This is a genomic window from Ruminococcus sp. RTP21358st1_G6_RTP21358_211008 (assembly GCF_040908885.1).
GTDB lineage: Bacteria > Bacillota > Clostridia > Lachnospirales > Lachnospiraceae > Blautia_A > Blautia_A faecis.
Genome location: NZ_JBDGDM010000012.1, coordinates 1 through 54708, shown reverse-complemented (window position 1 = coordinate 54708; position 54708 = coordinate 1). Strand labels below are relative to the sequence as shown.

Here is a 54708-nt window from a genome sequence, read left to right as displayed (position 1 = left end):
ATTACGGATTCTTTCATGCAGCTTTTGAAGGAAAGTCTGGAAGAAAACCAAAAGAAGAATTTGGAAAAGTACGAACAGCTGGAAAAAAAGATTAAATACCAGCAACAGCTTTTGCTGGACAAATATCTGGAAGGCCTGGTGGAAGAATCTCTTTACCAGATCAAGGAAAGGGAACTGCAAAATAAATTAAAGAACAACACCGGCAGCAGAACGTGCAGGCAGAAGAACAGGGATTTTCTGGCAGAGGAACAGGAAGAAGTGGAAAAAAGGCTTCGAAAGACAGAACGGTTTTTTAAAGAACATCATGTGGTTCTAAAGGCCTGCGTATTATGTGAGTTAAAAATGGTGGATAAAATTCTGATTTATCCGGATCATCTGAAAGTGGTAAAGAAACAGGGAAAATGCATTATTGCGGCAGAGACCTTGGATATGCTATACTGAAAAAATCGTAACTGCCCGTAATGTCTGCAGTTACAGACATTACTTAGAGCCTGTTTGAAAAATCATTCTCGCAATCTGCACGCCTTGCTGTGCGGTATATTTTGTCCGAAAAGGCAGAAAGGAACAGTATTATGAATATCAGAAAATCTACACTTCAGGATCTGCCACAGATACTGAACTTATATAAAATTGCCCGGGAATTTATGAAAAACAACGGTAATCCAAACCAGTGGGAGGACCGCTACCCGGAAGCTTCCACGGTAGAAAATGATATAAAAACAGGAATTTCCCATGTATGCGTGGAAAATGGGGAAATTGTTGGAACATTTGTATTTTATACAGGAGAAGATCCTACTTACCGTGTGATCGAAAATGGTGAATGGCACAGTGACAGGGAGCCCTACGGCGTGATTCACAGAGTTGCTTCCAATGGGGTGACAAAGGGTGTGACCAGGGCTGCATTTTCTTATGGGTTGGAGAGAAGCGGATATGTGCGCATTGATACCCATGAGGACAACAAGCCCATGCAGGGCGCTTTGAAGAAATTTGGTTTCAGGGAATGCGGTGTGATCCATCTGGAAAGAGGAGCGGAGAGGATAGCCTTTGACTGTCGGAAAGAGTGGCTCTGAAAAATAAAATTAAATTTCTTTTTTGAAGAAATACGGAATTGCACTTCGTTATAGAAAATTGGAAAGAGAAGAGGACAGCATTTTGGGGAAACTGTCAGAATGCGTACTCACTGGAATGTCTGACTTCCATATATGATCAGGTAGCCAAGCCCCTGTCTTGCACCGATGAATTCGCCTATGATCACCCCTACCAGGCAAAGACCGATATTTACTTTCATATTTGCAAGAATAAGGGGCACGGAGGAGGGCAAAACAATTTTTAAAAGTTCTTCTTTTTTACCGCCTCCAAGTGTGCGGATCAGCTTCAGCTTTTCCTGGCTGATCTCCCCGAAGCCTGTATACAGGTTCAGAATCGATCCAAAAATTGCCACAGACATACCTGCAATAATGATGGTCCGCTGACGGGCACCCAGCCATACAATGAGAAGGGGGGCCAGGGCAGACTTAGGAAGGCTGTTCAGCACTACCAGATAAGGCTCCAGTACTTTTGCAAGTCTGGGGCATCCCCACAGCAGAATGGAAATGCCAAGACCCAGGACTACTACGAAGAGGAAACTAAGAAGAGTTTCTTTCAGGGTGGCGCCAATGTGGATGAACAGCGAGTGGTTTTGGGCCATCTCCATAAAGGTTTTGAAGATCATGGAGGGGCTGCTGAAGATGAAAGAGTCGATCCAGCCAGCCCTTGCCAGGATTTCCCATTGTGCCAGAAAAATAAGAAAGACCAGAAGCCTTGCGCTTACAACAAGGCGACGGTCCCTTTTCTGACGGGCAAGATATGCTTTTTGAGCGGGGGAAGGTTCATGCATTCTGATTCAACTCCTTCCAGATCAGATTAAAGTAGGATTTGAAAGCCGGGGCATTTCTCGAAGAAAGGGGCGTGCGGTCTTTCATATCCAGATCAATGGGAACAATCTTTATTACAGTGGCAGGACGCTTTGAAAGAATCAGTACCCGGTCTGCCATGCTGATGGCTTCGGAAATATCATGAGTGACAAGAATAGCCGGCTTTCGTTGTTTTTTCAGGATTTTTCCAATGTCATCACTTACGTTCAGCCGTGTCTGGTAATCAAGTGCGGAGAATGGTTCGTCGAGAAGCAGAAGATCCGGTTTTAATGCAAGGGTGCGGATCAGTGCCGCCCGCTGTCGCATGCCGCCGGAAAGCTGGCTTGGACGACTGTCACGGAATTTGTCCAGCTCATAAAGCTTTAATAGTTCATCTACATAGGAAAGATTGTCTTTTGTGAGTTCGCCTTGTATTTCCAGTCCAAGGAGAACATTGCGGTAGATGCTGCGCCATTCCAGAAGGTGGTCTCTTTGAAGCATATAGCCAATACGGGCGCTGTCCTTGTTCAGTGGCTTTCCATTCATAAGAATGGTTCCGCTTTCCGCATGTAAAAGCCCGCAGATCAGATTCAGCAAAGTGGACTTTCCACAACCGGAAGGCCCCACGACAGCCAGAAACTCTTCTGGCATAAGATGAAAAGATATATGAGAAAGGGCAGCCGTTTCCCCGGATAAGCTATGGTAAGAAAGGCACACATCCTTTACTTCCAGAAGCGGATTCATAATCAAACCTCCATTTTCGTATAATTTATGATATGCTTTTGGGGTGGGGTGTGTTATAATGAAGTGATTTATCTATGTGCAGAGTGTAGCGAAGCGGAGTTCGTGGTTCCTGTACCGACAATTTTTTTAGAAAGAAAATAATATTATGAGTAAAAAGCAAACGGTTTTCAACCTGTTATTTCTGGTGATCGTTTTCGGTCTTACCATGTACTTGGTTTTTCGCGGCAAGGACATCGGGGATATTATCCGTACTGCCAGGGAAGCTGATGGAAGATATCTGCTTCTGAGTCTTGTGTGCGTGGTATTTTTTATCCTCGGCGAATCGGTTATCATTTTTTATATGATGAAAACACTTGGAGCCAGTGTGAAAATGACTCATTGTGCACTGTATTCCTTTGTTGGATTTTTTTTCAGCTGTATTACTCCGTCTGCATCAGGCGGACAGCCCATGCAGATCTTTTACATGAAAAAAGATAAACTGCCTATTCCGGTAACCACTCTGGTTTTGATGATCGTTACCATCACCTACAAGGCAGTTCTTGTAGTGATCGGTGTTCTGATCTGTTTTCTGGGCGGTGATTTCCTGAGAGGCTATCTTGGGGACTATATGTGGGTGTTTTATCTAGGCGTGGGTCTGAACGTGTTCTGTGTTACCTTTATGATGATATTGGTGTTTGCCCCAGGCCTTGCGAAATGGATCATGGTAAAAGGTCTGAAGATCATTGAGCATGTCCGGATTCTGAAGCCAAAAAAAGCAAGGCTTGAGAAGCTGGAGGCTTCCATGGACCAGTATCACGCAACGGCAGCCTTCTGGGCCAGCCATAAGCGGATCATACTGAATGTATTTATCATTACATTTGTGCAGAGGTGTATTCTGTTTACGGTCACTTACTGGGTGTACCGCGCTTTGGGACTCCATGAGTATGGAATCCTGACCGTTACTATTTTACAGGCGGTGATTTCCGTATCTGTGGATATGCTTCCTCTTCCGGGAGGCATGGGAATCAGCGAGACTTTATATATGGTGATGTTTGTGCCCGTATTTGGACCGCTTTTGCTGCCATCTATGCTGCTCAGCCGTGGAATTTCCTATTACGGACAGATGCTGATCAGTGCACTTATGACTTGTGTGGCACATCTTACCATTGGAAGAAAAAACGAAGAGATACAAAGGATGTAATTAACTGCAATGAAGGAAGAACGTTTGAAAAAGGAGAAACAGGATATGCTTGGATTTTATGATTATACGGTGGTGCTTACATACATCAGTCTCGCTGTTTCCGTATTTGGCATGACAAGAGCACTGGAGGGAGACTTTAAAGTTGCAATTTTGTGTCTGGCACTGTCCGGACTTTGTGATATGTTTGACGGGAAAATCGCCCGTACAAAGAAGAACCGTACAGAAGATGAGAAGAAATTTGGAATTCAGATCGATTCCCTGTGTGATGTGGTATGTTTTGGTGTGTTTCCGGCAATGATCTGTTATTGTCTGGGAATGAACCATATTCCGGGTGTGATCATTCTCTGCCTGTATTGTGTAGCTTCTGTAATCCGTCTGGGTTACTTTAACGTAATGGAAGAGAAGAGACAGAACGAGACCTCCGAGCTTCGTCACTATTACCAGGGTCTGCCAATCACTTCGATGGCGATCATCCTTCCGTTTCTTTATCTGCTGAGAAGAGGATGCGGGAAGAATTTCCTTTTGGTGATCCATGTGGCAGTGTTAGTAGTCGGAGTGCTGTTTATCAGTGATTTTAAGGTGAAAAAACCTCAGAATCCAATGGTGATCCTTCTGGTTGCCCTTGTGGCACTGGCGCTTTCCATGATGTTTCATCTGTTATAAAACGGATATTCACCATATATGAAAGTCAGTTGTCTGGCGCCTTTTGCGCTCCTGCAGCTGCCGGCTGCATTCGTAATCCGGGCTGTCGCCAGACGATATCCATGAATTCGCTCATGCAGGCATGGCTCATTTGTGGATGCCATCGGGAATTTTTATAGCAAATGCAGGGGAGGTATTATGAAATATATAGACAGAAAAGGCAACATCACAATAGAGGAGAACAGACAGGACAAATTTTTGCGCCATCTGTATAATGACTGGGGCGGACGTCTTTGCCTGAAGATCATAATACAGCCTTTTGTTACCAGACTGGGCGGCTGGTTTTTGAATACCAGGCTTTCTGCGAGGATGATTTCTGGATTTGTGGAGCGCAATCACATTGATCTTTCCAGCTGCACCAGACAGGAGTTTGCTTCCTATAACGACTTTTTTACCCGCAGGCTTAAAGCGGGGCAGCGGCCTGTGGCAGCGGATGACAGCGTACTGGTCAGTCCTTGTGACGGAAAGGTTACAGTAAGCCGTATTGGCAGTGATTCCAGATTTTATATAAAAGATACTCTGTATACCCTGGAACGCCTGCTGAAGAATAAAAAGCTGGCAGAGCGGTATCTTGGCGGTTATGCAGTGATCCTCAGGCTGACAGTCGATGATTATCACCATTACTGCTATGTGGCAGACGGAGAGAAATCTCCGGATGTAAAGATCCCCGGTGTTTTTCATACGGTAAATCCTGCTGCTAATGACGTATGCCAGATTTATCATGAGAATACCAGAGAGTATTGCCTGTTAAAAACAGAGCAGTTTGGAACCATTGCTATGATGGAAGTCGGAGCTATGATGGTGGGGAAAATTACCAATCTGAAACCTGGTGCCTGCGAAGTGAAAAAGGGTGAAGAAAAAGGTTATTTTGAATTCGGAGGTTCTACCATTGTCCTGCTTCTTCAGCATGGAAAGGTAAGAATGGATTCTGATCTGATTGAGAATTCTGAGAATGGATATGAAACGATTGTAAGAATGGGTGAGAGAATTGGCAAATGTAAATTACCAAAAAGAGCTTGAAAAATTAATCGAACAGCATGAGAAAGAAGGAAAGGTTCCCAGACTTTTTCTTCATGCATGCTGTGCGCCCTGCAGCAGTTATGTCCTGGAATATCTTTCCAGGTTTTTTTCTGTTACAGTATTTTTTTATAATCCCAATATTTCTCCCAAGGAGGAATATGAGAAGCGGGTGGCAGAAATCCGCAGGCTGATCAGCGAGATGGAGTTTCTTCATCCAGTCGATCTGGTGGAAGGCGCGTATAGACCAGAGGATTTTTATGCCATGGCAAAAGGGCTGGAGGATGTACCGGAGGGAGGAGAACGGTGTTTCAAATGTTATCGGCTTCGAATGGAGGCAGCAGCAAAGCTGGCGCAGGAGGGCGGATATGATTATTTTACCACCACACTTTCCATCAGTCCCTTAAAAAATGCGGGAAAGATCAATGAGATAGGCCAGGAACTTGCACAAATCTATAAAGTGGAGCATCTTCCGTCTGATTTTAAGAAAAAGAACGGATATAAGCGGTCTATAGAACTTTCCCATGAATATGAGCTGTATCGGCAGAATTATTGCGGGTGTGTGTTTTCTAAGCGGGAGAGCATAGAGCGGGAAAAACAGAAACAACAAAACGGTTTGGTGCAGTAATGTATAGCGAAAATCATAATGAAAGACTCTTTGCAATTAGCAGAAAGTGTGATAAACTGGAGCGTGTTTGAAAAAGGCTTTCTGCAAGATGTGCGTCACAATTTGTGGGAGATTTCGCTCGGATGAGGGCGCCGTAGCGGGCTACGGCAACCGAATTCGGGCGAAATCTCCCGCAAAGTGGGGCGTGCAGATTGCGGGAATGATTTTTCAAACACGCTCTAGCACTTGATTGTAGTAAAGTTAGAAAGAATTTGTAAGGTTCCTATAATACTTCAAAGTGTATTTCTGTAAAATTCTTAAGCATCTTGCTTTTGGAATAAAAATATTGAAAAATTCGTGGGACTTTGCAGGAAATGAGGGAAAATATTATGGCACAGCTTTGGGGCGGACGCTTCACTAAGGAAACCGATAAACTGGTTTATAATTTTAATGCATCCATTTCATTTGACCAGAAATTTTATGAACAGGACATCCGTGGCAGCAAGGCACATGTAAAGATGCTTGCAAAACAGGGGATTCTGACAGAGAAAGAGAGAGATCAGATATTAGAAGGACTGGAGGGAATCCTGGCAGATGTGAAAGCAGGCAGACTTGCAATCACATCAGAATATGAGGATATCCACAGCTTTGTAGAGGCAAACCTGATCGACCGTATTGGTGATCCGGGTAAGAAGCTTCACACGGGAAGAAGCCGTAATGACCAGGTTGCACTGGACATGAAGCTTTATGTGCGTGATGAGATCGATGAGATTGACCAGGAAGTAAAATCACTGCTTGAGGCTCTTCAGAAAATCATGGAAGAGAATGTGCATACGTATATGCCCGGCTTTACCCATCTCCAGAAAGCCCAGCCAGTTACGCTGGCGCATCATGTGGGAGCATATTTTGAAATGTTCCGCCGTGACAGAGGCCGTCTGTTTGATATCCGCAAGAGAATGAACACCTGTCCTCTTGGCGCGGGAGCTCTTGCAGGAACTACCTATCCGCTGGACAGAGAATACACCGCACAGCTTCTGGACTTTGATGAGCCAACCAGAAACAGCATGGACTCTGTATCTGACAGAGATTATGTGATTGAACTATTGTCTGCACTTTCTACGGTTATGATGCATCTCAGCCGTTTTTCCGAGGAGATTATTCTCTGGAATTCCAATGAGTACCGTTTTGTGGAAATTGATGATGCATACAGTACCGGAAGCAGTATTATGCCTCAGAAGAAGAACCCGGATATTGCTGAGCTGGTAAGAGGAAAAACAGGACGTGTTTATGGAGCTCTGACATCCATTCTTACTACCATGAAGGGAATTCCGCTGGCATACAATAAGGATATGCAGGAGGATAAGGAACTTACGTTTGACGCTATTGATACTGTGAAAGGTTGTCTGGCTCTTTTTACCGGCATGGTATCCACCATGCAGTTTAATAAGGCGAACATGGAAGCAAGTGCAAAGAATGGCTTTACAAATGCTACTGATGCTGCAGATTACCTGGTTAATCATGGCGTGCCTTTCCGTGATGCGCATGGAATCGTTGGACAGCTGGTTCTGAAATGTATCGACAAGGGGATTTCCCTGGATGAATTGTCCCTTGAGGAGTATAAAGAAATCAGTCCTGTGTTTGAGCAGGATATTTATGAAGCTATCAGCATGAAGACCTGTGTGGAGAAACGTATGACTCTTGGCGCTCCCGGTCCGGATGTGATGGAGCAGGTAATTGCAGGAAATAAAAAGTATCTGGAAGAGAACTGAAAAGAGGACACATCTTGTAGAATGCCTTTTTCAAATATGCTTTGGGCAGTTCGGTGGAAAGTAACGAAAGAATCTTGTTTTACAGGATTTTTTGGGTAAATGAGATAAATTTATTGCTTTAATATGATAAAATTTAAGAAAGTACTTGCATTTTCTCAGAACATGGTATAGTATGTCATAGAAATACACATGTACGCAGAGGAAAGAATGAGGAGAGAATATTATGAGTGAAAAGCTTAGAGTTGGTATTTTAGGTGCTACCGGAATGGTGGGTCAGAGATTTATTTCCCTGTTAGAGAATCATCCATGGTTTGAAGTTGTAACTGTTGCAGCAAGCCCGAGAAGTGCTGGAAAGACTTACGAGGACGCTGTAGGAGGCAGATGGAAAATGGATACTCCAATGCCGGAAGCAGTGAAAAAGCTTGTTGTTATGAATGTAAATGAGGTAGAGAAGGTTGCGTCAACTGTTGACTTTGTATTCTCTGCTGTAGATATGTCCAAGGACGAGATTAAAGCCATTGAGGAAGCATATGCCAAGACTGAGACACCAGTTGTTTCCAACAACAGCGCCCACAGATGGACACCTGATGTGCCGATGGTAATTCCGGAAATCAATCCAGAGCATTTCGAAGTTATCAAACATCAGAAAGAGCGTCTGGGAACAAAGAGAGGTTTCATCGCTGTTAAGCCAAACTGTTCTATTCAGAGCTATGCGCCTGCACTTACTGCATGGAAAGAATTTGAGCCATATGAAGTAGTTGCTACTACATATCAGGCAATTTCCGGAGCTGGAAAAACATTTAAGGACTGGCCGGAAATGGAGCATAACATCATTCCATATATTGGTGGCGAGGAAGAAAAAAGCGAGAAAGAGCCGCTTCGTATCTGGGGTAAAATTGAGGACGGCGTGATTGTTCCGGCGAAAGAGCCTGTTATCACATGTCAGTGTGTTCGTGTGCCAATCCTGAATGGTCACACTGCAGCTGCATTTGTAAAATTCAGAAAGAAACCTACGAAAGAGCAGCTTGTAAAAGCACTTGTAGAGTTCAAGGGGGTTCCCCAGGAACTGAATCTTCCAAGCGCACCGAAGCAGTTCATTCAGTATCTTGAGGAGGATAATCGTCCACAGGTTACAGAGGATGTGAACTTCGAGAACGGAATGGGCGTATCAATCGGAAGACTTCGCGAGGATACTGTTTACGACTGGAAGTTCATCGGACTTTCCCACAACACTGTAAGAGGTGCTGCAGGTGGTGCTGTTCTTTGCGCAGAGACATTGAAGGCGCAGGGATATATCCAGGCGAAATAAATTGAAGAGTGAATAAATGCAGGGAGAATGCTGCCGGATGTGGCGGCATTCTCCCTTTTTGGATAGTTGACAATCTGCACGCCCTACTTTGTGGTATATTTCACTCGAATTCGACTGTCGTAGCCCGTTACGGCGCCTTCATCCAGGCGAAATCTCCCACAAATTGTGACGTACATCCTGCAAAAGCCTTCTTCAAAAATAGTAACAGATAAACAACTAAAATAAAAAACTGACCGTTTACGATAGGGAAGATTCATGTTAAAATAGATAGCACGTTAGAAATGACAGGAGGTGAGTCCATGAGTGACAGAGAGCGAATCCGCCTTACCCAGTATTCTCATACATCTGGCTGAGCGGCGAAAGTAGGTCCGGGGACCCTTGCCCAGGTTCTGGGTAAGCTGCCGAAGTTTTATGATTCGAATTTACTGGTCGGAACGGAATCTTCCGACGATGCTGCTGTATATCGCATATCTGATGATCTGGCCATGATCCAGACTGTGGATTTTTTTACACCGATCGTGGACGATCCTTATACTTTCGGACAGATCGCAGCGGCAAATGCGTTAAGTGATGTGTATGCTATGGGTGGAGAGCCTAAGCTGGCATTGAATATTGCAGCCTTTCCTAATTGTCTTGATCCGGAGATTCTGGGCGAGATTCTGCGGGGAGGTGCAGACAAGGTAATGGAGGCTGGTGCTTCTCTTGCGGGAGGACACACGATTCAGGACGATGAGCCGAAATATGGCTTGTGCGTTACCGGATTTGTAAATCCTGCCTCAATGTGGAAAAATATTGGAGCAGAGACCGGAGATGTTCTGATCCTTACCAAGCCTCTTGGAACCGGAATTCTTTCTACTGCAGTGAAAGGAGAGATGGCATCTGAGGAAGAGACTGCCTATGCAGCTTCTGTGATGGCGACTTTGAACAGGTATGCCAGAGATAAAGTGGCAGATCTGCAGATTCATGCCTGCACGGATGTAACAGGTTTTGGTCTTGCCGGACATGCCCTGGAAATGGCGAAGGGAAGTGGGAAGACCCTTTGTATTTCTCTTGGTTCCCTGCCGATTATGAAAGGAGCACTTGACTATGCTTCTATGGGATTTATTCCTGCAGGTGCATACCGCAATCGGGAATTTGCAGGGGGAGAGTGCGAGTTTTCATGGAAGAATCACAGTGGGGAAAGCAGTGAGAATTTCTGGCTGGAAAAGACCAGGTGTGAAGCTGCGGAAAATGAAACAGGCAGAAGTGAAACCATCATAAATGAAGCAGAGCTTGCTGCCCGTGAGGATATAGTATTTGACCCGCAGACTTCCGGAGGGCTTCTCCTGAGTATAGATTCTCAGGATGCGGGCAAGGCAATTAGTCGACTGTCTTCTCTGTCGCTTCCCTGTGCTGTGATTGGACGGGTAATTAATTTACAAAAGAAACATCTCGTTTTTGTGAAATAGTTCCTAATTGATAAAAAATTATCAACTTCTATTGTGAAAAATACATCAAAGTGTTATAATTGTAAAAAACAATACGGAGGTGTTTTTTATGAACTATGAAGATGTGCAAAAACTTTCAAACGCAGCCAAAAACAAAATCGGGCTGCTGAACGGCAATTTCCTGAAGTACTTTCTTCGGGCTGTAATGGCTGGTTTCTTTATTGATGTGGCAGTTATTTACAGCAATGTTATAGGAAGTGTATTTTCAGGATCAGATCCTGCCTGGGGCAAGTTTCTTGGAGCTGTAGTGTTCTCCATTGCTGTTCTTCTGATCAGCCTGGTTGGCGGCGAGCTGTTTACCGGTAATAACATGGTAATGGCATTCGGCGCCTTCGACAAGAGTGTATCCTGGGGGGATGCAGGCAAGGTATGGCTGGTAAGCTACCTTGGCAATTTCGTTGGATGTGCAATTATGGCACTTCTTTTTGTAGGAGCAGGTGCATCCGGCTCAGCAGATTATTTCGCAGGCTTTATTAACAACAAGCTGACGATCCCTATGGGACAGATGTTCATGCGTGCAATTTTGTGTAACTTCTTCGTATGTCTTGGTGTACTCTGCGGAATTAAGCTGAAAAGTGAAACCGGTAAATTCCTTATGATCGTAATGTGTATCTCTGCATTCGTTTTCAGCGGATTTGAGCACTGCATTGCAAACATGGGAATTTTTGTAGTAAGCCTTGGTCTGGTAGATGGCCTTTCCGTTGGTCTCATGCTGAAGAGTATGCTGATCGTAACCATTGGAAATATGGTGGGAGGTGCTCTTTTACTGGCATGGCCATTAAGAAAGATGAGCGCAGATAAATAATATGTCAAAAGCTTTATACATAGCAGAGAAGCCCAGCGTGGCTCAGGAATTTGCGAAAGCTTTAAAATCTGGCGGACAAAGACGGGATGGCTATATCGAGTCTGATACCTGCGTGGTGACCTGGTGTGTGGGACATCTGGTCACCATGAGCTATCCTGAGAAATATGATATGAAATACAAAAGGTGGAGTTTAGATACCCTGCCTTTTTTGCCGCATGATTTTAAATACGAAGTGATACCTGGCGTGGAAAAACAGTTTCAGATCGTGAAAGGGCTTTTAAACAGACCTGATATTGATACCATTTATGTGTGTACCGACTCTGGGCGTGAAGGTGAATATATTTACCGCCTGGTAGCACAGATGGCGGGAGTGAAGGACAGGACGCAGAAGCGTGTGTGGATCGACTCCCAGACTGAAGAAGAGATTCTTCGGGGAATCCGTGAGGCAAAGGACATCTCAGAATATGATAACCTTGCCGCAGCCGCCTATCTTCGGGCAAAAGAAGATTATCTGATGGGAATTAATTTCTCACGTGTACTGACTTTGCGTTATGGAAACAGCGTAACCAATTATCTTGGAGGCAAATACCAGGCAATTTCCGTTGGACGGGTTATGACCTGTGTCCTTGGGATGGTAGTTCGCCGCGAGCGGGAAATCCGCGCATTTGTGAAAACACCTTTTTACAGAGTTGTGAGCAGCATTGCTCTTGAAGGAGAAAGCTTTGAAGGAGAGTGGAGAGCTGTAGAAGGCAGCCGCTATTTCCAGTCCCCTGTTTTATATAAAGAAAATGGTTTTAAGAAAAAAGAAGATGCCCAGAAGCTGATCTGTGAATTAAGTACACAGCAGCCTCTTATATGTACGGTGGAGAAGATTGAGCGAAAGAAGGAAAATAAGAATCCGCCTCTTCTGTTTAATCTGGCAGAGCTTCAGAATGTCTGTTCCAAACTGTTCAAGATCAGTCCGGATGAGACTCTTTCAATTGTGCAGGATCTTTATGAAAAGAAACTGGTCACATATCCCAGAACAGATGCCAGAGTTTTATCGACAGCTGTGGCAAAGGAGATTTATAAGAATATTTCCGGGCTTCGGAATTATCCTCAGGCCGGGGAAGCTGCGCAAGGTGCGTTAGAGCTTGGCGTATACAAAAATATCGCGAAGACACGTTACACCAATGACAAACAGATTACAGACCATTATGCTATTATTCCTACTGGCCAGGGACTTGGCGCACTAAAGGGACTTTCTCTGACGGCACAGCGGGTGTATGAGACGATTGTGAGACGATTTTTAAGCATTTTTTATCCACCGGCTGTTTATCAGAAGGTAAGCCTTGTGACGAAAATGGAGAATGAATCTTTCTTTTCTTCTTTTAAAGTTTTGCTTAGTGAAGGGTATCTGAAGATTGCTGCAAATTCTTTTGCAAAAAAGAGTATGGCAGAAGCTTCCGGAAAAACTCCCGAAAGTGAAGGAGAAGGTGAGGTTTCCTGCGACGAAGCTTTGTTAGCTGCATTGCAGAAACTGAAAAAGGGTGATATACTAAACATAAATGGTCTTGGTATCAAGGAAGGAGAGACATCTCCACCGAAACGATACAATTCCGGTTCTATGATCCTGGCAATGGAGAATGCAGGCCAGCTGATCGAGGATGAGGATCTTCGTTCACAGATCAAGGGAAGCGGAATTGGTACCAGCGCCACCAGAGCAGAGATTTTGAAGAAGCTGTTTAATATCAGATATCTGTCTCTGAATAAGAAAACCCAGGTGATCACACCTACCCTTCAGGGGGAAATGATTTATGATGTGGTAAACTGTTCTATCCGTCAGCTTCTGAACCCGGAACTGACTGCCAGCTGGGAGAAGGGACTTACCTATGTAGCAGAGGGATCTATTACAGAGCAGGAATATATGGATAAGCTGGAGCACTTTGTAAGGATTCGTACCAAACAGGTGGAGGACAGTCATTTTCAGTATGCGCTGAGGCAGTTTTTTGATGCAGCTGCGCAGTTTTATAAGAAGCCGGAGCGGGAAACTGCTATGAAAAAAAGGCAGAACACGCTCTGATACAGATTGGGGAATAAAGGAAATCATTCATTAAATTAGATTTATATGAGGAGGATGTATTATGTTAAAAGATTTTACCATCGCAAACATGCTGGATATGACCCAGACCATCGCAGGAGAGCTTTTCCAGGGGAAAACCTATCCGTGGGAAGTTCTTCCGGAGATTGGTGATTTCATTGTGAAATTGGGAAAAACATTGGATCCAGATGAATATGACTATCTGGAGGGGGATATCTGGATTGCGAAATCTGCCAAGGTTGCACCTACCGCCTGCATTAACGGACCAGCCATCATCGGCAAGAATACAGAAGTGCGCCACTGTGCATTTATCCGCGGCAAAGCTCTTGTAGGAGAGGGCTGTGTAGTGGGAAACTCCACAGAGCTTAAGAATGTAGTCCTTTTTAACAATGTGCAGGTTCCCCATTACAATTATGTAGGAGACGCTGTACTGGGTTACAAATCCCATATGGGTGCAGGTTCCATCTGCTCCAATGTAAAGTCAGACAAGAAATTGGTTGTTGTAAAAGACGGCGAGGAGAAGATTGAGACAGGACTTAAGAAGTTTGGTGCCATGCTGGCAGATCATGTAGAAGTTGGCTGTGGTTCGGTTCTGAATCCGGGAACTGTGATTGGAAGAAACACTAACATTTATCCGCTTTCTCCAGTACGTGGATGCGTTCCGGCAAACAGCATTTATAAGAATAAAGACGAGATTGTAACAAAGAATTAGACTAGAGCGTGTTTGAAAAAGGCTTTCTGCAAGATGTGCGTCACAATTTGTGGGAGATTTCGCCCGGATGAGGGCGCCGTAGCGGGCTACGGCAACCGAATTCGGGTGAAATCTCCCGCAAAGTGGGGCGTGCAGATTGCGGGAATGATTTTTCAAACAGGCTCTAGTATAATAAAATGGCTTGGCAGAAAATGAATTCTGTCAAGCCGTTTTTTCTGGACATGTCCATAAATGATTTTTATATCATAGCTGTTCTAAATTCCAAACCACATCTTGCGGATTACGGTCAGTATAGCAATATGTACCGGATAAAAAGCATAGAAGAGGTATTTTACCCATTTCCCCTGAATAAATCCCCGTTTTTCATTGTACATATTCAAAGGAATAAAAGCAAAGCAAGCCTTCCATTCATAGATCAGCCAGCAGCTTCCAATAACTGCCTGTGCAGATTTGTGCTGATGCAGCCAGTACATGATCAGGAGAAATACAAAGCCTTTATATCCGTAATCTGCTTTGAGAAAATAGGAGACTGCAAGAAGCAACAACATGCAGAAAAGCTGCATGGAAGCATTTTTTTCAAAGCGTTCGACCAGGCAGAATGCAAGATATCCCAGAAATAAGGTGAAAAAAACGTTCTGCTTATCTGGATACAGCAGAGTGCCATTTTGTGCAAAATTCCATGGAATTTCAGAAATACAGGCGAAAATCAGAAGATTTCTTCCGTATTTAAAGCGGTTGTGGGTGTGAAGAAACCCTTCCACAAGCAGGAAACAGAAAATAGGGAAAGCTGCACGCCCCACGTCACGCATTACCCGGTATAGGGAATAAGTGGTGCTGCCTATTTGAAACCAGGGCGCTATGGCTGGCGGGTAGTGACGCAGAAGGAAAGAAGCGGTATGGTCGATCAGCATAATCGCCATAGCCAGCATCTTCAGGGCACTTCCGCTTAGGATTCTCAGTTTTTCGGGCATAAAAGAAGTTGAAGTTTGCAATGACATATCTATGTAAGTCCTCCTGTTCTGAATATAGAGTATTGCTGGATACTTTTGGCTATGAAAGTTCCGGGCAGCAGCTGTGATCGGAATGTTCTTATGTAGTTTATCATGAAAATAAAATTTCTACAAGACAAGTCCAATAAATGGTACCGACAATTTTTTCGTAAATTTTGCAAAATATGACTAGACGAATGAAGAATTTTGTGAGAAAATAACACTAGGTTGTTAGGTCTTTAACAACGATTAAGTAATCAACACTGAAAGGAGTCTTAAAATGATTTACACTACTGAAGTTGAAAACATGTGCCCAGTAGCTAAGGGTGCAAAACATGAGCCAGCTCCGATCCCGGAAGAAGGCCAGTGGGTCCATGCAAAGAAAATTGAAGATATCTCTGGTTTTACACATGGTGTAGGCTGGTGTGCTCCTCAGCAGGGTGCCTGTAAACTGTCCTTAAATGTTAAGAATGGTGTAATCGAGGAAGCCCTTATTGAGACAATCGGATGCTCCGGTATGACACATTCTGCAGCTATGGCAGCAGAGGTTCTTCAGGGTAAGACAATTCTTGAAGCATTAAATACAGACCTTGTCTGTGATGCAATCAATACAGCAATGAGAGAACTGTTCCTTCAGATCGTTTACGGACGTACTCAGAGTGCTTTCTCTGATGACGGTCTTGCTGTTGGTGCAGGTCTTGAGGACCTTGGTAAAGGCCTTCGTTCCCAGGTTGGTACAATGTACGCTACCAAGGAAAAAGGAGTTCGTTACCTGGAAATGGCAGAGGGCTATGTAACAGGTATTGCTCTTGACGAAGACAACGAAGTAATCGGATATCAGTTCGTTTCTCTTGGAAAAATGACTGACTTTATCAAAAAAGGTGATGATCCTAACACTGCATGGGAGAAGGCAAAAGGTCAGTATGGCCGTGTAGCTGATGCTGTTAAGATTATTGACCCAAGAAAAGAGTAAGCCACAAGCGAAAGGAGACGAACAGAAATGGCATTATTTGAAGGATATGAGAGAAGAATTGCTCAGATCAATTCTGTATTAAATAGCTATGGAATCAGCTCTATCGAAGAAGCTGAGAAAATCACAAAAGACGCTGGTCTTGATGTATATGACCAGGTTAAGAAAATTCAGCCGATCTGCTTTGAGAATGCTGCATGGGCTTACACAGTAGGTGCTGCAATCGCGATCAAGAAAGGCTGCAAGAGAGCTGCTGACGCTGCTGCAGCTATCGGAGAAGGACTTCAGGCTTTCTGTATTCCTGGATCTGTTGCTGACCACAGAAAAGTAGGTCTTGGACATGGAAATCTTGGTAAAATGCTCCTTGAGGAAGAGACAGAGTGCTTCTGTTTCTTAGCAGGACATGAGTCTTTCGCAGCTGCTGAGGGTGCTATCGGTATCGCTGAGAAAGCAAACAAAGTACGTCAGAAACCATTACGTGTTATCCTGAACGGACTTGGAAAAGATGCTGCCCAGATCATTTCCCGTATCAACGGATTCACATTTGTTGAGACAAAATACGATTACAAAGAAGCTAAATTAAACGTAATCTATGAGAAGCCATATTCAAACGGACTTCGTGCTACTGTAAAATGCTACGGTGCAGATGATGTTCAGGAAGGTGTTGCTATCATGCATCACGAGAACGTTGGTGTTTCCATCACTGGTAACTCCACTAACCCGACTCGTTTCCAGCATCCGGTTGCAGGTACATACAAGAAAGAATGTATCGAGCAGGGTAAAAAATACTTCTCCGTTGCTTCCGGCGGTGGTACAGGACGTACTCTTCACCCAGACAACATGGCAGCAGGTCCTGCTTCCTACGGTATGACAGATACTATGGGACGTATGCACTCTGATGCACAGTTCGCTGGATCCTCTTCCGTACCGGCTCACGTTGAGATGATGGGTCTTATCGGAATGGGTAACAACCCGATGGTTGGTGCTACTGTTGCTGTAGCTGTTTCTGTAGAGGAAGCTGCTAAGGCTGGTAAGTTCTAATTATATAAATTGTAAAAGCATTGAAAGTGCCGTAAACTCCAGGGTTTACGGCACTTTTGTTACTACCGGGAATTTTTGCAAAACAGCATGAAAATACATGAAAAAATGGCGGTAACTAACAAATAACTAACAGGTAACTGACAGGCGTAACTGACAAGTAACTAACAAACCTACCACGAAAAAAGCAGCAGGACAATGCCTGCCGCCAATCATTTTGTTATCTTTTCCATTTCTCTTTTCAGATCTTCCACAGTACGGTGAGTATATATCTTTTCTGTGATATCTGCAATTTCATGTCCGACGATCATTTTCAGAATATATTCATTCATATTTGCTTCTTTGGCTTTTGTAATAAAAGTGTGTCTGGTGTCGTGGGGCTTGTGATCCATTCCCAGTCGTGCCATAACCTTCTTGAAACGTCCACGATATTTGTCGTATGTAAGATAAGTGCCCTGCTGACCGTCCGGATCATTGAAAAGATATTTACTTCTCATACTGACTGCTTGCTCGTAATTCTTACGCACCAGATCTGCAACAAGTGGATGAATTGGAACCAGACGGTTACGGCCGGCATCTGTTTTTAGTCCACCAGTGTATGTCATATTATCTAGGTCCACATCTGCAACTTTTAGAACTGCCAGCTCTTGGGGACGCCATCCGGAATAAATTCCGATCAGGACCATATCTGCGAATGGTATTTCCGGATGTTCCAAAAGGGCTGTAATTTCCTGTTCAGAAAAAGGAATGCGGACGATAGTAGGACGTTCTCTTTTAACACCATCACATAAGGCTGCATAGTTTTTATCCACAAGTTCATGCTTCATAGCCCATTTATACATAAGGTTAAACAGACTCTTCATTCGTCCCTTAGTGCTGGATCCTACGTTTGCACTATGAATGGTTCCTTCAAGATGTTCGACTCGGACATCTTTTATTCGCATATCATAAAGAGGAGTACAGTACTTGTAGGCAGCAGTGATTGTACGTATGCTGGAAGCATTGCTGAGTGTAGGGAAATATTCTTCAGACCATTTTTCGTATACTTCCGAAAAAGTTGTCTTATTAAAATTCAGATCATAAGGATTTTCATTGTATTGTACAAGAGCAGTCATTGCTTCCTGTCTGGTAGCATAATATCCGATTGCCTGTTGCTTCTGCTTTACCTTTTGTCCTTTCTCATCAAATTCCCATCCGAAGGTTTTGGCTGCTACCCATGGCCGCCGGCGCCTGCCGGATAGTTTATATACAGAACCGAACCCATTTGGAAGTTTCATAACATCACCTTTCTTCTAAAAAAGAGTATAAAAAATACACCTTTGCAGGTGTAAAGAAAAGTGCTATAATAATCTTGCTATGGAATGATTATAGCAGTTTTCTTTATACTGCAAATTATTCAACAGATCGCTCTGGTGCTGGTAACACCGGGGCGATTTTTTATATAAAGTAAAAGACACCCATGCAATATACTTGTATGAGTGCCTTTCAACCATAATCAATATGGTTCTCTCACAAGTATATTACTATAAAAGTAAAGTATCTGCAATTTTTTCTTACAAATTAGTTCATTTCAAGTTCCTTCATCAGTTCTTCCTGAGAAACAAATTCGTGACACTCAGGATTCTTGCGGATTTCGTCCAATAGCATTAGATCAATTTCATCTGGCTCTACTTCCTCAATATCATCCCAGGTCTTGGGAGCAATGATGTAGCGGCTCTGGATCATCTTCCAGAAGAATTCGGCTTCTTTATCGTTCATAAGGGATACAGCACCGATGATACGTTCCTTTGTTGCTGTCATAGTAATCACACTCCTTTATAAATCTGTCCACGGTTTCCGATAGCTTCAATTAATAAAATATTTCCATTTATATCAAAAATAATACGATAATCTCCAACACGAAGCCGGTAATCATTTCTGCCCTGTAATGCTTTGACATCACCAGCAGGAAGAAGATTGATAGCATTTATGATTCTCTTTCGTGTAGGGACATCTTGTTTCTTTAGAAATTTGAGCGCTTGCTTAGAATACTGGATTTCCAAATAAACACCTCCAATAATGTTGTAGCTATAAATTGCTATTAAAAATAATCGTTATATGCTTTTGTATAGTTACTGTGTAGTAAATTGTCTATTTTGCTGTTGAAAGAAGTTATTTTCCAAGCTGATCCAGACTTCTTTAATTTTAAGGTAAGATTTCCGTAGCTGTAATCTATTCCTGCTTTACTATGTACACAAATGCGTTCGTACATATACTTTAAAAGTTGAGATTCAGAAATGTTCGGATTTTTCAACTGGTAATAAACTGAGTTTTCAAATGCTGCTTTGAATACGTTATATCTGTTTGGATATTTGTAACTAAGCTTCACAGTGGCATTCTTTCCGCTGACTTTTATTGATTTTAGTTTGTAAGAAATACGTTTGTTATATTTCTTATAATATTGAGGCATGTAGCTATTTTCAATGAATAATTTAACACTCGAAGGTTTGGTAAAACATTTTGTTAGTTTACTTGTATTATATTGCTTCGCATATTTGAAAAAACGATCTACACTCTTTTTCACCTGTTTTTGCGCAATGGTCATTTTTTGCTTTGGAATAATTATCTTATCTTCAGTGAGACAATTTATGCAATAACGCATACGCACACCAGTTTTAAATATAGTCGGCTTTTTATCAATGTACCATTCTCCCCATACATGATTAGAAGCTGGGATGATGGTAGTTTCTTGAGTATGACAATATGAACAGGATCTATAGGCTTTTTTTTCTTCTGTACATATATTAGTAGCAGTTTTCCAATCAGACCAGGAATGAATTCCGTTGGTTGGAACATCTTCTTGTTGAGTTTTGTAACAAAAAGTACAAGTGCGGGTCTTAATGCCAGTATATGTACAGTTTGGAGCAGTTGTAATTTGCCATTCTCCCCAAGGATGATCAGAAACTGGGAGACTAATGGTTTCAATTTTGCGACATTTTTGGCAAATTTTCATTTCTGATCCTTTGGAAAGACAATCAGGCTCAATTCTATAAACTGTTTCCCAGACATGCGAACATTCTGAAGCATAAATTGGAATTACTGACAATAAGCATAGAAGAAAACCGACAATGCAAGATAGTATTAATTTCTTTTTCATAAAATCCCCCTTCCGTATATTACCAAGATAGTAATAGTATCAAACATAATTTTTGTGTAAATAATAATCTTATGAAGATATTATTAACTCAAATTATGTATGAGAAAAATGTATCTGTACGGCAGCTGTCGCAGATGACAGGAATTACGAAATCTACTCTCAATAATATTATGATTGAGAAATACTCACCTACGCTGGATAATCTGGAAAAGATAGCCAGAGTTTTGAAAGTAAGGATCTCTGATCTATACGACTCACCGTACAAATAGTAAAAAGTGTCCAGCATACTGGACAATTGCGTTTCGGTGCTAAATATTGCCCTCTGTTTATCGTATAATAAGTATAAAAGATAATGCTAAACGAACAAATGTTTGTGAAATATATTGCGCTTCAAATATAAATGGTGTATATTAAAAACAAACAAACGTTCGAATAAACGAGAACGGGGGGCATACATATGATGAAGAATGATAAAGAAGAGTACAAGGGCAAAATAATTGAGTTGGTAAACTTGATTAAAGAAGAATCCGTTCTGAGGCGGATCTACTTAATAATAATTACCATGATAGGGGCCGACCATTGAGGTTGGCTCTTTTCTTATTCTATTCCCAGGCAAGCCTTCATAAATTCTTCAATATGTTTTAGCTTTTCCGGATCAGCTTCTGCGATAGCGTTTAACATATTTCTTGCCATCTGGTTCTCAGTCCTGCTAAGTTTTCCAAGATTAATAGAGAATCGATCTTCTTCATTCACTTTCGTGAACATGTTATCGTCTCCGCCTTCACCGGTTCGAAGCCAAATTTCATTTACTTCAAATTCACGACAAATAGATTTTATATTAGCCTCAGTTAAACTATTACGACCAGTTTCGATAGCACTCATAGTGTTCTTTTTCAAACCTATTTTTTCACCGAATTTTTCAAGCGTAAGTTGACGGGTTTTCCGAACTTTTTTTACGCGTTCGCCTTGCGTCATTACTAAATCCTCCTTTCTTATGAATCCAATATAGCACCCTGGGATTGCAAAGTCAACAAAAAAGTTCATTAAATAGACAAATAAATATTGACAAAGCCTATTTAATGAACTATTATGTCTATGTAAGGAACAATGAAAGCGAGGTGAGAAGTCAAACGTTAGCAAATATAGAAAAAGAAAGAATAAAGAGAAAAATTACCCAAGGACAGTTGGCTATGAAAATTGGAGTATCTCATAAGACTTATTACAACTGGATTAATGAAGTGCGAGATATTCCAAGTAGAAAATTGCAGAGGTTAGCCAAAATACTTGATGTAACAATGGAGTATCTGTTGGAAAGTAGTACAGAAATAGAAAGGAGCAGGGAAAATGAGAAATTTGGATGAATTGGATATTGTGTTTCAGAAACTTGAAACACTTGAAGATCAGAAAAGAGAAGCGGAGATTGCGAAATTACGTTCAAAAATTACAAAGAGCTATGTAATTAACACAGTGCTTGCCGCATTGATGTACATAGCCCTTAAGAAAAGTAAATAAGTGGAGCTATCTGCGACGACGGCGCTGATTCATGGACAGATCACTTTCGACCTGGTTAGTGAAATCCGAAGAACAGATAACTTTTTCAATGGATTGGGAAAGTAGCTTTATAAAGTCTTCTTTTGAGAGGTCAGAGACTTTTTCAAAAGAAAAAGTGTTGGCAACTTCCCGAACACAATCTTCTACATGTAACATAGGAAACCTCCTTTCTATAAAGATGTAGAAAGAGTTTACCACAATAGGAAATAAATTACCATAGAAAAGAAAAATGTTGAGATATATCGACAGAAAACGAGGTGAGAGAATGAAAATTAAAACAATCCCAGAAATCAACATGACAGATAATCCTTTAGACAACATTATTAAAATGGCTCCTTATTTGGATGAAGGAAGTCAGCGAACTGTATTCGGGATGATGCTGGAAGCGGTCATGAGCATAAAAGATGATGGAAAGAAAGCTGGATAAAGAAGCAACTATACTGTATTCAAACGAAACGGAAAGCGAGGTGAGAAGATGGATGTAGATAAAAGAAATGAAGAGTTGGATGAAACAATAATCTAGACTTGCAAATGGATCCAGAAGAAACTTCAAATTTCAGACAAATCCATTAGAGATGAAAAAGTTCCGGAAATGATGAGTGCCCTGGCGGAGCTTGTGGCCGCCAGGGCAGGAGAAACTATTACTCATCCTCGCCAAGTTTAGCAACGAGAGTATTGAAAAACTTTGCAATTTCTTCTGCTGTTTTGGTTGGATCTTCATACTTGCTGAAAACATCCTGCTGAATAGCAAATTCAGTAAAAGATTTTGCATATTGATGCTTATTTGCATCTGATAAATTTCATCCATGAGGTGCTTGATATCTGCACCAAGATCATAAAGCGTATTAATTGTATTTTGATCAAGATTTGCTTCGTTGAGAGTTTCTTTATAATTTGTTTCAAACTTCCCAACGGCTGCAGTCAACTTTACTGCTAATTTGTTCATTGGCTGTTTGTCTCCTTTCTGTGTACTCAGGCATGGCGGTGCCCTGTGTTTAAAGAATAGGAGAGTAGGGAAGAAAAGTCAATACAAGAAAGAGGGGGGGAAGAAGACATGACTGATCAAAAAAACGCTGTCAGACCAAATGGCACTGACAGTGCAAGAGTTATACAAGTAATTGAAACAAAAAGTAATAGAGGGAAAGGAACACTGGATGATCTATCCAGACAGGTTGTACAGTATTGGAGCGTGGAGGGTGAACTACTAGCTGAAAAGGATCCCTGCATAAATAAGTAAGATGAAAAAGGGCGGTGAGAAGTTTCCTTTGTCATATAAAGAACTCCTTTCATAATACTGGGGCATGGCAGTGCCCTGTAAGACAAGGATAGAAAAAGTTACAAGAAAAGGCAATATAAAACAAAGGAAAGAAGTCGAGATATATCGACAGAAAGCGAGGTGAGAAGATGGAAGCAAAAAAACCAATGATATTACAGTTTAAGGAAAACGAGAAGGGCAGGAGCCGTATGTTTCTGGACGGAAAAGAACTGCATCATGTAAAAGAATATAAAATTGAGAGTTCTGCATTTGCAGGAAGAGCAGAACTCTCAATAAAGATACTGGTTCAATTTCCGGTTAACCAAGAAAATACTTCTTAGCAGCTTCTTTTGCAACTTCGAGAATAATTGGCAATGATGCACCAGAAGCTTTGGAAAGCACCTTTTTCCACACCGTATCATTACGGATGTTGGAAAGGAACTCATGACCTTTAGGCGTTAGATCACTGATATAGATATCGGATCCACACTCAAAATATTCAACACCACAAATGAGATCAGATTTTTGAGCCTGATTAATATGATACACGATTTCTTTATGAGTGTAATCAGCTAAAAACTTTGGAGGAGGGGAATCTTCCTGATATTCCCAAGGTGTTTCAAAGTCGCATTCTTCTTCAACAGTCAAAAGAATATCGCGGATACAATTAACGTTGAGTTTCATATACGAAATCTCCCTTCTATGTATTAGGGCATGGCAGTGCCCTGTACATAAAGAATAGGAGAAAAGAAATAAAAAGTCAATGTAATTGGAAAAGTAACAATGAAACGAGGTGAGAGGATGGAAAGAGTGCATTTCGATGAAAATGGAAATCGGCGTGATTGCATTGGTGGAAAAATCAAAAAGGAAGACCATGAAATGGACAAAATAAGAAACAATTGCCACCAATCAATAATTATTTCATTGGTAGCAATTGTAATAAGCGTAGCAGTGTTAGTGACTAACGTAATATTTGGATGACTACTGAAACAATACTAACGATTAATGCAAGAACGGATAAAACTTTCGAAAACAGAGCATCTTTGCGCAGCTGCTTTATCTCGACTTCTTTTTCCTTTAAGGAAAAAATATGGTCATTGATAAAAGTTTTTCCTTTAGGAGTAAGAAAATACCATCCGGAATTATCAGGGGGAAGTGGAGATGAGCAGATATAACCGTGTTGCATCAACTGCTTGAGAGAGTAATCAGAAGTATCTGAAAAAATCTGAAAAGCCTCAGAGGTGGTTATACAGGAATTTTGTGCGAGATAATTCAAAATAGCAATTTGTTCACGACTTAAATTTTGCAATTTGTATATTTCCTTTTTACGTACTTGGGCCTGGAAGTGCCCTGTAAGACAAGGATAGGAAAAGTTACAAGAAAAGTCAATATAAAACAAAGGAAAGAAGTCGAGGTATATCGACAGAAAGCGAGGTGAGAAAGAAATGAAATTATTTGGATTTAGAATCAATGCAGGAGAAAGCAAAGATGTCAGAGAAATAGAGAAAACGTTAGAGAACATTGAAGAAAAGAAAAATAAAATAATAGATCTTGCAGGGCAGCTTAGTACTCTGACAGAAATTAAATTCAAATATTCAGCAGATGGGAGTATTGAAAAGAAATTTGAGGTAGATGGATTTGAAATGGATAAGATCTTGGGAAATATGCGAATAGCTCAGATGCAAATTGTAGCCAGCTATAAAAGTCTGGAAGCACTTGGCATGATAGAAATTACCCCTGCTCCAAAGAACAGGGGGAAGACACTGAATGAAACTTAGAGTAAGTCAACAAAAGAATGCAGGTGTTTGAGCGTGCGTAAAAGGAAAGGAGGAAAAATGAATACAGGAAAAATATTGCCAGTTGAAGCTGCTGCAATTCTCAACACATCTCCACAGTTTATACGTGTGGCAATGCAGCAGAACAAACTGCCGATTGGGATAGCAGTTAAGATGTCCACCAAGTGGACATATAACATTTCTGGAAAGCTTCTGGCAGAATACAGCGGAAAAGATGTTGAAAAAGAGCTGGAACAGATCAGAAAAAAGAAAGTTATGTAAACTAAAGAAAAGAGCCGATGCAAGGGGTGCATCGACTCAGGTCCATATGTAATCAACCAATTACATAATATCATTGGGCCACTAAAAAGTCAAGAATACATGAAAAATCAGGGGTGAAATTCCCCTGTTTAGTACTCGATAAAGATATTAAAGTTATGAGGCAAATGGTATGGGAACACTGCGAAAAACCTGGCATTTACGGGATGAGGATATATTGTATGTGGAAGAGAACCATGACGGAAAGTATGGAGCGCCCGGAAAGAAAAGACAGCCAAAGAGAAAGTTAACACCAGAAGATATATACAGGATAAATCATTGGAACAAAATTAAAAAGGTAAGACTTCTGGCAATGGAATATTTTTCTCCTGGTGATATATGGGCCACATACACATATAAACCAGAAAATCGCCCTCCAGATATACAAACAGCTCAAAAACATTTCCGAGATGCAATGGGGAAAATAAAAAAAATATATGAGAAGGCGGGAAAGAAACTTTACTGGATCCGCAATATCGAAAGAGGGACAAAAGGAGCCTGGCACATTCATTTTATTATAAATGATATTGGAACTACAGCCAGCTTAATTGAAAGGGCGTGGCCACATGGTGGAGTTTACATAACAAGAATAAAAAAGAGCAAATGCCCGGAGGAAGATTTTGGAAGGTTGGCCGCATACCTCACTAAGGATGAAAAAACCAGAGAAGTAAAACAGGATGGAACCCTTGCAAAACCAAAAATTAAAGAAGCAAGTTACAGTCATTCAAGAAATATGCCGCTTCCAGATCCTAAGAAAAAGAAAATGGTGCGCTGGCCAAAAGACATAAAAATGAAAAAAGGTTATTACATAGCAGAATCCTTTGAAGGAATCAACCCTGTAACTGGATATAAATACCGTAGGTACACCATGATCAAGCTGGACAGGCGAATTTAAAGAGGAGAGGATTAGAACCATGAAGGTTGACATTTACCTGGAGACGGACAAACAGTGCCAGGCATGTATACAGAGAAAATATGGGTATGTGATTGAAATTATGCATCATGGACAGCTTTTAACCAGGGAAGGATTTGGAGATGGAGTAAGCACATATCATCAGTGCAATCTGCAGGCACTTGCGGAGGCACTGGCAAGATTTCATTCTTCCTGCGAGATCTGTGTACACACGAAAGACACCTTCGTGACCTCCAGAGTATTGAGAATCTCAGATCTGGCAGCAGATGCCTTTAAAGATACAAAGGGAAAAGATATCAAAAATGCAGATGAATGGAAAAAGGTGTATGAAGTAATTAACCGGTTGAAACTGAAAGTTTCTTCGTTTGCCGGAGTACATTCATATTCGCAATGGCTCCAGGAGGAGATGATAAAACGTGGAAACTAAAGAATTGTGGGGAAAAGGATGGAGTCTGCGCACAGAACAGGATCCAAGGGCAATGACATATCTTGGAACAATAACAAAAGCAGGTATGCATTTTCACTATTACAGAGATGATGATGGAGAAATCTATTTTGATAATGAACCGGAAGGTGGGAAGCCTGATTGGATGGAAAGAGCAGACAGAAAACTGAGAAATAGAGTACATAAGAAAAAATAAAAAGAAAAGAGGAAGAGTATGAGAACAATTGCAGTGATTAATTTAAAGGGTGGCGTGGCCAAGACCGTTACTACCAATAGTGTTGCCTATATTCTGGCAAGCCAGGGGAATAAAGTGCTTATCGTAGATAACGATAAGCAGGGAGATGCATCAAGAGGATTGAACTGCAGAACACAGGATGGAGAAGGAATAGACCGGATCATGACCGCAAGACACCCGGAAGACTGGATGAAAAAACTGATCAGACATACGGAATTCCATAACATGGATGTATTGCCAGCAAATATGCGTCTTTTGATGGCTAACCAGGAAGTAATGTTCGATCAGACACGACCGCAGCAGTATAGGATAAAAAATGCATTGGCATGTGTGGCTGATCAGTATGATTTCTGCATAATTGACAATGCACCGGATATCAACGTATCAACGATCAATGCTCTGACAGCCTGTGATGATGTTTTGATTCCGGTAGAAATTGATGATAACACAACGGAAGGACTTCCGGAACTGGTGGATCAGATTGGTTATACAAAAGAGGAACTGAACCCAGAATTGAAAAATTACTGGGTCTTTATCACAAAATATGACAAAAACAACCTTGCGCAGGCGCAGGGAACAGAAATGATAGAGGCAGCAGGGTATCCAATGCTTAAGACGAAGATAAGATATTCCAGAAAAGTATCAGAGAGTACTTATGCAAGAAAACCTATCCCTTTGTATTCCGCGCGCTCTTTAGCCGCAAAAGATTATGAATGCCTGGTGAAAGAGTATCTGGTGGCAGCAGGAGTTATGATGGATAAATGGACGGAAGGGAGGGAAGCCTGATGGCATTCAATCTGGCCGACATGGTAAATAATCGTAAAAAGCCAACGGAGACTGAGAATATCAGTGATACAGTGTATCGGGATGTGTTTGAACTGGAGCCGTCGAAAGATAATTTCTATTCCACAGATCCGGAGAAACTGCAGGGATTAAAGAATTCGATTCTTCTATTCGGGGTAATGCAGGACGTGCTCATCGAGGATGTGGATGGTAAAGACAGGATTATATCCGGACATTGCCGTACAATGTGCTGCAGGATGCTTGTGGAAGAAGGGCATGAAGAGTTTCGGAAGATTAACTGTAAATATACAAAAGTAAATCTGAATACAGAGAAATTCCCAGAAGATAAAGATGGAAAAGTGGAACAGCTGATCAATAAGCTGGGAATCATCCAGGCGAACCGGTTCCGTGAAAAAAGTGACTGGGAGAAAATGCAGGAGGCGCTTATCACAGAAGAGGTAATTAAGGAGCTTCGCGATCTGGTTGACCTGCAGGGGACAACCAGAAGCATGGTACAGGCAACTCTTGGAACATCGGGGACACAGTTAGAAAGATATCATGCAATCCAGAAAAAATTAAGTCAGGAGTTTATGCAAGAGTTTCAAAATGGAAACATCAATATATCTGTGGCAAGGGAACTGACAGATCTAGATGAGAAACACCAGGATGAGGCTCTGGGGTTGTACAAAAAGAATGAAACAATTACGCTACCAGAGGTTAAAGCTTTGAAAGAAAAACAGGAAGTAGGACGTCAGGTTCCTGGACAGCTGACACTTGATGAAGCAATTGGACGAAGAAGACCGCCGGAAGATGGAACGGTAATTGATGTTGACATTCAGATCGAACGATTCTTTGAAAGCTTAAAGAAATCAACAACAGAACGAATCCAAAGGCGGGATAAGAACATGTCCATTTATATGCTCAGCATTATATACAATGATGTGCGGATCAGAAATGGATATTTGAATTATCAGGGAAAATCAAATGGAATCCTGTTTAATCCTGGTAGTGGGGATGAAAAGTTGATTACATGGCAGCAGTTGGCTGAAACACTGATAGAGAAGTATGGAAAGAAACAAAAAGCGGTGAAGCTTGCACCTATGCCAGAACCACAAAAAGAATGTCCATACTATGATGCAAACGAAGTATTTCTGCCGGACATAGCAAGGATAATAAATGTATTCCTGGAAAATGCATATAAAGGCATGGGAACAGGTAATACAAGGCGTTTCAGAGTAATGGGAACGGAGTTTGCAGCAGTGCAAAGACCGAAAGAAGATGATTTCGTATTTTGCGATGAACAGGGCGAAAAAGTCTGCTACGTATCGAGAGAACGCATGGCAGCAGAATATCAAAAACGGATAGTACCGGAAGATCCTGTTATTGAAGAATCAGATATGTCCGATTCGGACAACTGCGAACGCTGCGAAAACGCAGCGGAAAACAAGAAAATAGTGGATGAAAAGCAGCAGATAATAGAACTGATACCAGAAGCTTGGCCACCGGAGCTTAAAGATATTCCGGTTCCATCAATGATTGCAATGGATGATATTCTGCAAGATGCCGAAGAAGAGTTGAAAAACTATCTTTCAGTGGCTGATCAGGGAATTCCGGGAAGAACGATATTGAAATATCAGCTCATTGCCGGTGGACTCAGAATAATCAAGAATCTGGTGAGAGATTGTCTGGACGATGAAAATAAAGATGACGGAAAGAACGTCATGGAGCAGTTGCCACTTCCGGTGATGAGAAATAATGATCAGAGGAAAGAATGGCTGAGAAATTATAAAGCTTGGGGACTTTGGTATACAGATGAACATATTGGCGTCAGGTACTACAAATATGATTTTGCAAATGGCGCAAGACTTATTGCAGAAGAATATGATCGGGATACTGTTCATAGCCAGTGGGTATCAGATAATACAGAATCATATTACATGCATTTGATCGGAGGACCTGAACCGGAAAGAAAATCAGGAATACCTAAATGGACACAGCATGGAAGATACAATAAATTCCCAAATAGTGAAAGCGAATTGGTTGAATTCTTAAAGGAAGTACAGAGGGAAAGCAAATGAACAGGGAAGAAATGAGACGTAAGGCCAGAGAACAGGAAAAATGCAGACTCCCATTGAACTTTAAGATGCAGCTTGGCCAGGTTGCAGGACTGACAGGGCAGCAGTCAATGATTCTGCAGAATTATCTGAAAGCGAGAGAGGATGAAATAACGGAGCAGGCAACGGACGCCTGCATCCGTGAAGCTCAGGAGAAACTGGAACGGGCAGAAGACTATATAACGATCACAAATATAATCATCTCTATTTACGCGATAAAGTTTTCATGGGGATTCACGAAAGCAAATAAAAAATTCCTGGATAATTGGAAATCAGCAATGGAGTATGTGAATCGCATAGGAGTGGCGAAAGCTTATGAATATGCAAAAAGAGATATGGATATTGAAGTAGAGTTTGAAGATCTGGCCAATTATAACATTTATGAAGAACTGGGGCTTAACAGAGAAAAGGTGTAAAAGATGAAGCTAAGGATACTGAAAAAGAAATATAAAAAAATGTATGGGAAGAAACCGCCAGAACAGATGAAGAAGAGAATCATCAAGTCAATGATAAGACAATCGGAATATATAAAGATCAAGGCTATAGATCAGAATGCGAAAGAGTATTGTACACGCATAGGGACTGCTGAAATTAAAAAAGTACTACTTGCGTTGATTAAAGCTGTCCGGAAAGAAATGATAGAATATGAACGGAATACGGAGAATCTTGTTAATACAACACGAATATTGGCTGAAAGGAGAAAAATACGGAAATGAAGATTAGAACACTGAGAAATCAGCTGATAGATATGACTGAAAAAGAAGTGACTACAGTTCTCACACCAACCGGCTCATATCAGATACTGGCACACACCAAAGACAAAAAGAAAGGAACTATCCTGGGAGAATATAGCACAGAGCCAAAGGCTGTTCGTGTTCTCTGTGCCATACAGGTTGCAGCTCGGCATCCAGAAAAGATCAAAATCTTTAAAATGCCATCAGATGCAGAGGTGATACTGTGAAAGAGTATAAAAACAAAATAAACGAATTAGACGCACATAAGAAAGAAATTATAATTATGATTCGGTTTCTCAGAACAAAGTGAGGTAAGCAAGATGGTAAGTAGGATAAAAGAAAGATTGCTGCAGTATAAACAGGAACTGCAGAAACAGACGATGTACAAGGAAGGATTGCCGGGAAGTTCGCTGGATATCGTAAATAGTCTTCTGGATGATCTGGAAGAGGATGAGAAAGAAAATGGGTGGATTCCGGTAAAATATCATCAGATATCAGAAAAAGAACGTGCAGAAGAATTCCTTTCAAAAGACATACAATATATGCTTGACTGCAAAATGCCAGATGACGGACAAGAAATATTGGTTACTAACGGAGAAACAACATGGCAAGATACGTGCTTCATTGATTCCAATGGATATTATCTCGACGGCGGTTATGATTGGATTGATATTATGGCCTGGATGCCACTTCCAAAGCCGTATAAGGAGGGGTAAGGAATGAGTGACGGAATGACACTTGTACAGAATGAAGACGGTTCATTTAGTGCATACGATGATACATATGATATTGTAATACACTGCGAGACAGAAGAGGAACAGAAAAAAGCTATTAAGCGTTTAAAATCTACTAACTGGATTCCGATAGACGAGAGATTACCAGACCCGGACAAACACATTCTGGTATCGTTTTTTAACTTTTCACTACCAATGATTGGAAGATATACAGTTGACGATGATGACGGCGGAACATTCAGAGTTGGTGACGAAGACGAGAGTTTTGTTGAACATGATTTGTATGTCAATGCCTGGATGCCACTTCCGAAACCGTATAAGGAAGATTAAGGAATTTGTAATAAATGGAAGGAGATGGAGTTGATTGAAATATCCAGAAGAAATGTATATTGATAGCCAGATATTTGCAGGGGATATGGATGGTTCGGAATCAAATCTGACAGAAAAAATCGTAAAAATAAGGGCTTCTCATTTATGCTGCGTATGTGAAAAACAGATACCTAAAGGCGAAAAAATGTTAAACCAAAAAGTAATAGTAGAAGGACAAGGCTGGTGCAGTTGCTATATTTGCCTACCATGTGTTGAAAATTGGTTAGAAGAATCGGGACAAGTGGAGGATGGTGAAAACGAATGAGAGAAATACTTTTTAAGGCAAAGCGAATTGAAGACGGTAAATGGATTGAGGGGTGTTTGGTAATAGATCATTCACGGTCAAACTTATTTGAATATCGAATACAACCAGTTGAATCAGGTGTTTTATACGCACCGCCTATTAATCCAGAAACCATCTGCCAGTTCACAGGTCTGACCGACAAAAACGGAAACAAAATTTGGGAGAACGATATCTGCGATCGCAAAGAAAAATATCCAGAAATTGTAAATATGAGCAATGGAGATTGGACATTAGATTATAGTTATTTGTTTGGCAAGGAACTTGGAAGTTGTTATTGTAATCTAGGTTTCTATGTCAATGAAAGAAAATGTGTTGAAGTCAAAGGGAACATTTTCGACAATCCAGAGTTGTTACAGGAGGGATATGAAAGGGAAGATAAATACCGAACGGAGTTGTGAATACACGACTCCGTTCGGATGCAAGGCAAGAGATTTCGCAAAAGAGCTGATGCTTCAAGAAATGATTGAGGGAAGTGAGCAATATAAAGAGCTATCCGATATTTGTAAGAAACAGTGTTGCTGTGAATGTAATGAATCTTGCGGATATAGATGCAATCAAGGAATGGAGAAAATAAGCAATAAGTAGAGGTGAAGAAAGAAGAGCGCGCGATTAATTGTCCAGACTATGTGAAGGAGGAAAATAATATATGAATAAAGCTATATTAATGGGACGTTTAACAAGAGATCCAGAGGTGAGATACACCCCAGGGGAAAATTCATTTGCAATTGCCAGATACACACTGGCAGTAGATAGGAAGATCAGAAAAGATGGAGATGCAACTGCAGATTTTATTAATTGTGTAGTGTTTGGAAGATCTGCCGAGTTCGTGGAGAAATACTTCCGAAAAGGATTGAAGATTACAATCGAAGGCCGTATTCAGACCGGAAGTTATACCAACCGTGATGGACAGAAAGTTTATACGACAGAGGTTGTTGTAGAAGAACAGGAATTTGCAGAAAGCAAAGGTTCTGGATCCGGCAGCAGTCAGCAGAATGTTCCACAACAATCACCAGATGTGGGACCTGATGGTTTCATGAATATCCCGGATGGAATTGAAGAGGAACTGCCATTTAGTTAATGTCCGACTCGGACGAGACGAAAGAAGGAAAAATATGAGCGGACTTAAATTTCCAAAAGAAGAAACGAAGAAAAAAAGGATGTCCCATCCGGCCAGCATTCTCGGAAGCCGAAAAGGAAGATGTTACCTGTGCAGCAGGTATGGCCAGACCGAAGAACATCACATATTTGGTGGTCCGAATCGGACTCTATCAGAGAAATATGGATTAAAAGTAGACCTGTGCCTGGAATGCCACCAGTTCGGAGCACATGCGGTACATAAAGACCAGGCGGTAATGGATGAGCTTCACAGACTGGGACAGGAAGCCTTTGAGAACCAGATTGGCAGCAGGGAACAGTTCCGGAAGATCTTCGGGAGAAACTGGCTATGACATTATATGAGATTACAGAAAACATAACAGAAGAGCCGGAAGAGGCTGTAACCATAAAGGAAGCATCCAAAAGGCTGAACCGGACAGTCGGGAGCCTGTACGGTGCCGCAGCCGAGGGAAGACTGATAAACGGCAGATACTATCTAAGAGCAGCAGACCGGACACTCAGCAGAAACAAAGACCGGAACCTGCTCCTGGAATACGATCTGGTCCGGCAGAAGCTGCTGAAGAAGTGCAGAGGATAATCAAAATGAATGTAATCGTTGCAATGGGTGTTGGCGTGCTGATCGGAGCCTTCGGTGTGATTGCCTGGCTCCTGCATGATTAAAAACAGAGGTGTAAAATGAATAAAGAAAAATACAAGGATCCCACAGCTGAATATGCGATAGCTGAAGCTGAGAAATGGGAACGGCAGCAGAAGCAGCTGGAAGAGAAGCATGGAATCAAAAGAGGGGATGTTATTCAGATCATACAAACCAGTTATGCTTCTGGTGACGGGAAGATCATCACCAAAAAGGTGAAAGCCAGGATAAAAGCATTATATCCCCATGTAGTGCAATTACAGTTACCAAACGGCATAACCAGATCCCCTACATACTGGGAACTGGAACGACTGAAAGCAGGAGGTGGTACCGATGGACAGGAGATTGCAGGAAGAAAATGAAAAGAAAAAGGAATATTTAAAATCATATCAGAGAGCAGTCAAAAGAGAGCGGGACATCCTGGAAGAAATCAAAAGATTAAGAGCTGATAAGATGTTTCCTTCCGTAGTGAATGATGGAATGCCAAAAGGCAGCAGTCAATCAGATCTGTCGGATTACATTGCAATACTGGATGAACAGATTGAAATATTGAAAAAAGAACGTTTGAACAAGGTTCAGCAATATCGTAAGATTGAGAGCCAGATCCGCAAAATGCATTCAGAAGATGAACGGAAAGTTTTGCGTTTGCGCTATATAAAAGGCTTAAAATGGGATGATGTAGCAACAGAGATGGGCTATGGATGGACACAGGTACATAGGCTGCATTCATCAGCATTGAAGAATTTTAAAATGGTATAGAATGGTATACTTGATTCGTGTTATAACTATAATAGATTCAGATGGATGAATCAAATATCAATCGGTTGCACCCTTACTTGTCAGGCACTATGGCTTGGCAGGTATATCGGAACATAGCTCAGTGGTAGAGCAGCTGGCTTATATCCAGCGTGTCGGTGGTTCGGTTCCATCTGTTCCGACTCGGTTAGTACCGCCGATATTTGGTACAATACTGACTCATACATACTTCCACAAACGTCTGGCAGGCACGGCCGGGCGTTTTTTATTGGAGAAAAAGATGATATATAAGAGATGTGGCAGGTGCGGAAAAAGAATTCCGTCCGGCAGCAGGTGTCCCTGCATGAAACAAAGAGATAAAGAACGCTATCGGATATATGATCAGAATGCCAGAAATCAGAAAAGCAAAACATTTTATGATTCAAGGGAATGGCAGCTGACAAGATCTGATATTCTCAGTGCTTGCGGGATTGATGTGTATGTCTACATGACGGAAGGAGTAATCCTGGCAGCAGATACAGTGCATCATATTATTCCGTTAAAAGAAGCATGGGATAAACGATGCGATAAGCAGAATCTGATGCCATTACATCACGATACACATTCAAAAATTGAGCAGATGTATAAAAAAGAGAGACCAGTGATGGAAAAAAAGCTTGCAAAAATGCTTGTGGATTTTTATACACAGACGGGAGGGGCGGTCTGAAAAGTTTTCAGGAAATGCCGTCGTCCCCGACTGCCCTATAGCTTGCGCAAAATTCTAAATACTCATAAAAAGTTGGCAAAGGAAGGAGGGAGGATGAATGGGAAGACCGAGGAAGCCGCTGACAGAGCAGCGGGGAAATCTTACTGTGATCACAATGCAGAACAGGGAAGCAGAAGAAGACAGTGTGACTACGGACAAAAATCAATTAAAACGTCCTCCTACCTGGCTGATTGATAATGTGGCAAAAAAAGAGTGGCGCAGGATTGTCAAGGAACTGGAAAAGATCAATCTGATCGGGAACCTGGATCGTAACAACCTGGGCGGTTACTGTAATGCTTTTGCTAATTATGTTAAGGCTACAGAGATATTGAAAGATCAGACTTATTACATTGATCGAGAGACCAGGAATGGCGTTATTGTGGTGAAAAATCCAATGGTTGATATTCAGCGCACATACGCAGAGGAAATGAGAAAATTTGCTTCCCTGTGTGGACTCACTATTGACGCCAGACTGAAAGCTGCAGCAGTGAAGTCTGATAAGACAAGGGAAGCTATCACAAACAAATTTGGCAATATATGACCATCAAAGAAGAACTGATAGATTACGCCAACCGTTGTCTGGCCGGGGAAGAAATATCAGGGAAAAAACATAAATGGGCTTGTATGCGCTTCCTTAGGGATTGCAAGAAAGAGGATGCAAAGAATGTACAGGCTAATGTATGGCCTTATCATTGGGATGAAGAGGAAGCATCAAAAATTGTAGACTGGTTTTCCATGCTCCGGCATTCTAAAGGTGACCTTGCAGGGCAGCCGATCAGCTTGACGATATGGCAGAAATTTAATCTGTGCCAACTTTACGGATGGCGCGAAGATCTTACCGGTTATAAAAGGTTCAAACAGTCTTTTATTGAGGTTGGAAGGAAAAATGCCAAGTCTCAGATGGAGGCTGGTGTAGCCCTATATGAAATATCAGTTATGGCTACGAGAAATGAAGAAAATTACGAATATTATACTGCTGGAACCAAGAGGGATCAGTCGAAGATTATTTTGAATGAAGCTAAGCTCATGCTGAATAAATCTCCACTGAAACCTCTTTTTAAAATTACCAGGGATGCTGTAATACACAGAAAAACTGGAAGCTTCATAAAGGCATTGTCGAAAGAGGATGGCCAGAATGGAGATGGAACAAATCCAGCCGGACTGATTCTTGATGAATACCATCAGCACAAGACTACAGAATTTTATGACCTTGGGCTTGGTGCAAATACCAAAGAGCCATTGCTGATGATTATTACCACTGCAGGGATGGATCTTACATATCCCTGTTACGTCCAGGAATATCAGTACTGCTCTAAGATCCTGGATCCAGATGTGGATGTGGAAAATGAGGAGTATCTGGTGGATATCTGCGAAGTGGATCCGGAGGATTACAAGGATGATATCCGAAACCTTGAAGATGAAAACATCTGGAAAAAAGCAAATCCAATTAGGATGAGCTATAAGAATGGTGCGGATAAGATCCGCACAGCCTGGAGAGTGGCCAAAGAAATACCGGAAAAGATGACGGCATTTCTCACCAAAATGTTAAATATCTGGGTTCAGGCAAAAGAAAACGGATATATGGACATGGCGAAGTGGAAGGCCTGCCAGGTTGATAAAATCCCTATTGATACTCATGGAATGAGTGTTTATGTAGGATTTGATATGTCGGCCAAAATAGACCTTACATCTGTTACATTCGTAATTCCATTTCTATCAGGCGAATTTGATCAGACTGGAAAAGAAATTGTGAAATACATACTGTATTCCCACTCTTTCATTCCGAATCGGGAGAAGTTAGCTGAAAGAAAGGCAAAAGATAAAGTGGATTATGATGCCTGGGAAAGAATGGGATTTATTACAGTGACAGATACTCCGATTGTAGACCAGAATGCAGTAATGCAATATGTGCTGGATACATGTGCAGAGAATGACTGGAACATTGAATGTCTGTGCTTTGACCCTGCCAATGCAAGTAAGCTGATGATGGATCTATCAAACGAAGGTTATACAGTGGAGGAAGTTTTCCAGAGCCATAAACACTTGAATGAAGCTACTCAGGGATTCCGTGAGCAGGTATATTGCGGAAATGTCCTGTATGAATACAATCCTGTATTGAATTTTGCAATGAGCAATGCAGTGATCAGAACCAACCAGGGACTGATTAAGATAGATAAAGATGCTACAACAAAAAGAATTGACCCTGTGGATTCTACCTTGTGTGGGTTTAAGCTGGCAATGTATCATGAATTCGGATCCAGCTATCAGGAAGGAATAGATCAATTTTTGGAAAGTGACTGGTAACAATGAGTATATTAGACAGATTAAAAAATGCATGGAATGCAATGACGCGGCCAACGGTAAACATGGATGACGATGATCTGAAAGAATGGCTGGGAATAACTGGTACTAATCCAGATGTTGAGAAAGAGGTGACATATTACACCTGCTTAAAAATGCTCAGCGAAACCATGGGAAAGGTGCCGTTAAAGTACTACCAGGAAACGCCTAAAGGCCGGATCAGGGCAGAGCCGAGCAAGATAACCAGGCTCCTGACTGTGAGACCGAACACGATAATGACGCCTACAACTCTGTGGACTACTACAGAGATGAACTGTCAGCATTATGGAAATGGCTATATCTGGATGCGTGGTACCTTTGAAAGAGAAAAATATGGAGGACATTACAAAGTTCTGGATCTATGGCCAATGCAGGCGAATTGCGTGACTGTATATATGGACGATGTTGGCGTGTTTGGAGGAAAAGGGAAGCTGTACTATCAGTACAGTGATCCAAAGACCGGTGAACAGTATTTGTTCAGATCCAGTGAGGTTATGCACTTTAAAACCTGGTATTCCTTAAATGGAATTATGGGAAAATCTGTGCGGGAAATTCTGCAGGATACCGTGGGTGGAGCATTGGAAAGTCAGAATTTTATGAATAACCTTTATCGTCAGGGACTAAGTGCAAGCATGGCATTACAGTACGTGGGTGATCTGGAAGAGAGCAAGATAAAAGCACTGCAGAAAAAATTTGCAGATAAACTGTCAGGCCCGAAAAATGCAGGAAGGGTAATACCTGTCCCAATCGGACTACAGCTTACTCCACTGAAAATGAATCTGACTGACGCACAGTTTTTCGAATTAAAAAAGTATTCCGCACTTCAGATTGCAGGAGCATTCGGTATTAAGCCGAATCAGATCAATAATTATGAAAAATCCAGTTATTCAAACAGTGAAACCCAGCAGCTGGCATTTTTGGTTGATACCGCTTTGTACAGACTAAAAATGTATGAAGAAGAGATCAATGCGAAAGTTCTGAGCTTGAAAGAAGAAGAAAATGGATTTTTTTATAAGTTTAATGAGAAGGCAATTTTGAGGACTGATACAAAGACACAGATGGAAATGTTAAAAGATGCTGTAAACAATGGAATATACAAGCCAAATGAAGCGAGGAGATATCTGGATATGCCGGATGATCCGGATGGCGATAAGCTCATTGTGAATGGAAATTATATTCCGCTTGAAAAAGTTGGAACACAGTACACCAAAGGAGGTGAGTAGAATGCCAGTATTACTGCTGAAAAACCAGAAAAAGAATGTAGGAAAATTGGAAATCTGCAATCAGACAGAAATCTCAGCAGATCTGAATATTTTTGGGGATATCGTATCTGATGACTGGGGAAAATGGTGTGATGATGATACCTGTCCTTCTGATATTTCAGATTTCCTGAAAAATCTGGAAAACATACAGGAGATTAACCTTCACATAAACAGTGGAGGTGGATCTGTATTTGCCGGAATTACCATTTATAACATGTTGAAACGCAATAATGCCAGGATTACCACCTATATTGATGGTATTGCGGCCAGTATTGCTTCTGTGATTGCATGTGCCGGTGATCGGATTGTGATTCCGGCAAATGGAACCTTTATGATTCATAAGCCTACAAATGGTTACTTTTTTACCAGTATGAATGCAGATCAGCTGAGAAAAGATGCAGATACTCTGGATATTTGCCAGAAAGCAATCCTGCAGACATATATGTCGAAGACCAAAGAAGGGGTTACAGAAGAGGAAATCAATAATCTGATCAACGAAGAGACCTGGATGGTCGGAAGTGATACTACTGATTATTTTGATTTTGAAGTGGAGGACAGTGTACAGGCAGCAGCTTGTACAAGTAATTACTTTGATGAGTATTCAAAGACCCCAAAAGCATTAAAGCAGCATGAAGAACCGGAAAATAAAACTCTGGATATTGACGCTATTGCAGATGCAGTTATGGAAAAAATCAAAGCAAAAGAGGCTAATCAGAGAAACCTGGAAAATGAAAAAATAAAGGCTGAATTATTGGGAGATCTTGACCGGTATGGTGTTTGATCTCTCTTTTTGAAAGGAGAAAAAGACGTGAATAAAGAATTATTAGACTTTCTGGAGAAGATTAACGCGAAAAAAGATGAAGTTAAGAACCTTGCCAATGAAGGAAAACTGGAAGAAGCAAAAAAAGCTAAAGATGAACTGAAAGAGCTTCAGGATAAATTTGATATTCTGAAAGACTTGGACGATGGAGCAGCCGTGCCGGAGAGTAAGGTTCCTGCAGGAACACCAAAAGATTCTACGGCAGAGTTTGCGCAGGCTGCCAGAGTAGGGTTCTACGTACAGAATTCCATGAGTGAAGGCTCAAAAGCAGATGGAGGCTATACTGTTCCAGAGGATATCCAGACCAGAATCAACAAATACAAAGAGTCCAAGTTTTCCTTAGGCCAGCTGGTCCGTAAAGAATCTGTCAAAACTGAAAAGGGTTCCAGAACATTTAAAAAGCGCTCTCAGCAGACTGGATTCACCAAAGTTGGTGAAGGCGGTAAGATTGGTGCAAAAAATACTCCACAGTTTGAGCGTATTGATTATGAAATCGGTAAATATGCAGGATATTTCCCAGTGACCAATGAGCTCCTGGCTGACAGTGATGCAAATATCGCTTCTACACTTATTGAGTGGATTGGAGATGAGGCAAGAGTAACTGAGAATAATCTAATCATGGGTCAGATTAAGACCAAAGAAGAAGTAGAATTAAACGGATTGGATGATATTAAAAAAGTTCTCAATGTTACCCTCGGATCCGCATTTAAGCAGTCTTCCAGAATCATTACCAATGATGATGGATTACAGTATTTAGATACATTAAAAGATTCTACTGGAAGATACCTTCTTGCACCGGATCCAAAAGATACCATGCAGTTGCGACTTGCGGTCGGTGGTACATTCGTACCGGTTGAGGTAATCCCAAAAGGGGATTTACCAAGCACAGTGACATATGAGCAAACGGCAGATACTGATGTAAATGCCAAAAAAACTTATTACACAAAAGTGGAAGAGGTATATACAGCAGTTGATGAGCCGAAAAAACAGGACATTGCAAATTATTATGAGGCCAGTGCGACAAAGATTCCGGTTATAATCGGAGATCTGAAGGAAGGTATCTGGTACTTTGACCGTGCAAAGACTACAATCATGACTTCCAATATTGCTTCAATCGGTGACCTTAATGCATTCGCGGAAGATCTGACTATTTATCGTGCTATCGAACGAGAAGACGTTAAGATAAGGGATAAAGAGGCATTTGTAAATGCTTATCTTCTGCAGAAATGATGGTGAATAAATGCTGGAAAAAATAAAAAAACGATGTGGAATCGCAGAAGGTATTAATGTGTATAACGATGATATCAGCGTTTACATTGAAGATGCACTGGAGGATATGAAAACTTCCGGTGTGCCTCCTGATATTCTCAAGAAGGATGCGGATGATCCAAGAGTCCTTACAGCTGTGACCTTATATGTAAAGGCATATCTTGGAAATGACCGTTCAGATACTCGAATGTATCTGGATCTGTACAGAAAAAAAGTTTTTCGCATGACACTGGAAGGAAGTGACCTGGATGTGGAATAAAAGTATTTCGTTGCCGGTAAAGAAAAAAGATCCAACGATAAATGATAATGGAATCATGATGGAGGAAACATATGAATTTATCGGTGGTATTCCGGCAGACTTCCGCGACAGTACCAGGGATGATGAGGTTCTTGCGAAACAGAATGGTTATACCGCAGACCAGGTTATTGAGATCATGGCGTGTAATTATTCTGGAGAATCATTCCTGGTGGATGAGTCTACTGGTGAAATTTATGATATAAAGCGCAGATATCAGAAAAATAAATCTATGAAGGTGCAGCTGACTTGTCAGATGCGTGAACGTGGAAAAGCGCAGGTAGGACAATGGCAAGGATGACAATAACAGGTTTTGAAGATGTTGAAGAGATGTTGAATAAGCTGGCAAATCCTTATGAAATGGCTGAAAAAGCAGTGAATAAGGCCGCCCCAATTGTAGAAAAAAACCTGAAAACACAGATCAGATCCGCAGCTAACAGAAGGGATAAATACGGAAAACCGTATTCAACAGGCGAACTGGAAGCTTCCATAGCTGCTACAAACGCAAGAGACAATAGTCTCGGAGTGTTTGCTGTGGTAAAACCAAATGGAACTGATAAAAATGGTCTTAGAAATGCTGAAAAAATGGGTTATCTGGAGTATGGTGTAAGATCACACGGCCAGGAGCCAAGACATGTACGCGCGGCAGCAGTAGCACAAAGCGAAAATGCAGTAATGCAGGTTATGGAAGAGGTAATTGGCACGGAGGTGGACAAGCTATGACAATAAATCAAAAGATAATAAAAGCGTTGAAGCCTCTTGGCATTCCGGTGACATCAGATTTCTTTGGCGGTGGAAATAGCGAGTATATTACCTTTAATTATGTGAAGGATGGTGCAGAACTATTCGCGGACGATCAGCCTATAGAGGATATATCCTCTATGCAGATTCATTATTTCCTGCCATCAACTAAGGATTACCTGGAAGCAAAAAGAAAAATTCGCAGGGCGATCCTGGAAGAGGGTGGAACGTATCCTGATGTAACCGTATTGATGGAACCTGATAATAAAACAAGACACATTGTATTCGAATGTGAATTTGAAAATGATTATGATATGGAGGAATAACACATGGCACATATTGGTATGAAAAGTCCTGTAGCAGCACGGTGGGCAGAAGGAAACAAGTACACAGAAGGTTTTGTTGTTGCAAAAGCAATCAACTTCAATGGAACCCCCAATAAAAATGATGCAGAACTTTGGGCAGATGATGGAGTAGCAGAGACTGATAAAAGTATAAAAGACATGGGGACTTCTCTTGGCATTGATGATCTGTCTCTGGAGAACCAGGCAAAATTGCTTGGTCATACATATGTAAAAGCAGTAGCAGGAGATTCAGGTCAGGAAGGAACTCCTGAGAGTATTGAAGTCGGATCAGAAGACGAAGCTCCATACTTTGGAGTTGGTTTCTATAAGCGAAGAAAGAAAAATGGAGTTACCAGTTTTACAGTAATCTGGCTGTACAAAGTCCAGCATAGTGAGCCAACAGAAAATGCTGAGACAAAAGGTGAAACTACAAACTTCCAGACTGCCACCATTGAAGGTAAAGCATACCCAGTGGAAGTTAATGGTAAGATGTCAATCGGTAAAAAACTTATTTTTGACACTGAAGCAAAAGCAAAAGATTGGTTGTACAAACAGGCAGCAATTACTGAGTAAACATTGAGGGAGATCATATGAGCGATTTAAGACCAACAGGAGCTCCGGTCGTTATCGGTGGACAGGAATATAATATCCTGTTCACCATTGGAGCAATTGAAGCAATTCAGGAATCCTGTAATAAAGCATTGGTGGAGACTATGCCGGCAATTGCGAGGGTGGCAGATTACAAAACTGATTCAGAAGACGTAAAAACATTTTATAATGTTATTGCTGCGTTTCTTACCGTAGATACAGGTAAGGAAGTAAAAACAGAAGCTATTGACGGACTTATAAAACCAGCTGAAATGAAAAAGATAGCAATTACTCTGCTGGAGGCATATGGATTTTCCATGCCGGATCCTGACAGTGACGATGAAGATCCTGAAGACGAAGAGGAAGAAAACCCAAACCAGGAGACCGGGCTATAAACGTAGCCCGGTTACTGTATGTGGGATGTAAGGTGCTCAATTATAGTGAAAAAGAGGTGCTTGAGATGACACTTCGGAAATTTTATCTGATCTATAATGAGTATCTGGATTATAACGGATTAAGAAAAAAGGACGAAGAGTTAAATTTGGACACCATTTTCTGATTTTCTTTCACAGCTCTGTTAAATGATATTGAATTTTACAGAGCTGCGGATTATAATTAAGAAAAACAGAAAGGTGGGTAGCATATGTTATTGGTAATATTGTTTGTATTGTTATTATTTGCAATACTGATAGGGGCTCTGATAAAGAAATTTGTCAAATGGGTTACATCACCAGTGGTGTATAAAACCCACATTGAAGAAGTCCCAATATCCAAGAAATAAGTATAAATAAAAATCCATGTAAAAAGAGCATCTCGGTTTGAGGTGCTCTTTTTATGTGGATTTTTTGTTGGGAGGACTAACTATGGCAGGAAAGAAAATTGGAATTGTACTTGCACTGGACGGAGAAAGACAATTTTCACAGGGCGTATCAAATGCGAAAAAAGAAAGTGCAATGCTAAATTCTGAACTGAAAAAACTCAGCACAGAATATAAGGGAAATGCCAATTCTCTTGAATTTCTGACTAAAAAGCAGGAAAACCTGTCAAAGCAGACTGAAAGTTATCAGAAAAGGGCGGAGTCTGCGAAAAAAGGATTGGAGAATGCACAGAAGGTATCGCAGAAAGCAGCACAGAGATACGAAGAACTTTCCAAGGCATTGAAAGAGGCTGAAAAAGCCCAGGAAAACATGCAGAAATCTGGAAAGGATGGTACAAAAGAGTATCAGCAGCAGTCAAAGGAAGTGGAAAGCCTGCAGAAGGCTGTTGAAAAGCAGGGCTTGGAGTGCCAGAAGTGTGAAGGAAAAGTATCGGACTGGTCTAAAAAAGTTAGTGACGCCGAGAATGATATAGAAAAAAATAACCAGGCTTTAAAACAGAATGAAAAGTATCTGCAAGAAGCACAAAATGCTACAGATAAATGTGCAAAGAGTATAAATGAGTACGGAAAAGAAACAACGACTGTGATTAGCACCACAAAAGAGTTTGGGGAAAGCTTGAAGGAAGGTTTTGGAGAAGCTTTAGCCGCAAAGGGCCTGGAACTTGCAGGAGAAGCTATTTCGGCAATTGGTGATAAGGCAAAGGAAGCAGCAGAGTATGTGGTGGAAGTCGGAAGTTCCTTTGAAGCTGGAATGAGTGAAGTGGAGGCTATCTCTGGAGCAACCGGATCAGAGCTGGAAGCACTGGAAAATAAGGCAAAGAGCCTTGGAAGTAGTACGAAATTCTCTGCAACGGAAGCAGCCAGCGCGATGACAAATATGTCCCTGGCCGGATGGTCTGTAAACCAGACTCTTTCTGGAATTGATGGCGTTCTACAGTTGGCAGCAGCTTCCAATATGGATCTGGCAGAAGCATCACAGGTTGTAACAGATAATATCAGTACTTTTAATCTGGAAGCATCGCAGTCAACCCATATAGCAGATATGATGGCATACGCGCAGGCGAACAGTTCGACTACAGCAGCAGAGCTAGGGGAGGCATACAAGAACTGTGGCGCCAACATGAATGCCGCCGGTCAGGACATTGAGACTACAACCTCTTTCCTGGAGGCTTTGGCAAACAACGGACTCCGGAGCAGTGAAGCTGGTACTTCTCTTGCTGCTATAATGAGAGATCTGACCAGCAAGATGAAAGATGGAAAGATCGCCATTGGCGATACTTCTGTAGCAGTCATGGACTCAAACGGAAATTTCCGTGATGCGACTGACATCCTGAAAGATGTAGAGTCTGCTACAGATGGAATGGGAGATGCGCAGAAGCAGGCTGCGCTCATGGCTACATTTACATCTGACTCCATTAAGGGCTTGAACATGCTCCTTAATACTGGAGCTGATCAGGTAGCTGGCTATGAAGAAAGTCTGAGAAATTGTTCTGGTGCTGCTTCAGATATGGCAGATACCATGCAGGATAATCTGCAGGGTAAATTGACAGAGCTTAGTTCTGCTACTGAGGGACTGGGAATTGCGGCGTATGATTACATTTCAGGTCCTTTGCAGGATGGTGTGGAACTGCTTACGGATATTGTATCTGGCTTAACAGACGTGATTACACCTCAAAAAGATGCAATGGAAGAAATGTACGATGAAGTTGTACAATCCTCCCAGAAAGTTGCCGATAATGTACAGGCGATTGACGATCAGTTTACCGGAACCCTGAATTCCGTGGAAAATGTAGGCGCTCTGGCTGACAGACTGGAAGAGTTAAATAATGTTGAAGATAGAACAGCTGTCCAGAAACAGGAAATGGCATCCATCGTGGACAAACTGTCACAGTCCATTCCAGAACTGGCTGGTGCTTATGATGATGAAAATGATAAACTGAGTGTAACTAATGATGAGCTGGAAAAACTGGTAGAAAACTATCAGCAAACAGCAATCCAACAGGCGGTAATTGCAGCCACACAGGATTTAATCAATGAGTCTTTAGCGGCACAGGTACAGCTGGATAAAGCACAGGAACAGAAAAAAATCACTGAAGATAGAATGGAACTCTTGGAAAAAGAGAGAGAATTAATTGTAAAGCTCCAAGAGGAAAGACAGAAGGCCAGTGTAGATCCAAGCTATCAAGTTGATATTGATTTTCCAACAGAGAAAACAAAACTTTATACAGAGGCATTGGAAAAAGGTGCAATAACACAGGATGAATTTAATTATGCTATGGAACATCTAAGCGATAGTAGCAGCGAATTGGATTCACGTTTGGATGGTATTGATGGAAGAACAGTAGCATATGGTGATGCAACTGGAATAGCAGCTACGAGCATAGCTGATTGTGCAGAGAAAATGGAAGGATATTCTCAAGCAATTGAGGAAAATCAAAAAACAATTGATAAATGCTCGGAAGAACAGGAAAGATATGCCAAAAGTGCAGAAAACATTACAAAAGTAAAAAAGGATAATACTGAATCAACAGAAGACAATACAAAGGCACAAGAAGAAAATGCTGATGCAATCCAAGCAACCGGCTTGGCAGCAGCAGGAGCTGGCACAGCCCTGGAAGGGTTCAACAAAACTATGGAACGCTCCCAGGAAGCTGCGGACGCTGCCAAGACAGCCATGCGCCAGATCCTGGATGAATACAATTCCACCATGGATTCTATCAAAGCTGATTTGCAGGATAAAATCAGTTTTGCAGATAAATTCGATGGTGGGGATGATATCACCACAGAACAGATGAACGAAAACCTGCAGTCCTGGGTGGATGGAATCCAGAACTATCAGCAGAATCTCCAGCGTCTTAAAGAAGCCACAGATGAGAGCGGACAAGCGATTTTCTCCGCCGAGTTTATCCAGGCAATCCAGGAGCAAGGAACTGATGCGGCTAATATGCTCCAGCATATGGTATGGACCTTGGACAACCAGGGAGAATACGGTGTTGAACAGCTGAAAGGTATCTCCAAGAAGTGGACTGATGCAATGGATATTTCTGAGGATACAGCAACGGTGATGGCAGCAAACAAGACCGCTTATGAGCTGGCGGTGGGAGAACTTGGCTCCACAGATTATGATTTTTCTGATCTGCGCGAGTCTATTGACAATGCCGTTGCTTCGGCTGTAGAAGGCTGGGCTGAGCTTCCGGCAGCCACACAGGAATCTCTCATGCAGACTGTCCAGATGGCGCAGGAATGCGGTGTACAGATCCCAGAGGGACTTGCAGATGGAATTGCAAGCGGTGAGATAACCCCTCAGCAGGCAATAGATCAGCTGAACGGAACTATTGAAGGAACAATCCAGGGCGTGGCAGAAATTGCCAATAAAGCGGGCATCCAGATTCCGAAAGAAATCCAGGCAGGAATTAATGCCGGTGGTACGCAGGCAGTATCAGCTATGCAGGAACTTCTGGCACTGATCCAGCAGCAGGCAGCAGATGCACAGTCTGCAGGTGAAGATGTTGGTACTGCTGTAGGAGAAGGAACCCAGAATTCAATTAAAGATCAGCAGTCTGGTGTTGAACAGGCTGGTGGCGAGATGGCGTCCGCCGGAGCGAAGGCGGCCGAAGAGAAAAAAGGCGAATATGAGAAAGCCGGAACGGTAGCCGCTCAGCAGTATCAGACTGGTATAAATTCCGGAAAAAGTGGCGCGATCAGCTCTTCCGGAACCATGGCAAGCCAGGCAGCGGCCGCAGTCCGGACCTATCAGAATAGCTTTTACACTGCTGGATACAACGCGGCTGCTGGTGTAGCGCAAGGTATATCAGCAGGCCAGTCCCAGGTCATCAGCGCTTCAATAAGAATGATCAATGCAGGTATTGCCGCAGCCAAGGCTGCAGCAGAGATTCATTCTCCATCAAAGAAATTTGAGAAAGAAGTCGGCTATCAGTTACCTGCAGGTACTGCGTCTGGTATAACTAAAAACACAAAGGTGGCAACTGCAGCCGCTGGAAAAATGTCAAAGGCTGTGTTGAAAAACGCCACCAGCTGGCTTAAGCAATACAATAAGAGCCATGAAGCTTCCCTGGACAATGAAAAATGGTACTGGCAGCAGATACGTGATACAGCTGTGAAAGGATCCACGGCCTATAAACAGGCAACCGCTCAGCTTAATAAGCTTAACAGCAGTTCCACGATCAGCAAGGCACTGAGCAGCAGTATAAAGAACAATTTTGGCGTATCCAAAGAAAAAGTTACCGGATCCGGAGATAATCAAAAGAAAACTACTAAGGATGCAGAAACTTATAATTCTGAGGTTCTCAGTGCTGCTGAAAAACGGCTGGAAAAGTACAAGACATTACATGCTGCTTCTTTAGCCCAGGAGAAAAATTACTGGACCACCGTTCGAAAGAATTTAAAGAGCGGAACTGATGCCTGGTATGAAGCAACACAAAAGATCCAGGAACTGGACACTCAGATTTACGAGGAAAAGCAGGAGAAGCAGGAAGAGGTAGCCAAAGCCAGAGAGGAAGCTGCAAAGACCCAGGCTTCAGTACAGAAATCCCTTTTGGAGACCTACCAGACCTATTATTCCATGTTCGCCAGGGCAGAGATGGAATATTGGGATATTGCCAGAAAACAGTTCACAGCCGGTACGGATGAGCGCATAGAAGCAGATAAAAAGTACCTGGAAGCCAAAGAAGATTACGAAAAAGAAAAGCTGCAGCTTGATGAAGATTACAATGATAAGCGGGAAAAGCTTGAAAAAGAACTAAATGAGACCATACAGGATCTGGAAGAAAAAAGGGACAGTGCCATAGCTGATCGGAAGAAAGACATCCTTTCCTCCATGAATAACTATGATGCCTGGGATGCTTCCGGATATACTGCAGATCGTCTGATATACAATATGAATACACAGGTTGAGGGACTGAAACTGTGGGAAACACAGTTGCAGGAACTGAGCGGAAAGGGACTTTCAGAGGGGCTGCTGCAGGAATTGAAAGATGCAGGACCAGAAGCAGCCGCCAATATTTACAGCTTGAATCAGATGACTGCAGAGCAGCTGGATGAATTTAACAAGCTTTGGGAAGAAAAGCAGGAGATAGCAGACAGGCAGGCAAAAAAAGATACACAGGCTACGCGGGATGCTATTGATCAGCAGATAAGTGACACCAGGAAAGATTATAAGAAACAGCTGGATGATCTGGCGGCTGAAAATGCTTCCGCGGTTGCAAAGCTGAATGAGGGCTTATCTACCGGTCTAAAGTCTCTGGTGGAACAGGCTGGCCAGATTGGTGAGGACATTGTAGGGAGTCTGATTGCCGGAATTCAGAAAGCAGGAACCGGCGGGACATTGCTTGATGTAAATGTATCGCCGGCTGGAAAAAATGTGTCAGCTTCTTCCGAAACCAGTGGAGCAACTGCTTCCAGCTCAGTTTCTTCCGGATCCGGCACTTCTGGAAATATATCCAAGACAGAAATTGCGCCGGCGCAAAAGAAAGAACTGGATAAAGTGACTGTGGGCGCAGCTGAGGAACCGGCAGAGATTGCAGAAGTACAGAAGCTGATAAATGCAAGCAAGGCGCATAAGAAATCCGTGTCGGATGCAGAGAAAAAGAAACATTCAGATCTGTGGCAGTACATTGTAAAAAAATACGGCAGGAGTGTGAATGATTCCACTGTAAAGAAGATAGCAGATGCCCTTAGCGTGGAAGCGGATGCAAAGCCGTCATCTAAGCAGAAGAAAGCTATACTGGCGGCAATGAAAAAGCGGGGACTTCGAACCGGAACAGAGAATATTCTGGAAGATCAGCTTGCATGGCTCTTTGAAAATAACGCCCAGGAGTATGTCCTTCGTAAATCGGATGGAGCGATCATGCAGAATATGCTTACCGGGGATAAAGTAATCAATCCACAGGGAGCAGAAAATCTCTATAATTTTGCCACAAACCCGGACCAGTTCCTGGCAGACAGATCTCTGGATGTAGGGAATGCCGGAATTGAAAAGCTTAACAGGCTGATCCGGCAGCAGTCTGAACGGCAGACGAAGCGGGCTGGAAGCTCACAGGCAGATAATGCCGATATTTTGAGCAAAATGGATTCAATGATGAGAACCATGGAAACCATGACGGAGAGCATGATAAGCACCATGAAGAACTTAAAGGTATTCATGGATAAAGACAAATTGGTCGGAGAAATCCGGGAAGACATGAATACCAAGAATGAAATGGCAGCTAAAAGACATGCAAGGGGGCGGCTGAGATGAAAATAAATGGCTGGGATATATCCGGGGCACAGGCCAGGCAGTGGAACGTGACTCCGGCTTTTTCGAATATCGAAAATGAAAGCGAATGGCAGAGGGGCAGCCCACTGCCATTTTTCGTCAACAGTTCCATCGGGTTTAAAACAATACAGATCACTTTCCTGATATATGGCGCGGATCGGAATGAAATCCTGCACAACTGCAGCACCTTGCTTTCCAAGATGATGTCCGAGTCGGTCATCCTGGAACTGGATAAGTTCGACCATAAATTTTGCGGATATATGGTAAAACATGATTTTGCTGAAAACCCACTTGGAAAACTGCGGGTAACATCCAATAGACTGAGCAGGATTACGGTTGATTTTTCGTGCTATGAATACGCTGAAAAACCGGATGGTTCTCCATATTCACAGTCTGCTTCCGGAATGTTGGAAATAGCAATAACAAACCCTGGAAATATCTGGACGCCCTGCATAGTGGAAATTACTCCGCGTGCTGCAGGTGCGTCAGCATTCACGGTTAAGGGGATTAATCGTAATCCGGATACAGGGGAGAGCCTGCCGGTTACAATCAGGAATACAACAAAGGATAAAACCGTTATCCTGGATGGTGAAACCGGAAAAATCACAGAGGCAGGAGTAAATAAATCCGCTGATGTAGACATCTGGAGCCTGCCGGTTCTTATGCCAGGAACGAACAGAATCACATTGGATAATACCTGGATGGATATCACGGTTAAATACCGTCCAAGATTTATGTAATTGCGGAAAAAATCGACAGGAATGTTGAAAAAACATAAATTTTTCAAAGAAATATGTGCGTTAAGGAGGATTTTTGAAAGTGACAAATCAGGAAATGATATTAGCATACAATGGAATTATGCAGTTCCAGAATATGGAACTAAAGAAATTTGAAGAATCCGGGAAGAAAATTCTTTCTGGAAAAATTCAGCTTGCTTTTTCAATTAATAAAAATAAAGCAGCAATTGTTCAGGCATTGCAGCCATATGAGGAAACGAAGAAATCAATCATTGAAGAGTACAGAGACACAGCCGCAGAACGGAAGGCCTGGGAGGAAGAGCAAAAAGCTGCAGAGGCAGAAAAACGACCTGTGCAGGATATAAGCATAAGTCTCCGTCCAGGTAAAAGTATGGAGGAGTATCAAAGAAAACTTAATGAGCTGGCAATCCAGGAAACCGATTTTGAGCCTAAAAAAGTGCCATTATCATTATTTGAAGGGCTGGATCTGACCAGCGCAGAGCTGGAACCGTTTATTTTTATGATTTCTGAAGATTAAAAGAAGGAGGCCCTATGCTTAAGATCTACGATACGAACCACAATGCCATAGGGCATATTGTTAAATACAAGGACTTAAAGATTGAGGGCGACGTTACTACAGGTGACCGGACGCTCTCTTTTACATACATGGCCCGTCATCATGAAATCTGTGAGGAATTCTATATTGAGACTCAGGATGATGAATATGTAGTAAAAGAAAAAGGTGTGAGTACAGATGGATTTCTTTCTTTTGTAGCAGTGCTGAACCTGGAAGAACTGGAAGCTAAACCATGGAGCTCTTTCAGCATTGCAGATTCCACAATTTCAGATGCGGCCAAGCTTGCCCTGGCTGGATCCGGCTGGACAGTGGGTGAATGCACGGTGACAAAGAAAAGAAATGCAGGTATCCTGCAAACGAACACGCTTGGAGTAATACAGAAGCTGTGCACCGCATTCATGTGTGAAGTTGTTTATGACACCAAGAAAAAGACGGTATCATTTTATGAGCAGGTTGGACAGGATAAGGGAACCTTTTTCCTTACCGGGCTCAATCTTAAAAGACTGCAGAGAAAAGGCAGTTCTTACGATTATTACACAAGAATTATTCCAATTGGACAGGACGGACTTACTGTTGAATCGGTAAATGATGGAAAGAACTATCTGGAAAATTACCAGTACACGAAAAAAGTTAAGACATACATCTGGAAGGATGAATCCTATACGGATGCTGCAGCATTGAAGGAAGATGCAGAAGCGAAACTGAAGGATCTGTCTAAGCCGGAAGTATCTTACAGCGCTGATATTATCAATCTGGCGAAACAGAAAGCTGGATACAGTGGATTCTCTTTTTCTCTGGGAGATACAATCACATTGATTGATGCCGCTACCGGGATACGTGAAAAACAGCGGATTATCAAGCTTACACAGTATCCGCAGGATCATACGAAAGATGAGTGCGAACTGGCGAATAAGCTTCCGTCTTTCGAAGAAGCCAGGGAAAAGCTCCAGGCGGCACAGGAGATTATCAATACTGTAATCAGTGATGATGGACGGTACACAGGAACGATCAATGTATCGGATATTTTGCATTTTGAAGAGGGGGTATCCGGAAGTGGTGCGGTTGGAAATCTTCAGGGACTATATAATGCTCTGAATGGAGATCTGTCTGAGTTAAAAGTATCTGTTGGACAAATTGAAACCAACTACATTAAAGCGGAAGACGCTGATTTAAAATATGCAACAATAAAAAAGCTGGAAGTGGAACAGGAAAAAGTAAAAAATCTGGATGTATTATACGGAAACATCAAGAATCTTCTTTCCGGAGCTGCCGGTATCGGAGAACTACAGAATATTCACCTCACATCACAGAATGCAGTATTGGAAGAAGCTTTAATTAAAAATGCAGTAATTCAATATGTTTCTGTGGGAGATTTACAGGCTGGAACAATCCTTACAAGCAAATTCACCATAATGGATCCAGATGGAGGACTTCTGATCAAAGGTCCCACAGCGCAGTGGAGTGACAAAAACGGAAATGTTCGTATTCAGATTGGTCAGGATGTCAGGAAGAATTTTACATTTTCTTTATTTGATGAGACTGGTACTGGTGTACTTATTGATTCAACCGGAATCAAGGAAAAAGCCATTGCTGACGGTTTGATCGTAAATAAGATGGTATCCGATGATGCAGCCATTGCCGGCACAAAGCTTGATATTCCGTCTGTGGTATCGGCAATTAATGGAAGTGATTCAACTATTAAGAGCAGCCGGATCTGGATGGATGAATCCGGACAATCTTTGAACCAGATGTATACCCGGCTGGATCAGAATATTACAGTTATTGATAAGAGCGCCTCAGAAGCCAAAAAGACAGCAGCGGCTGCAAACAGTACTGCATCTGCAGCAGCGGATACCGCACAGCAGGCGCTTTCAGTATTATCAGGTATCTCTACTCTGGATGCTCTTGGAGCTTCCCTGGATAATGATTCCCATGTGGTTCATACCAACACGGATGGATCCGGGGGAGATTACAGCGATTGCTATACAAGGATGACGGTGTATTTAGGAGATACGGATGTATCATATGATGCGGTTTTTGAAGTGACGGTATCAAAAGGAGTTTCCGGTAACTGGAATGCGAAGCTTAGAACATATTATGTAAAATCAATGTCCACGGATGATGGATATGTTGATATAGAAGCAGTGTATGGCTCCGGTGAAAGATATTTAACTACCCGGTCAGGTTTGCGACTGACTACCCGATCCGGTGCTTACCTTACTGCAATATGCGGTGGCTCACGCATCAAAAAGAGATTTTCCATCAGCAAAGCGAAAGACGGAAAGATTGGTATTAACTACAATCTGCGGGCGTCTGTTCTTGCTATCCGTAAGCAAAAAGATGGAAAAACATTAATTCCGGCAAGTGTGACTTTTTCCGCGCTGGAGTTGGATAATGGTACAGTACACAGCTATACAGGGCGGTACAAAGTGGAAGAGTCCACAGATGGAATAAATTATACCGTAAAATATCAGCCGACTGCTGATGAATTGCAGAAGGTTTATACACCTTCAAGTTCTGACATTAAAGCAATTCGCGCTACATTATACGCCGCAGGCAGCAGTACACAGGAGCTGGACAGCCAGACAGTTATTGTTCTGGCAGATGCAGAAGGTCTGAGTAGTGATATAGCCGCCGCCCAGAAGACCGCAGACCAGGCTAAGGAAGCCATTGCAACAACTCAGCAGAAAGTAACGAAGATAGAATCAAGTGTAAAAGGCTTTGAGGCATCTTTGAAGGAAACAAATTCGGAACTTCAAGGTGTAACAGACGGAACGCTTCTGTATAACATTCGGTACTTGGACAACGGAAATGACACCACGACATTGTACGCGACAATCTACCAAAAGGGAAAGGATGTAACAAAGAACTATCCGGACAAATGGTTTACCTGGAGGCGAAAGACTGAATCAGGAGAATACTATCTGGGATATGGCTATCAAATTACAGTTCAGAACAAAGATTACGAATTCGGCGGCGTTTGCGCCGGCAGATTCACAACCTACGACACATATAACCTTACAACCAAATCCGGAAAATATCTTACCACAAGATCCGGAAAACAAATAACAATATGGAGGGAAAACTAATATGGCAGATCAAGCAATAAATGCACTTTCAACCAAAACAGCTCCAGAAACCTCAGATCAGCTGCTCCTTGTTGGCGCAGGAGAACCACAGCTGATTGACTACGATAAATTGGCAGATGCGATTCTGAATAAAATTACATCAAAAAATTATGCTTTGGATGCCGGAACAATGACACTTCCGGCGGCGCTTAACGCGCTAAATGGCAAGAAGGAAAGCAATTCAGAAAATATAGATTCTGCCTCTGATCTTGCTGAAGATGTGCTTGAAAAATGCCAC

At 42.0% G+C, this 54708-nt stretch carries 71 protein-coding genes, 1 tRNA gene and 4 pseudogenes (1 of these 76 only partly in view); 61 read left to right on the top strand and 15 right to left on the bottom strand.

Going from position 1 to position 54708, the window contains the following annotated elements:
- The 3 genes in view from AB5Z12_RS06815 to AB5Z12_RS06805 are tightly spaced (at most 54 nt apart) and all read left to right on the top strand, a layout consistent with a single transcriptional unit that may run on beyond the window.
- Positions 1-441, top strand: partial view of a recombinase family protein gene (locus tag AB5Z12_RS06815; RefSeq protein WP_148462251.1) — the final stretch only. 1128 nt of this gene lie to the left of the window's left edge; the window shows 441 of its 1569 coding nt (coding positions 1129-1569); its start codon lies off the left edge, out of view; it ends in the stop codon at positions 439-441.
- Positions 442-495: 54 nt separating this feature from the next.
- Complete coding sequence (locus AB5Z12_RS06810) at positions 496-576, top strand: DUF6783 domain-containing protein (RefSeq protein WP_368357022.1); 81 nt, start codon at positions 496-498, stop codon at positions 574-576.
- Complete coding sequence (locus tag AB5Z12_RS06805; RefSeq protein ID WP_118581402.1) at positions 573-1070, top strand: GNAT family N-acetyltransferase; 498 nt, start codon at positions 573-575, stop codon at positions 1068-1070. Before AB5Z12_RS06810 ends, AB5Z12_RS06805 begins: the two co-directional genes overlap by 4 nt.
- 107 nt (positions 1071-1177) lie before the next feature.
- Here the strand turns inward: AB5Z12_RS06805 and AB5Z12_RS06800 are convergent, their stop codons facing one another.
- Complete coding sequence (locus AB5Z12_RS06800; RefSeq protein WP_148462250.1) at positions 1178-1876, bottom strand: ABC transporter permease; 699 nt, start codon at positions 1874-1876, stop codon at positions 1178-1180.
- Entirely contained in the window at positions 1869-2636 is a 768-nt protein-coding gene (locus AB5Z12_RS06795) for an ABC transporter ATP-binding protein (RefSeq protein ID WP_148462249.1), read from the bottom strand. The genes AB5Z12_RS06800 and AB5Z12_RS06795 overlap by 8 nt, the downstream gene beginning before the upstream one ends.
- A 145-nt stretch (positions 2637-2781) precedes the next feature.
- On the opposite strand from AB5Z12_RS06795, the gene AB5Z12_RS06790 reads away from it, so the two are divergent.
- The 4 genes from AB5Z12_RS06790 to AB5Z12_RS06775 all read left to right on the top strand — a co-directional run bounded on the left by AB5Z12_RS06790 (position 2782) and on the right by AB5Z12_RS06775 (position 6163).
- Positions 2782-3816: a lysylphosphatidylglycerol synthase transmembrane domain-containing protein gene (locus AB5Z12_RS06790; RefSeq protein ID WP_180006269.1), complete on the top strand. Its 1035-nt coding sequence runs from the start codon at positions 2782-2784 to the stop codon at positions 3814-3816.
- A gap of 24 nt (positions 3817-3840) precedes the next feature.
- Complete coding sequence (locus AB5Z12_RS06785) at positions 3841-4479, top strand: CDP-alcohol phosphatidyltransferase family protein (RefSeq protein ID WP_330642393.1); 639 nt, start codon at positions 3841-3843, stop codon at positions 4477-4479.
- Positions 4480-4656: 177 nt separating this feature from the next.
- Entirely contained in the window at positions 4657-5538 is an 882-nt protein-coding gene (locus tag AB5Z12_RS06780; protein ID WP_173735145.1) for a phosphatidylserine decarboxylase, read from the top strand.
- Entirely contained in the window at positions 5507-6163 is a 657-nt protein-coding gene (locus AB5Z12_RS06775) for an epoxyqueuosine reductase QueH (protein ID WP_148462247.1), read from the top strand. The genes AB5Z12_RS06780 and AB5Z12_RS06775 overlap by 32 nt, the downstream gene beginning before the upstream one ends.
- A 13-nt stretch (positions 6164-6176) precedes the next feature.
- On the opposite strand, the pseudogene AB5Z12_RS06770 reads toward AB5Z12_RS06775, so the two are convergent.
- Positions 6177-6314 (bottom strand): annotated as a pseudogene (locus AB5Z12_RS06770) (DUF6783 domain-containing protein); the annotation flags it as partial.
- Here AB5Z12_RS06770 and AB5Z12_RS06765 point away from each other — a divergent pair.
- The 4 genes and pseudogenes from AB5Z12_RS06765 to AB5Z12_RS06750 all read left to right on the top strand — a co-directional run.
- Positions 6252-6392: a DUF6783 domain-containing protein gene (locus AB5Z12_RS06765; protein ID WP_334284869.1), complete on the top strand. Its 141-nt coding sequence runs from the start codon at positions 6252-6254 to the stop codon at positions 6390-6392. The pseudogene AB5Z12_RS06770 and the gene AB5Z12_RS06765 overlap by 63 nt on opposite strands.
- Positions 6393-6531: 139 nt before the next feature.
- Positions 6532-7911: an argininosuccinate lyase gene (argH, locus tag AB5Z12_RS06760; RefSeq protein WP_173735144.1), complete on the top strand. Its 1380-nt coding sequence runs from the start codon at positions 6532-6534 to the stop codon at positions 7909-7911.
- 223 nt (positions 7912-8134) lie between these two features.
- Complete coding sequence (gene asd / locus AB5Z12_RS06755; protein WP_173735143.1) at positions 8135-9220, top strand: aspartate-semialdehyde dehydrogenase; 1086 nt, start codon at positions 8135-8137, stop codon at positions 9218-9220.
- A gap of 8 nt (positions 9221-9228) precedes the next feature.
- Positions 9229-9408, top strand: a pseudogene (locus AB5Z12_RS06750) (DUF6783 domain-containing protein); the annotation flags it as partial.
- On the opposite strand, the pseudogene AB5Z12_RS06745 reads toward AB5Z12_RS06750, so the two are convergent.
- Positions 9358-9477: pseudogene (locus AB5Z12_RS06745) on the bottom strand (hypothetical protein); the annotation flags it as partial. The pseudogenes AB5Z12_RS06750 and AB5Z12_RS06745 overlap by 51 nt on opposite strands.
- A gap of 42 nt (positions 9478-9519) precedes the next feature.
- Here AB5Z12_RS06745 and selD point away from each other — a divergent pair.
- From selD to AB5Z12_RS06730, 3 genes are all read left to right on the top strand, one after another.
- Entirely contained in the window at positions 9520-10668 is a 1149-nt protein-coding gene (gene selD / locus AB5Z12_RS06740; RefSeq protein ID WP_243880023.1) for a selenide, water dikinase SelD, read from the top strand.
- 88 nt (positions 10669-10756) lie between these two features.
- Positions 10757-11512: a formate/nitrite transporter family protein gene (locus tag AB5Z12_RS06735; protein ID WP_118581426.1), complete on the top strand. Its 756-nt coding sequence runs from the start codon at positions 10757-10759 to the stop codon at positions 11510-11512.
- A gap of 1 nt (position 11513) precedes the next feature.
- Entirely contained in the window at positions 11514-13574 is a 2061-nt protein-coding gene (locus tag AB5Z12_RS06730) for a DNA topoisomerase (RefSeq protein ID WP_173735142.1), read from the top strand.
- Positions 13575-14073: 499 nt separating this feature from the next.
- Here the strand turns inward: AB5Z12_RS06730 and AB5Z12_RS06725 are convergent.
- Positions 14074-14400 (bottom strand): annotated as a pseudogene (locus AB5Z12_RS06725) (DUF6783 domain-containing protein); the annotation flags it as partial.
- On the opposite strand from AB5Z12_RS06725, the gene AB5Z12_RS06720 reads away from it, so the two are divergent.
- Positions 14338-14499, top strand: a complete 162-nt coding sequence (locus tag AB5Z12_RS06720) for a DUF6783 domain-containing protein (protein WP_306797080.1) — start codon at positions 14338-14340, stop codon at positions 14497-14499. The pseudogene AB5Z12_RS06725 and the gene AB5Z12_RS06720 sit on opposite strands and share 63 nt — an antisense overlap.
- Before the next feature lie 59 nt (positions 14500-14558).
- Here AB5Z12_RS06720 and AB5Z12_RS06715 read toward each other — a convergent pair whose 3' ends face one another.
- Positions 14559-15302 (bottom strand): TraX family protein, encoded by a 744-nt coding sequence (locus AB5Z12_RS06715; protein WP_148462239.1) that lies wholly within the window; start codon positions 15300-15302, stop codon positions 14559-14561.
- Positions 15303-15573: 271 nt separating this feature from the next.
- On the opposite strand from AB5Z12_RS06715, the gene AB5Z12_RS06710 reads away from it, so the two are divergent.
- On the top strand, positions 15574-16266 hold the full coding sequence (locus tag AB5Z12_RS06710) for an iron-sulfur cluster assembly scaffold protein (RefSeq protein ID WP_118581434.1): 693 nt from the start codon (positions 15574-15576) through the stop codon (positions 16264-16266).
- Between the two features lie 27 nt (positions 16267-16293).
- On the top strand, positions 16294-17304 hold the full coding sequence (locus AB5Z12_RS06705) for a GGGtGRT protein (RefSeq protein ID WP_118581437.1): 1011 nt from the start codon (positions 16294-16296) through the stop codon (positions 17302-17304).
- Positions 17305-17513: 209 nt separating this feature from the next.
- Here AB5Z12_RS06705 and AB5Z12_RS06700 read toward each other — a convergent pair whose 3' ends face one another.
- The 4 genes from AB5Z12_RS06700 to AB5Z12_RS06685 form a co-directional block, all read right to left on the bottom strand.
- Positions 17514-18578, bottom strand: a complete 1065-nt coding sequence (locus AB5Z12_RS06700; protein WP_368357020.1) for a tyrosine-type recombinase/integrase — start codon at positions 18576-18578, stop codon at positions 17514-17516.
- A gap of 283 nt (positions 18579-18861) precedes the next feature.
- The gene (locus tag AB5Z12_RS06695; protein ID WP_173718585.1) at positions 18862-19101 is read right to left on the bottom strand and encodes a hypothetical protein; all 240 of its coding nucleotides are present in this window, start codon (positions 19099-19101) and stop codon (positions 18862-18864) included.
- Positions 19102-19106: 5 nt separating this feature from the next.
- Positions 19107-19343: a type II toxin-antitoxin system RelE/ParE family toxin gene (locus AB5Z12_RS06690; protein ID WP_202017091.1), complete on the bottom strand. Its 237-nt coding sequence runs from the start codon at positions 19341-19343 to the stop codon at positions 19107-19109.
- 38 nt (positions 19344-19381) lie between these two features.
- Complete coding sequence (locus AB5Z12_RS06685) at positions 19382-20437, bottom strand: hypothetical protein (protein WP_368357019.1); 1056 nt, start codon at positions 20435-20437, stop codon at positions 19382-19384.
- A gap of 95 nt (positions 20438-20532) precedes the next feature.
- On the opposite strand from AB5Z12_RS06685, the gene AB5Z12_RS06680 reads away from it, so the two are divergent.
- Together AB5Z12_RS06680 and AB5Z12_RS06675 are read left to right on the top strand one after the other, a co-directional pair.
- Positions 20533-20706 (top strand): helix-turn-helix transcriptional regulator, encoded by a 174-nt coding sequence (locus AB5Z12_RS06680; protein WP_255610571.1) that lies wholly within the window; start codon positions 20533-20535, stop codon positions 20704-20706.
- 188 nt (positions 20707-20894) lie between these two features.
- Positions 20895-21020, top strand: a complete 126-nt coding sequence (locus tag AB5Z12_RS06675; protein ID WP_255610567.1) for a hypothetical protein — start codon at positions 20895-20897, stop codon at positions 21018-21020.
- Positions 21021-21034: 14 nt separating this feature from the next.
- Here AB5Z12_RS06675 and AB5Z12_RS06670 read toward each other — a convergent pair whose 3' ends face one another.
- Complete coding sequence (locus tag AB5Z12_RS06670; RefSeq protein ID WP_187565580.1) at positions 21035-21412, bottom strand: helix-turn-helix domain-containing protein; 378 nt, start codon at positions 21410-21412, stop codon at positions 21035-21037.
- A gap of 104 nt (positions 21413-21516) precedes the next feature.
- Between AB5Z12_RS06670 and AB5Z12_RS06665 the strand changes: the two genes are divergently transcribed.
- Positions 21517-21798: a helix-turn-helix transcriptional regulator gene (locus AB5Z12_RS06665; protein ID WP_279310194.1), complete on the top strand. Its 282-nt coding sequence runs from the start codon at positions 21517-21519 to the stop codon at positions 21796-21798.
- On the top strand, positions 21782-21949 hold the full coding sequence (locus tag AB5Z12_RS06660; RefSeq protein ID WP_173773641.1) for a hypothetical protein: 168 nt from the start codon (positions 21782-21784) through the stop codon (positions 21947-21949). The genes AB5Z12_RS06665 and AB5Z12_RS06660 overlap by 17 nt, the downstream gene beginning before the upstream one ends.
- 6 nt (positions 21950-21955) lie before the next feature.
- On the opposite strand, the gene AB5Z12_RS06655 is transcribed toward AB5Z12_RS06660, so the two are convergent.
- Complete coding sequence (locus tag AB5Z12_RS06655; RefSeq protein ID WP_173773639.1) at positions 21956-22144, bottom strand: hypothetical protein; 189 nt, start codon at positions 22142-22144, stop codon at positions 21956-21958.
- Positions 22145-22253: 109 nt separating this feature from the next.
- On the opposite strand from AB5Z12_RS06655, the gene AB5Z12_RS06650 reads away from it, so the two are divergent.
- Positions 22254-22415 (top strand): hypothetical protein, encoded by a 162-nt coding sequence (locus AB5Z12_RS06650; RefSeq protein WP_173773637.1) that lies wholly within the window; start codon positions 22254-22256, stop codon positions 22413-22415.
- A 129-nt stretch (positions 22416-22544) separates the two neighbouring features.
- Here the strand turns inward: AB5Z12_RS06650 and AB5Z12_RS06645 are convergent, their stop codons facing one another.
- Positions 22545-22934 carry a hypothetical protein gene (locus AB5Z12_RS06645; RefSeq protein ID WP_187565579.1) on the bottom strand — a complete coding sequence of 130 codons (390 nt, stop codon included), beginning with the start codon at positions 22932-22934 and terminating at the stop codon, positions 22545-22547.
- Between the two features lie 108 nt (positions 22935-23042).
- On the opposite strand from AB5Z12_RS06645, the gene AB5Z12_RS06640 reads away from it, so the two are divergent.
- The gene (locus tag AB5Z12_RS06640; RefSeq protein ID WP_187565578.1) at positions 23043-23225 is read left to right on the top strand and encodes a carboxypeptidase; all 183 of its coding nucleotides are present in this window, start codon (positions 23043-23045) and stop codon (positions 23223-23225) included.
- 167 nt (positions 23226-23392) lie between these two features.
- A complete protein-coding gene (locus tag AB5Z12_RS06635; protein ID WP_187565577.1) occupies positions 23393-23584 on the top strand; it encodes a hypothetical protein in 192 nt (63 codons plus the stop codon).
- Here the strand turns inward: AB5Z12_RS06635 and AB5Z12_RS06630 are convergent.
- Both AB5Z12_RS06630 and AB5Z12_RS06625 read right to left on the bottom strand, forming a co-directional pair.
- Positions 23562-23927: a DUF2513 domain-containing protein gene (locus tag AB5Z12_RS06630; RefSeq protein WP_187565576.1), complete on the bottom strand. Its 366-nt coding sequence runs from the start codon at positions 23925-23927 to the stop codon at positions 23562-23564. The genes AB5Z12_RS06635 and AB5Z12_RS06630 overlap by 23 nt on opposite strands.
- Before the next feature lie 277 nt (positions 23928-24204).
- Complete coding sequence (locus tag AB5Z12_RS06625) at positions 24205-24552, bottom strand: MarR family winged helix-turn-helix transcriptional regulator (RefSeq protein WP_204454224.1); 348 nt, start codon at positions 24550-24552, stop codon at positions 24205-24207.
- Between the two features lie 136 nt (positions 24553-24688).
- Between AB5Z12_RS06625 and AB5Z12_RS06620 the strand changes: the two genes are divergently transcribed.
- The 37 genes from AB5Z12_RS06620 to AB5Z12_RS06440 all read left to right on the top strand — a co-directional run.
- A complete protein-coding gene (locus AB5Z12_RS06620) occupies positions 24689-25021 on the top strand; it encodes a hypothetical protein (RefSeq protein ID WP_204454223.1) in 333 nt (110 codons plus the stop codon).
- Between the two features lie 57 nt (positions 25022-25078).
- On the top strand, positions 25079-25300 hold the full coding sequence (locus AB5Z12_RS06615; protein WP_204454221.1) for a hypothetical protein: 222 nt from the start codon (positions 25079-25081) through the stop codon (positions 25298-25300).
- Positions 25301-25469: 169 nt separating this feature from the next.
- Positions 25470-26231 (top strand): hypothetical protein, encoded by a 762-nt coding sequence (locus tag AB5Z12_RS06610; protein ID WP_368357018.1) that lies wholly within the window; start codon positions 25470-25472, stop codon positions 26229-26231.
- 19 nt (positions 26232-26250) lie between these two features.
- Positions 26251-26676, top strand: a complete 426-nt coding sequence (locus AB5Z12_RS06605) for a hypothetical protein (RefSeq protein WP_368357017.1) — start codon at positions 26251-26253, stop codon at positions 26674-26676.
- A complete protein-coding gene (locus tag AB5Z12_RS06600) occupies positions 26666-26890 on the top strand; it encodes a hypothetical protein (protein ID WP_195992118.1) in 225 nt (74 codons plus the stop codon). The genes AB5Z12_RS06605 and AB5Z12_RS06600 overlap by 11 nt, the downstream gene beginning before the upstream one ends.
- A gap of 18 nt (positions 26891-26908) precedes the next feature.
- On the top strand, positions 26909-27715 hold the full coding sequence (locus tag AB5Z12_RS06595; protein ID WP_368357016.1) for a ParA family protein: 807 nt from the start codon (positions 26909-26911) through the stop codon (positions 27713-27715).
- Complete coding sequence (locus AB5Z12_RS06590; RefSeq protein WP_368357015.1) at positions 27691-29790, top strand: ParB/RepB/Spo0J family partition protein; 2100 nt, start codon at positions 27691-27693, stop codon at positions 29788-29790. The genes AB5Z12_RS06595 and AB5Z12_RS06590 overlap by 25 nt, the downstream gene beginning before the upstream one ends.
- On the top strand, positions 29787-30242 hold the full coding sequence (locus AB5Z12_RS06585) for a hypothetical protein (RefSeq protein ID WP_368357014.1): 456 nt from the start codon (positions 29787-29789) through the stop codon (positions 30240-30242). Before AB5Z12_RS06590 ends, AB5Z12_RS06585 begins: the two co-directional genes overlap by 4 nt.
- A gap of 3 nt (positions 30243-30245) precedes the next feature.
- Complete coding sequence (locus AB5Z12_RS06580; protein ID WP_195379791.1) at positions 30246-30542, top strand: hypothetical protein; 297 nt, start codon at positions 30246-30248, stop codon at positions 30540-30542.
- Complete coding sequence (locus AB5Z12_RS06575) at positions 30539-30787, top strand: hypothetical protein (RefSeq protein WP_195379790.1); 249 nt, start codon at positions 30539-30541, stop codon at positions 30785-30787. The genes AB5Z12_RS06580 and AB5Z12_RS06575 overlap by 4 nt, the downstream gene beginning before the upstream one ends.
- Before the next feature lie 93 nt (positions 30788-30880).
- Positions 30881-31276, top strand: a complete 396-nt coding sequence (locus AB5Z12_RS06570; protein ID WP_195379789.1) for a hypothetical protein — start codon at positions 30881-30883, stop codon at positions 31274-31276.
- 3 nt (positions 31277-31279) lie between these two features.
- Positions 31280-31624 (top strand): DUF551 domain-containing protein, encoded by a 345-nt coding sequence (locus AB5Z12_RS06565; protein ID WP_195379788.1) that lies wholly within the window; start codon positions 31280-31282, stop codon positions 31622-31624.
- A gap of 34 nt (positions 31625-31658) precedes the next feature.
- Positions 31659-31928, top strand: coding sequence for a hypothetical protein (locus tag AB5Z12_RS06560; RefSeq protein ID WP_195379787.1), 270 nt, complete (start codon positions 31659-31661; stop codon positions 31926-31928).
- Entirely contained in the window at positions 31925-32365 is a 441-nt protein-coding gene (locus AB5Z12_RS06555; RefSeq protein WP_195379786.1) for a YopX family protein, read from the top strand. Before AB5Z12_RS06560 ends, AB5Z12_RS06555 begins: the two co-directional genes overlap by 4 nt.
- 248 nt (positions 32366-32613) lie before the next feature.
- The gene (locus AB5Z12_RS06550) at positions 32614-33045 is read left to right on the top strand and encodes a single-stranded DNA-binding protein (RefSeq protein ID WP_195379785.1); all 432 of its coding nucleotides are present in this window, start codon (positions 32614-32616) and stop codon (positions 33043-33045) included.
- A 34-nt stretch (positions 33046-33079) separates the two neighbouring features.
- A complete protein-coding gene (locus AB5Z12_RS06545) occupies positions 33080-33415 on the top strand; it encodes a hypothetical protein (RefSeq protein ID WP_195379784.1) in 336 nt (111 codons plus the stop codon).
- Positions 33412-33660, top strand: a complete 249-nt coding sequence (locus AB5Z12_RS06540; RefSeq protein WP_195379783.1) for a hypothetical protein — start codon at positions 33412-33414, stop codon at positions 33658-33660. Before AB5Z12_RS06545 ends, AB5Z12_RS06540 begins: the two co-directional genes overlap by 4 nt.
- Before the next feature lie 98 nt (positions 33661-33758).
- On the top strand, positions 33759-34079 hold the full coding sequence (locus AB5Z12_RS06535; protein WP_195379782.1) for a hypothetical protein: 321 nt from the start codon (positions 33759-33761) through the stop codon (positions 34077-34079).
- Positions 34051-34476 carry a DUF1492 domain-containing protein gene (locus AB5Z12_RS06530; RefSeq protein ID WP_368357013.1) on the top strand — a complete coding sequence of 142 codons (426 nt, stop codon included), beginning with the start codon at positions 34051-34053 and terminating at the stop codon, positions 34474-34476. The genes AB5Z12_RS06535 and AB5Z12_RS06530 overlap by 29 nt, the downstream gene beginning before the upstream one ends.
- Positions 34477-34583: 107 nt before the next feature.
- A tRNA-Ile gene (locus AB5Z12_RS06525) sits at positions 34584-34655 on the top strand.
- Between the two features lie 161 nt (positions 34656-34816).
- A complete protein-coding gene (locus AB5Z12_RS06520; RefSeq protein WP_233456074.1) occupies positions 34817-35179 on the top strand; it encodes an HNH endonuclease in 363 nt (120 codons plus the stop codon).
- Between the two features lie 97 nt (positions 35180-35276).
- Complete coding sequence (locus AB5Z12_RS06515) at positions 35277-35759, top strand: phage terminase small subunit P27 family (RefSeq protein ID WP_215661010.1); 483 nt, start codon at positions 35277-35279, stop codon at positions 35757-35759.
- Positions 35756-37522: a terminase large subunit gene (locus AB5Z12_RS06510; RefSeq protein WP_173718552.1), complete on the top strand. Its 1767-nt coding sequence runs from the start codon at positions 35756-35758 to the stop codon at positions 37520-37522. The genes AB5Z12_RS06515 and AB5Z12_RS06510 overlap by 4 nt, the downstream gene beginning before the upstream one ends.
- A 2-nt stretch (positions 37523-37524) precedes the next feature.
- Positions 37525-38781: a phage portal protein gene (locus AB5Z12_RS06505; protein WP_368357012.1), complete on the top strand. Its 1257-nt coding sequence runs from the start codon at positions 37525-37527 to the stop codon at positions 38779-38781.
- 1 nt (position 38782) lies between these two features.
- On the top strand, positions 38783-39601 hold the full coding sequence (locus AB5Z12_RS06500) for a head maturation protease, ClpP-related (RefSeq protein ID WP_368357011.1): 819 nt from the start codon (positions 38783-38785) through the stop codon (positions 39599-39601).
- 27 nt (positions 39602-39628) lie between these two features.
- Positions 39629-40870 (top strand): phage major capsid protein, encoded by a 1242-nt coding sequence (locus AB5Z12_RS06495; protein ID WP_368357010.1) that lies wholly within the window; start codon positions 39629-39631, stop codon positions 40868-40870.
- A gap of 10 nt (positions 40871-40880) precedes the next feature.
- Positions 40881-41168: a hypothetical protein gene (locus tag AB5Z12_RS06490; RefSeq protein ID WP_195379778.1), complete on the top strand. Its 288-nt coding sequence runs from the start codon at positions 40881-40883 to the stop codon at positions 41166-41168.
- Positions 41158-41505, top strand: a complete 348-nt coding sequence (locus AB5Z12_RS06485; RefSeq protein ID WP_368357009.1) for a hypothetical protein — start codon at positions 41158-41160, stop codon at positions 41503-41505. The genes AB5Z12_RS06490 and AB5Z12_RS06485 overlap by 11 nt, the downstream gene beginning before the upstream one ends.
- Positions 41502-41927 (top strand): hypothetical protein, encoded by a 426-nt coding sequence (locus AB5Z12_RS06480; protein WP_368368584.1) that lies wholly within the window; start codon positions 41502-41504, stop codon positions 41925-41927. Before AB5Z12_RS06485 ends, AB5Z12_RS06480 begins: the two co-directional genes overlap by 4 nt.
- Positions 41924-42271 (top strand): phage tail protein, encoded by a 348-nt coding sequence (locus AB5Z12_RS06475; RefSeq protein ID WP_173771011.1) that lies wholly within the window; start codon positions 41924-41926, stop codon positions 42269-42271. The genes AB5Z12_RS06480 and AB5Z12_RS06475 overlap by 4 nt, the downstream gene beginning before the upstream one ends.
- 3 nt (positions 42272-42274) lie before the next feature.
- A complete protein-coding gene (locus AB5Z12_RS06470) occupies positions 42275-42862 on the top strand; it encodes a major tail protein (protein WP_368357007.1) in 588 nt (195 codons plus the stop codon).
- Between the two features lie 17 nt (positions 42863-42879).
- The gene (locus AB5Z12_RS06465) at positions 42880-43272 is read left to right on the top strand and encodes a hypothetical protein (RefSeq protein ID WP_368357006.1); all 393 of its coding nucleotides are present in this window, start codon (positions 42880-42882) and stop codon (positions 43270-43272) included.
- Between the two features lie 468 nt (positions 43273-43740).
- Entirely contained in the window at positions 43741-50010 is a 6270-nt protein-coding gene (locus tag AB5Z12_RS06460) for a phage tail tape measure protein (protein WP_368357005.1), read from the top strand.
- Positions 50007-50768: a hypothetical protein gene (locus tag AB5Z12_RS06455; protein ID WP_368357004.1), complete on the top strand. Its 762-nt coding sequence runs from the start codon at positions 50007-50009 to the stop codon at positions 50766-50768. Before AB5Z12_RS06460 ends, AB5Z12_RS06455 begins: the two co-directional genes overlap by 4 nt.
- Before the next feature lie 79 nt (positions 50769-50847).
- Positions 50848-51303, top strand: coding sequence for a hypothetical protein (locus tag AB5Z12_RS06450; RefSeq protein WP_368357003.1), 456 nt, complete (start codon positions 50848-50850; stop codon positions 51301-51303).
- Positions 51304-51317: 14 nt separating this feature from the next.
- Positions 51318-54431, top strand: coding sequence for a phage tail protein (locus tag AB5Z12_RS06445; RefSeq protein ID WP_368357002.1), 3114 nt, complete (start codon positions 51318-51320; stop codon positions 54429-54431).
- Between the two features lies 1 nt (position 54432).
- Positions 54433-54708 (top strand): hypothetical protein (locus tag AB5Z12_RS06440; RefSeq protein WP_368357001.1); only part of this gene is annotated, 276 nt, incomplete at its 3' end.

Coding starts and splice junctions, on each gene's coding strand:
- AB5Z12_RS06720 (WP_306797080.1), top strand. CDS start 14,338: ATGTGCGTCACAATTTGTGGGAGATTTCGCCCGGATGAGGGCGCCGTA.
- AB5Z12_RS06730 (WP_173735142.1), top strand. CDS start 11,514: ATGTCAAAAGCTTTATACATAGCAGAGAAGCCCAGCGTGGCTCAGGAA.
- AB5Z12_RS06700 (WP_368357020.1), bottom strand. CDS start 18,578: ATGAAACTTCCAAATGGGTTCGGTTCTGTATATAAACTATCCGGCAGG.
- AB5Z12_RS06565 (WP_195379788.1), top strand. CDS start 31,280: ATGAGTGACGGAATGACACTTGTACAGAATGAAGACGGTTCATTTAGT.
- AB5Z12_RS06585 (WP_368357014.1), top strand. CDS start 29,787: ATGAACAGGGAAGAAATGAGACGTAAGGCCAGAGAACAGGAAAAATGC.
- AB5Z12_RS06455 (WP_368357004.1), top strand. CDS start 50,007: ATGAAAATAAATGGCTGGGATATATCCGGGGCACAGGCCAGGCAGTGG.
- AB5Z12_RS06620 (WP_204454223.1), top strand. CDS start 24,689: ATGAAATTATTTGGATTTAGAATCAATGCAGGAGAAAGCAAAGATGTC.
- argH (WP_173735144.1), top strand. CDS start 6,532: ATGGCACAGCTTTGGGGCGGACGCTTCACTAAGGAAACCGATAAACTG.
- AB5Z12_RS06480 (WP_368368584.1), top strand. CDS start 41,502: ATGACAATAACAGGTTTTGAAGATGTTGAAGAGATGTTGAATAAGCTG.
- AB5Z12_RS06685 (WP_368357019.1), bottom strand. CDS start 20,437: ATGAAAAAGAAATTAATACTATCTTGCATTGTCGGTTTTCTTCTATGC.
- AB5Z12_RS06515 (WP_215661010.1), top strand. CDS start 35,277: ATGGGAAGACCGAGGAAGCCGCTGACAGAGCAGCGGGGAAATCTTACT.
- AB5Z12_RS06715 (WP_148462239.1), bottom strand. CDS start 15,302: ATGTCATTGCAAACTTCAACTTCTTTTATGCCCGAAAAACTGAGAATC.
- AB5Z12_RS06665 (WP_279310194.1), top strand. CDS start 21,517: ATGAACTATTATGTCTATGTAAGGAACAATGAAAGCGAGGTGAGAAGT.
- AB5Z12_RS06530 (WP_368357013.1), top strand. CDS start 34,051: ATGGACAGGAGATTGCAGGAAGAAAATGAAAAGAAAAAGGAATATTTA.
- AB5Z12_RS06615 (WP_204454221.1), top strand. CDS start 25,079: ATGAATACAGGAAAAATATTGCCAGTTGAAGCTGCTGCAATTCTCAAC.
- AB5Z12_RS06500 (WP_368357011.1), top strand. CDS start 38,783: ATGCCAGTATTACTGCTGAAAAACCAGAAAAAGAATGTAGGAAAATTG.
- AB5Z12_RS06595 (WP_368357016.1), top strand. CDS start 26,909: ATGAGAACAATTGCAGTGATTAATTTAAAGGGTGGCGTGGCCAAGACC.
- AB5Z12_RS06660 (WP_173773641.1), top strand. CDS start 21,782: ATGAGAAATTTGGATGAATTGGATATTGTGTTTCAGAAACTTGAAACA.
- AB5Z12_RS06465 (WP_368357006.1), top strand. CDS start 42,880: ATGAGCGATTTAAGACCAACAGGAGCTCCGGTCGTTATCGGTGGACAG.
- AB5Z12_RS06780 (WP_173735145.1), top strand. CDS start 4,657: ATGAAATATATAGACAGAAAAGGCAACATCACAATAGAGGAGAACAGA.
- AB5Z12_RS06575 (WP_195379790.1), top strand. CDS start 30,539: ATGAAGATTAGAACACTGAGAAATCAGCTGATAGATATGACTGAAAAA.
- AB5Z12_RS06520 (WP_233456074.1), top strand. CDS start 34,817: ATGAAACAAAGAGATAAAGAACGCTATCGGATATATGATCAGAATGCC.
- AB5Z12_RS06535 (WP_195379782.1), top strand. CDS start 33,759: ATGAATAAAGAAAAATACAAGGATCCCACAGCTGAATATGCGATAGCT.
- AB5Z12_RS06650 (WP_173773637.1), top strand. CDS start 22,254: ATGAAAATTAAAACAATCCCAGAAATCAACATGACAGATAATCCTTTA.
- AB5Z12_RS06795 (WP_148462249.1), bottom strand. CDS start 2,636: ATGAATCCGCTTCTGGAAGTAAAGGATGTGTGCCTTTCTTACCATAGC.
- AB5Z12_RS06460 (WP_368357005.1), top strand. CDS start 43,741: ATGGCAGGAAAGAAAATTGGAATTGTACTTGCACTGGACGGAGAAAGA.
- AB5Z12_RS06675 (WP_255610567.1), top strand. CDS start 20,895: ATGATGAAGAATGATAAAGAAGAGTACAAGGGCAAAATAATTGAGTTG.
- AB5Z12_RS06670 (WP_187565580.1), bottom strand. CDS start 21,412: ATGACGCAAGGCGAACGCGTAAAAAAAGTTCGGAAAACCCGTCAACTT.
- AB5Z12_RS06630 (WP_187565576.1), bottom strand. CDS start 23,927: ATGAAACTCAACGTTAATTGTATCCGCGATATTCTTTTGACTGTTGAA.
- AB5Z12_RS06470 (WP_368357007.1), top strand. CDS start 42,275: ATGGCACATATTGGTATGAAAAGTCCTGTAGCAGCACGGTGGGCAGAA.
- AB5Z12_RS06710 (WP_118581434.1), top strand. CDS start 15,574: ATGATTTACACTACTGAAGTTGAAAACATGTGCCCAGTAGCTAAGGGT.
- AB5Z12_RS06555 (WP_195379786.1), top strand. CDS start 31,925: ATGAGAGAAATACTTTTTAAGGCAAAGCGAATTGAAGACGGTAAATGG.
- AB5Z12_RS06505 (WP_368357012.1), top strand. CDS start 37,525: ATGAGTATATTAGACAGATTAAAAAATGCATGGAATGCAATGACGCGG.
- AB5Z12_RS06645 (WP_187565579.1), bottom strand. CDS start 22,934: ATGAACAAATTAGCAGTAAAGTTGACTGCAGCCGTTGGGAAGTTTGAA.
- AB5Z12_RS06570 (WP_195379789.1), top strand. CDS start 30,881: ATGGTAAGTAGGATAAAAGAAAGATTGCTGCAGTATAAACAGGAACTG.
- asd (WP_173735143.1), top strand. CDS start 8,135: ATGAGTGAAAAGCTTAGAGTTGGTATTTTAGGTGCTACCGGAATGGTG.
- AB5Z12_RS06490 (WP_195379778.1), top strand. CDS start 40,881: ATGCTGGAAAAAATAAAAAAACGATGTGGAATCGCAGAAGGTATTAAT.
- AB5Z12_RS06635 (WP_187565577.1), top strand. CDS start 23,393: ATGGAAGCAAAAAAACCAATGATATTACAGTTTAAGGAAAACGAGAAG.
- AB5Z12_RS06610 (WP_368357018.1), top strand. CDS start 25,470: ATGGGAACACTGCGAAAAACCTGGCATTTACGGGATGAGGATATATTG.
- AB5Z12_RS06765 (WP_334284869.1), top strand. CDS start 6,252: ATGTGCGTCACAATTTGTGGGAGATTTCGCTCGGATGAGGGCGCCGTA.
- AB5Z12_RS06580 (WP_195379791.1), top strand. CDS start 30,246: ATGAAGCTAAGGATACTGAAAAAGAAATATAAAAAAATGTATGGGAAG.
- AB5Z12_RS06485 (WP_368357009.1), top strand. CDS start 41,158: ATGTGGAATAAAAGTATTTCGTTGCCGGTAAAGAAAAAAGATCCAACG.
- AB5Z12_RS06640 (WP_187565578.1), top strand. CDS start 23,043: ATGACTGATCAAAAAAACGCTGTCAGACCAAATGGCACTGACAGTGCA.
- AB5Z12_RS06735 (WP_118581426.1), top strand. CDS start 10,757: ATGAACTATGAAGATGTGCAAAAACTTTCAAACGCAGCCAAAAACAAA.
- AB5Z12_RS06475 (WP_173771011.1), top strand. CDS start 41,924: ATGACAATAAATCAAAAGATAATAAAAGCGTTGAAGCCTCTTGGCATT.
- AB5Z12_RS06790 (WP_180006269.1), top strand. CDS start 2,782: ATGAGTAAAAAGCAAACGGTTTTCAACCTGTTATTTCTGGTGATCGTT.
- AB5Z12_RS06545 (WP_195379784.1), top strand. CDS start 33,080: ATGAGCGGACTTAAATTTCCAAAAGAAGAAACGAAGAAAAAAAGGATG.
- AB5Z12_RS06800 (WP_148462250.1), bottom strand. CDS start 1,876: ATGCATGAACCTTCCCCCGCTCAAAAAGCATATCTTGCCCGTCAGAAA.
- AB5Z12_RS06590 (WP_368357015.1), top strand. CDS start 27,691: ATGGACGGAAGGGAGGGAAGCCTGATGGCATTCAATCTGGCCGACATG.
- AB5Z12_RS06550 (WP_195379785.1), top strand. CDS start 32,614: ATGAATAAAGCTATATTAATGGGACGTTTAACAAGAGATCCAGAGGTG.
- AB5Z12_RS06510 (WP_173718552.1), top strand. CDS start 35,756: ATGACCATCAAAGAAGAACTGATAGATTACGCCAACCGTTGTCTGGCC.
- AB5Z12_RS06540 (WP_195379783.1), top strand. CDS start 33,412: ATGACATTATATGAGATTACAGAAAACATAACAGAAGAGCCGGAAGAG.
- AB5Z12_RS06695 (WP_173718585.1), bottom strand. CDS start 19,101: ATGACAGCAACAAAGGAACGTATCATCGGTGCTGTATCCCTTATGAAC.
- AB5Z12_RS06680 (WP_255610571.1), top strand. CDS start 20,533: ATGTATGAGAAAAATGTATCTGTACGGCAGCTGTCGCAGATGACAGGA.
- AB5Z12_RS06805 (WP_118581402.1), top strand. CDS start 573: ATGAATATCAGAAAATCTACACTTCAGGATCTGCCACAGATACTGAAC.
- AB5Z12_RS06705 (WP_118581437.1), top strand. CDS start 16,294: ATGGCATTATTTGAAGGATATGAGAGAAGAATTGCTCAGATCAATTCT.
- AB5Z12_RS06445 (WP_368357002.1), top strand. CDS start 51,318: ATGCTTAAGATCTACGATACGAACCACAATGCCATAGGGCATATTGTT.
- AB5Z12_RS06655 (WP_173773639.1), bottom strand. CDS start 22,144: ATGTTACATGTAGAAGATTGTGTTCGGGAAGTTGCCAACACTTTTTCT.
- AB5Z12_RS06605 (WP_368357017.1), top strand. CDS start 26,251: ATGAAGGTTGACATTTACCTGGAGACGGACAAACAGTGCCAGGCATGT.